The 57250-nt window shown below is 66.9% G+C and carries 53 protein-coding genes, 1 other RNA gene and 6 pseudogenes (2 of these 60 only partly in view); 29 read left to right on the plus strand and 31 right to left on the minus strand.

Going from position 1 to position 57250, the window contains the following annotated elements; translation table 11 throughout:
* From L6444_RS07325 to L6444_RS07375, 11 genes are all read right to left on the minus strand, one after another.
* A protein-coding gene (locus L6444_RS07325) for a YceI family protein (protein WP_236981520.1) crosses the window boundary here: on the minus strand, positions 1-267 show its beginning. It extends 276 nt beyond the left edge of the window; only the first 267 of its 543 coding nucleotides appear in the window; its start codon is at positions 265-267; the stop codon falls past the left edge of the window.
* The gene (locus L6444_RS07330) at positions 264-653 is read right to left on the minus strand and encodes a nuclear transport factor 2 family protein (RefSeq protein WP_236981521.1); all 390 of its coding nucleotides are present in this window, start codon (positions 651-653) and stop codon (positions 264-266) included. The genes L6444_RS07325 and L6444_RS07330 overlap by 4 nt, the downstream gene beginning before the upstream one ends.
* Positions 650-994 carry a DUF6285 domain-containing protein gene (locus L6444_RS07335; RefSeq protein WP_236983894.1) on the minus strand — a complete coding sequence of 115 codons (345 nt, stop codon included), beginning with the start codon at positions 992-994 and terminating at the stop codon, positions 650-652. Before L6444_RS07335 ends, L6444_RS07330 begins: the two co-directional genes overlap by 4 nt.
* Positions 988-1929: a phosphotransferase family protein gene (locus tag L6444_RS07340; RefSeq protein WP_370653152.1), complete on the minus strand. Its 942-nt coding sequence runs from the start codon at positions 1927-1929 to the stop codon at positions 988-990. The genes L6444_RS07335 and L6444_RS07340 overlap by 7 nt, the downstream gene beginning before the upstream one ends.
* 14 nt (positions 1930-1943) lie before the next feature.
* A complete protein-coding gene (locus L6444_RS07345) occupies positions 1944-3182 on the minus strand; it encodes an acyl-CoA dehydrogenase family protein (RefSeq protein ID WP_236981523.1) in 1239 nt (412 codons plus the stop codon).
* 12 nt (positions 3183-3194) lie between these two features.
* Entirely contained in the window at positions 3195-3818 is a 624-nt protein-coding gene (locus L6444_RS07350; RefSeq protein ID WP_236981524.1) for a TetR/AcrR family transcriptional regulator, read from the minus strand.
* On the minus strand, positions 3818-4702 hold the full coding sequence (locus tag L6444_RS07355) for a hydroxymethylglutaryl-CoA lyase (protein WP_236983896.1): 885 nt from the start codon (positions 4700-4702) through the stop codon (positions 3818-3820). The genes L6444_RS07350 and L6444_RS07355 overlap by 1 nt, the downstream gene beginning before the upstream one ends.
* 5 nt (positions 4703-4707) lie before the next feature.
* Complete coding sequence (locus L6444_RS07360; RefSeq protein WP_236981525.1) at positions 4708-5907, minus strand: CaiB/BaiF CoA transferase family protein; 1200 nt, start codon at positions 5905-5907, stop codon at positions 4708-4710.
* The gene (locus tag L6444_RS07365) at positions 5904-7094 is read right to left on the minus strand and encodes an alpha/beta hydrolase (RefSeq protein WP_236981526.1); all 1191 of its coding nucleotides are present in this window, start codon (positions 7092-7094) and stop codon (positions 5904-5906) included. The genes L6444_RS07360 and L6444_RS07365 overlap by 4 nt, the downstream gene beginning before the upstream one ends.
* A gap of 108 nt (positions 7095-7202) precedes the next feature.
* Entirely contained in the window at positions 7203-8294 is a 1092-nt protein-coding gene (locus L6444_RS07370; protein WP_236981527.1) for a homogentisate 1,2-dioxygenase, read from the minus strand.
* A 137-nt stretch (positions 8295-8431) separates the two neighbouring features.
* On the minus strand, positions 8432-9400 hold the full coding sequence (locus tag L6444_RS07375; RefSeq protein WP_236981528.1) for an NADPH:quinone oxidoreductase family protein: 969 nt from the start codon (positions 9398-9400) through the stop codon (positions 8432-8434).
* Between the two features lie 215 nt (positions 9401-9615).
* Between L6444_RS07375 and L6444_RS30460 the strand changes: the two genes are divergently transcribed.
* Entirely contained in the window at positions 9616-10098 is a 483-nt protein-coding gene (locus L6444_RS30460) for a hypothetical protein (protein ID WP_459551910.1), read from the plus strand.
* Positions 10099-10310: 212 nt separating this feature from the next.
* Here L6444_RS30460 and L6444_RS30465 read toward each other — a convergent pair whose 3' ends face one another.
* The gene (locus L6444_RS30465) at positions 10311-11909 is read right to left on the minus strand and encodes a PE family protein (protein WP_459561272.1); all 1599 of its coding nucleotides are present in this window, start codon (positions 11907-11909) and stop codon (positions 10311-10313) included.
* Positions 11910-12068: 159 nt separating this feature from the next.
* Between L6444_RS30465 and L6444_RS07385 the strand changes: the two genes are divergently transcribed.
* Positions 12069-12929, plus strand: a complete 861-nt coding sequence (locus L6444_RS07385; protein WP_236981529.1) for an oxidoreductase — start codon at positions 12069-12071, stop codon at positions 12927-12929.
* Positions 12929-13468 (plus strand): GNAT family N-acetyltransferase, encoded by a 540-nt coding sequence (locus L6444_RS07390; RefSeq protein ID WP_236981530.1) that lies wholly within the window; start codon positions 12929-12931, stop codon positions 13466-13468. The genes L6444_RS07385 and L6444_RS07390 overlap by 1 nt, the downstream gene beginning before the upstream one ends.
* Positions 13469-13524: 56 nt before the next feature.
* Here L6444_RS07390 and L6444_RS07395 read toward each other — a convergent pair whose 3' ends face one another.
* Positions 13525-14553 carry an amidohydrolase family protein gene (locus tag L6444_RS07395; protein ID WP_236981531.1) on the minus strand — a complete coding sequence of 343 codons (1029 nt, stop codon included), beginning with the start codon at positions 14551-14553 and terminating at the stop codon, positions 13525-13527.
* A 75-nt stretch (positions 14554-14628) separates the two neighbouring features.
* Here L6444_RS07395 and L6444_RS07400 point away from each other — a divergent pair, with 75 nt between their 5' ends.
* Complete coding sequence (locus L6444_RS07400) at positions 14629-15276, plus strand: TetR/AcrR family transcriptional regulator (RefSeq protein ID WP_236981532.1); 648 nt, start codon at positions 14629-14631, stop codon at positions 15274-15276.
* On the opposite strand, the pseudogene L6444_RS07405 reads toward L6444_RS07400, so the two are convergent.
* The 3 genes and pseudogenes from L6444_RS07405 to hisN all read right to left on the minus strand — a co-directional run bounded on the left by L6444_RS07405 (position 15269) and on the right by hisN (position 18793).
* Positions 15269-16472 (minus strand): annotated as a pseudogene (locus tag L6444_RS07405) (acyl-CoA dehydrogenase family protein). The gene L6444_RS07400 and the pseudogene L6444_RS07405 sit on opposite strands and share 8 nt — an antisense overlap.
* A 55-nt stretch (positions 16473-16527) precedes the next feature.
* Positions 16528-17925, minus strand: coding sequence for an acyl-CoA dehydrogenase family protein (locus L6444_RS07410; RefSeq protein WP_236981533.1), 1398 nt, complete (start codon positions 17923-17925; stop codon positions 16528-16530).
* 76 nt (positions 17926-18001) lie between these two features.
* Positions 18002-18793, minus strand: coding sequence for a histidinol-phosphatase (gene hisN / locus L6444_RS07415; protein ID WP_236981534.1), 792 nt, complete (start codon positions 18791-18793; stop codon positions 18002-18004).
* Positions 18794-18816: 23 nt separating this feature from the next.
* On the opposite strand from hisN, the gene L6444_RS07420 reads away from it, so the two are divergent.
* The gene (locus tag L6444_RS07420) at positions 18817-19167 is read left to right on the plus strand and encodes a hypothetical protein (RefSeq protein WP_236981535.1); all 351 of its coding nucleotides are present in this window, start codon (positions 18817-18819) and stop codon (positions 19165-19167) included.
* On the opposite strand, the gene L6444_RS07425 is transcribed toward L6444_RS07420, so the two are convergent.
* From L6444_RS07425 to L6444_RS07435, 3 genes and pseudogenes are all read right to left on the minus strand, one after another.
* Positions 19155-19952 (minus strand): slipin family protein, encoded by a 798-nt coding sequence (locus L6444_RS07425; protein WP_370653094.1) that lies wholly within the window; start codon positions 19950-19952, stop codon positions 19155-19157. The two genes, L6444_RS07420 and L6444_RS07425, sit on opposite strands and share 13 nt — an antisense overlap.
* Positions 19949-20572 carry a hypothetical protein gene (locus L6444_RS07430; RefSeq protein WP_236981536.1) on the minus strand — a complete coding sequence of 208 codons (624 nt, stop codon included), beginning with the start codon at positions 20570-20572 and terminating at the stop codon, positions 19949-19951. Before L6444_RS07430 ends, L6444_RS07425 begins: the two co-directional genes overlap by 4 nt.
* A 3-nt stretch (positions 20573-20575) precedes the next feature.
* Positions 20576-22902: pseudogene (locus L6444_RS07435) on the minus strand (nitric-oxide reductase large subunit).
* 233 nt (positions 22903-23135) lie between these two features.
* On the opposite strand from L6444_RS07435, the gene L6444_RS07440 reads away from it, so the two are divergent.
* The 3 genes and pseudogenes from L6444_RS07440 to L6444_RS07450 all read left to right on the plus strand — a co-directional run bounded on the left by L6444_RS07440 (position 23136) and on the right by L6444_RS07450 (position 26341).
* Entirely contained in the window at positions 23136-23933 is a 798-nt protein-coding gene (locus L6444_RS07440) for a universal stress protein (protein WP_236981537.1), read from the plus strand.
* Between the two features lie 36 nt (positions 23934-23969).
* Positions 23970-24620, plus strand: coding sequence for a hypoxia response regulator transcription factor DosR/DevR (gene dosR, locus L6444_RS07445; RefSeq protein ID WP_236981538.1), 651 nt, complete (start codon positions 23970-23972; stop codon positions 24618-24620).
* A pseudogene (locus tag L6444_RS07450) lies at positions 24613-26341 on the plus strand (GAF domain-containing sensor histidine kinase). The gene dosR and the pseudogene L6444_RS07450 overlap by 8 nt, the downstream one beginning before the upstream one ends.
* On the opposite strand, the gene L6444_RS07455 reads toward L6444_RS07450, so the two are convergent.
* The 3 genes from L6444_RS07455 to L6444_RS07465 form a co-directional block, all read right to left on the minus strand.
* Positions 26321-27319, minus strand: coding sequence for an Acg family FMN-binding oxidoreductase (locus L6444_RS07455; RefSeq protein WP_236983900.1), 999 nt, complete (start codon positions 27317-27319; stop codon positions 26321-26323). The pseudogene L6444_RS07450 and the gene L6444_RS07455 sit on opposite strands and share 21 nt — an antisense overlap.
* A gap of 314 nt (positions 27320-27633) precedes the next feature.
* Complete coding sequence (locus L6444_RS07460; RefSeq protein WP_236981539.1) at positions 27634-28062, minus strand: pyridoxamine 5'-phosphate oxidase family protein; 429 nt, start codon at positions 28060-28062, stop codon at positions 27634-27636.
* Positions 28059-29048, minus strand: a complete 990-nt coding sequence (locus L6444_RS07465; protein WP_236981540.1) for an Acg family FMN-binding oxidoreductase — start codon at positions 29046-29048, stop codon at positions 28059-28061. Before L6444_RS07465 ends, L6444_RS07460 begins: the two co-directional genes overlap by 4 nt.
* A 171-nt stretch (positions 29049-29219) precedes the next feature.
* Between L6444_RS07465 and L6444_RS07470 the strand changes: the two genes are divergently transcribed.
* Together L6444_RS07470 and L6444_RS07475 are read left to right on the plus strand one after the other, a co-directional pair.
* Positions 29220-29423, plus strand: a complete 204-nt coding sequence (locus L6444_RS07470; RefSeq protein ID WP_236981541.1) for a hypothetical protein — start codon at positions 29220-29222, stop codon at positions 29421-29423.
* Positions 29424-29433: 10 nt separating this feature from the next.
* Positions 29434-31026, plus strand: a complete 1593-nt coding sequence (locus tag L6444_RS07475) for an FAD-binding oxidoreductase (protein WP_236981542.1) — start codon at positions 29434-29436, stop codon at positions 31024-31026.
* A gap of 11 nt (positions 31027-31037) precedes the next feature.
* Here L6444_RS07475 and L6444_RS07480 read toward each other — a convergent pair whose 3' ends face one another.
* Positions 31038-32408, minus strand: coding sequence for an FAD-dependent oxidoreductase (locus L6444_RS07480; RefSeq protein ID WP_236981543.1), 1371 nt, complete (start codon positions 32406-32408; stop codon positions 31038-31040).
* Positions 32409-32529: 121 nt separating this feature from the next.
* Here L6444_RS07480 and prfB point away from each other — a divergent pair, with 121 nt between their 5' ends.
* From prfB to L6444_RS07540, 11 genes and pseudogenes are all read left to right on the plus strand, one after another.
* Complete coding sequence (prfB, locus tag L6444_RS07485; RefSeq protein ID WP_236981544.1) at positions 32530-33645, plus strand: peptide chain release factor 2; 1116 nt, start codon at positions 32530-32532, stop codon at positions 33643-33645.
* Positions 33635-34636, plus strand: a complete 1002-nt coding sequence (locus L6444_RS07490; protein WP_236981545.1) for a mechanosensitive ion channel family protein — start codon at positions 33635-33637, stop codon at positions 34634-34636. Before prfB ends, L6444_RS07490 begins: the two co-directional genes overlap by 11 nt.
* On the plus strand, positions 34633-35106 hold the full coding sequence (locus tag L6444_RS07495; protein ID WP_236981546.1) for a hypothetical protein: 474 nt from the start codon (positions 34633-34635) through the stop codon (positions 35104-35106). Before L6444_RS07490 ends, L6444_RS07495 begins: the two co-directional genes overlap by 4 nt.
* A gap of 44 nt (positions 35107-35150) precedes the next feature.
* Entirely contained in the window at positions 35151-35843 is a 693-nt protein-coding gene (gene ftsE / locus L6444_RS07500) for a cell division ATP-binding protein FtsE (RefSeq protein WP_236983902.1), read from the plus strand.
* Complete coding sequence (gene ftsX, locus L6444_RS07505; RefSeq protein ID WP_236981547.1) at positions 35844-36740, plus strand: permease-like cell division protein FtsX; 897 nt, start codon at positions 35844-35846, stop codon at positions 36738-36740.
* 2 nt (positions 36741-36742) lie between these two features.
* Positions 36743-37243: an SsrA-binding protein SmpB gene (smpB, locus tag L6444_RS07510; protein ID WP_236981548.1), complete on the plus strand. Its 501-nt coding sequence runs from the start codon at positions 36743-36745 to the stop codon at positions 37241-37243.
* A gap of 30 nt (positions 37244-37273) precedes the next feature.
* Complete coding sequence (locus tag L6444_RS07515) at positions 37274-38119, plus strand: maleylpyruvate isomerase family mycothiol-dependent enzyme (RefSeq protein ID WP_236981549.1); 846 nt, start codon at positions 37274-37276, stop codon at positions 38117-38119.
* A gap of 158 nt (positions 38120-38277) precedes the next feature.
* Positions 38278-39240, plus strand: a pseudogene (locus L6444_RS07520) (ferritin-like domain-containing protein).
* A gap of 160 nt (positions 39241-39400) precedes the next feature.
* Positions 39401-39768: a transfer-messenger RNA gene (gene ssrA, locus L6444_RS07525) on the plus strand.
* 192 nt (positions 39769-39960) lie between these two features.
* Positions 39961-41236, plus strand: a pseudogene (locus tag L6444_RS07530) (ISL3 family transposase).
* Between the two features lie 310 nt (positions 41237-41546).
* Complete coding sequence (locus L6444_RS07540) at positions 41547-42116, plus strand: hypothetical protein (RefSeq protein ID WP_236981550.1); 570 nt, start codon at positions 41547-41549, stop codon at positions 42114-42116.
* A 442-nt stretch (positions 42117-42558) separates the two neighbouring features.
* On the opposite strand, the gene L6444_RS07545 is transcribed toward L6444_RS07540, so the two are convergent.
* The 4 genes from L6444_RS07545 to L6444_RS07560 form a co-directional block, all read right to left on the minus strand.
* Entirely contained in the window at positions 42559-43878 is a 1320-nt protein-coding gene (locus L6444_RS07545) for a hypothetical protein (RefSeq protein WP_236981551.1), read from the minus strand.
* A 30-nt stretch (positions 43879-43908) separates the two neighbouring features.
* Complete coding sequence (locus tag L6444_RS07550; RefSeq protein WP_236981552.1) at positions 43909-44433, minus strand: hypothetical protein; 525 nt, start codon at positions 44431-44433, stop codon at positions 43909-43911.
* Positions 44434-45429: 996 nt separating this feature from the next.
* The gene (locus tag L6444_RS07555; protein WP_236981553.1) at positions 45430-45864 is read right to left on the minus strand and encodes a type II toxin-antitoxin system VapC family toxin; all 435 of its coding nucleotides are present in this window, start codon (positions 45862-45864) and stop codon (positions 45430-45432) included.
* Positions 45800-46054, minus strand: coding sequence for a type II toxin-antitoxin system Phd/YefM family antitoxin (locus L6444_RS07560; protein WP_236981554.1), 255 nt, complete (start codon positions 46052-46054; stop codon positions 45800-45802). The genes L6444_RS07555 and L6444_RS07560 overlap by 65 nt, the downstream gene beginning before the upstream one ends.
* A 161-nt stretch (positions 46055-46215) precedes the next feature.
* Between L6444_RS07560 and L6444_RS07565 the strand changes: the two genes are divergently transcribed.
* Positions 46216-48267: a M13 family metallopeptidase gene (locus L6444_RS07565; RefSeq protein WP_236981555.1), complete on the plus strand. Its 2052-nt coding sequence runs from the start codon at positions 46216-46218 to the stop codon at positions 48265-48267.
* Between the two features lie 150 nt (positions 48268-48417).
* Positions 48418-48936 carry a CHAP domain-containing protein gene (locus L6444_RS07570; RefSeq protein ID WP_236981556.1) on the plus strand — a complete coding sequence of 173 codons (519 nt, stop codon included), beginning with the start codon at positions 48418-48420 and terminating at the stop codon, positions 48934-48936.
* A gap of 23 nt (positions 48937-48959) precedes the next feature.
* Here the strand turns inward: L6444_RS07570 and L6444_RS07575 are convergent, their stop codons facing one another.
* Together L6444_RS07575 and L6444_RS07580 are read right to left on the minus strand one after the other, a co-directional pair.
* Positions 48960-49406 carry a PE family protein gene (locus tag L6444_RS07575; protein WP_236981557.1) on the minus strand — a complete coding sequence of 149 codons (447 nt, stop codon included), beginning with the start codon at positions 49404-49406 and terminating at the stop codon, positions 48960-48962.
* 67 nt (positions 49407-49473) lie between these two features.
* Positions 49474-50361, minus strand: coding sequence for a universal stress protein (locus L6444_RS07580; RefSeq protein ID WP_236981558.1), 888 nt, complete (start codon positions 50359-50361; stop codon positions 49474-49476).
* A gap of 244 nt (positions 50362-50605) precedes the next feature.
* Between L6444_RS07580 and L6444_RS07585 the strand changes: the two genes are divergently transcribed.
* The 6 genes and pseudogenes from L6444_RS07585 to L6444_RS07605 all read left to right on the plus strand — a co-directional run bounded on the left by L6444_RS07585 (position 50606) and on the right by L6444_RS07605 (position 56019).
* Complete coding sequence (locus L6444_RS07585; protein WP_236981559.1) at positions 50606-50905, plus strand: DUF732 domain-containing protein; 300 nt, start codon at positions 50606-50608, stop codon at positions 50903-50905.
* 17 nt (positions 50906-50922) lie between these two features.
* Entirely contained in the window at positions 50923-51165 is a 243-nt protein-coding gene (locus tag L6444_RS07590; protein WP_236981560.1) for a hypothetical protein, read from the plus strand.
* Between the two features lie 220 nt (positions 51166-51385).
* Positions 51386-52771, plus strand: a complete 1386-nt coding sequence (lipY, locus tag L6444_RS07595; RefSeq protein WP_459561284.1) for a triacylglycerol lipase LipY — start codon at positions 51386-51388, stop codon at positions 52769-52771.
* A 31-nt stretch (positions 52772-52802) separates the two neighbouring features.
* Positions 52803-53501 (plus strand): annotated as a pseudogene (locus L6444_RS30995) (N-acetylglucosamine kinase); the annotation flags it as partial.
* A 108-nt stretch (positions 53502-53609) separates the two neighbouring features.
* Positions 53610-54512, plus strand: coding sequence for an N-acetylmuramic acid 6-phosphate etherase (murQ, locus tag L6444_RS31000; protein WP_459561285.1), 903 nt, complete (start codon positions 53610-53612; stop codon positions 54510-54512).
* The gene (locus L6444_RS07605; RefSeq protein WP_236981562.1) at positions 54505-56019 is read left to right on the plus strand and encodes a serine hydrolase domain-containing protein; all 1515 of its coding nucleotides are present in this window, start codon (positions 54505-54507) and stop codon (positions 56017-56019) included. The genes murQ and L6444_RS07605 overlap by 8 nt, the downstream gene beginning before the upstream one ends.
* A gap of 11 nt (positions 56020-56030) precedes the next feature.
* Here the strand turns inward: L6444_RS07605 and L6444_RS07610 are convergent, their stop codons facing one another.
* Together L6444_RS07610 and L6444_RS07615 are read right to left on the minus strand one after the other, a co-directional pair.
* Complete coding sequence (locus tag L6444_RS07610; RefSeq protein ID WP_459561273.1) at positions 56031-56696, minus strand: M15 family metallopeptidase; 666 nt, start codon at positions 56694-56696, stop codon at positions 56031-56033.
* A 53-nt stretch (positions 56697-56749) separates the two neighbouring features.
* Positions 56750-57250, minus strand: partial view of an amidohydrolase family protein gene (locus tag L6444_RS07615; RefSeq protein ID WP_236981563.1) — the 3' portion only. The gene runs 729 nt beyond the window's last position; the window shows 501 of its 1230 coding nt (coding positions 730-1230); the start codon falls outside the window, past its right edge — the gene reads right to left on this strand; its stop codon occupies positions 56750-56752.

Here is a 57250-nt window from a genome sequence, read left to right on the forward strand (position 1 = left end):
TTCGGCGTCGAAGAAGTCGGCGGACAGTAGGTGTTTGTCGCGGAGTCCGATGCCGGTGTGCAGCGACGCGACCTGGATGTCGATGCGGCCGTTGACCGCGCCGGTGCCGGTGAGTTCGCCGGCGCCGCTGAACTCGGTGAACTTGCCCTTGACCGGCACCAGCCCCCACATGTTCTTGATCTTGAAGCCGATGGTGGACTTCTCGGGCAGCAACGCCCAGGTGCCGACGGTGTCGGGGTCGGCGAGCAGTGTTTCCAGCGTCGTCATCTTGGATCCCGGTCCAGTAGCGGGGCGAGCTCTTCGGGGTCGAAGTACTCGTCGATTCGGTTGATAAGACCATCTGTGTCCAACTTGATCACGATGCAAACCCGCATCGCGATCGCCTGACCGGTGAGCCCGGTGGCGCGCAGGATGTGCTGCTGGACGAATCCGTTGTCGAAGACCTCCCGGTCCAGGATCTGGTAGGCGCGCTGCGTGGTGGCTGAGATGAACCAATTGATCACCCGTAGCGCCCGCGGCTTGTCGTCGACCAGCTCGGGGCGGCGGCCGGTGCGCCACACGGTGACGTCGTCGCTCCACATGTTCGCGACCGCGGCCTTGTCGCCCTCTTCGATCGCGCTGAACAGCCGGTCGGCCGTTTCCAGGACCGTCATGGTTGCTCCTTGTCGTATCCGGGGTGGGCGGCGGCCAGTCGGTGGCGTACCAGTGTGCGCAGGCAGGCGGTGACGTCCGCGTCGCGGCCGTCCAGTTCGCCGGCGCGGATGGCGGCGGCCAGCGCCGCCTCATCGGGGTATCCAAGGCGGTCCAGCGCTACCCGCACGTCCGAATCGTCCGGCTCACGCAGTTCTCTCTCGACCATGCGTAGCGCGTTGGCGGCCACCCGGGCGTGAAAGTTGACCTGGCCGGTGGTCGCCTCCCGTACGTCGGTCTCCAGGAATTCGGCGACGGCGGCGACGAGTTCGGCCGCGGTGGGCCGGCCGTGCAGGTTCACGATGGGACCTCCGCGAGCAGGTCGAGCAGGTCCCATTCGTTCTCGCATACCCGGCGTCCGATGGTGGCCAGCTCCACCGAGCGGGTCTGCCCGCTCAGGTGGCGCTCGGCCTGATACCGGCAGATGATTCCCCAGCGCAGCGTCGCCAGCACCAGCCACCAGTGAAACGCCGCCCGGTCGACCGTCGTCGCGCCGGCCTCCTCGTAGCTGCGCAGGAAAGTCTCGATGCTGCCCAGCCCGCCGGCGCCGCGGCCGGCGGGAGCGCCGAAGCGCCAGGCGCGCACGCAGAACCAGGCCAGGTCCTCGTAGGCCTCACCGAGGTGTACCAGTTCCCAGTCCAGTACCGCGGCCAGGTCGGATCCGTCGACGATCAGGTTGCCCATCCGGAAGTCGCCGTGCACCAACACCGTCGGGGTGGGCGGCGGCCGGTGGGCGTCCAACCAGCGAAACGCCCACTCGAAAGTGGCGGTGGTGTCGCCCATGTCGTCGAGCTGCCGTCGGGAATGCTCGATCGGATCTTCGCGGGTCAAACCGGGGATCGCGGGGTCGGCGCGGTGGATCGCCGCGATGGCCTGGGCGCACTGGCGCAGCAGCCGCTGCGGATCTTCGAGCGCTCGCTGGATGCGCCGGACGATCGTCTCGCCCTTGATCTCCTCGCAGATCAGGTACGGATTGCCAAGGGCGGCAACCGAATCGTCGGCGACCAGGACGTGCGGGACGGGCGCCCCCGCGGCTGCCGCGGCGGCCTGGACCCGGGCCTCCAGTTCCATGCCGGCGTGGATGTCGTCGGGCGGGCCGGTGCGCAGGATCAGCGCGCGCCGGTCGGTGTCGGTGACGGCATCGAAGGCCCAGGTGGTGCGGCTGGCCCCGCCGGTCAGCACCCGCAGGTTGTCGATTCTCACCTGGCGGCCCGTGACCTCGGTGAGCAAGGTGCTCAGGCTGTCGGCCAGCGTCACTTTTTGCCGAACTTGAACAGCCGCTGGGCAACCCGGCGAATCTGGATCTCTTCGGCGCCCTCGGTGATGCGGTAGCGGCGGTGGTGGCGGTAGATGTGTTCGAGTTGCTCGTGTCGGCTGTAGCCGATGCCGCCGAGCACCTGCATGGCCCGGTCGGCTGCGTCGCACACCAGTCGATTGGCACGGTAGTTTGCCATGGATACCTTGTCGGAGACCTCCATGTGGTGATTCTGGTCCAATTGTGTTGCGGCGTAATAGACCAGCAATCGCACCATCTGCGCCTCGGTCTGCAACTCGACCAGCGGCCACTGCACCGCCTGGTTCACCGCCAGCGGTTTACCGAACACGATGCGTTCGCCGGCGTAGGACACGGCACGGTCGATGCAGTACTGGGCTGCCCCCAGGCTGCTGGCCGCTTGGCGAATCCTGTTCTCGTGCAGGAAGGTCTGGCCAACCTCCAGACCGCGGTCCACCTCGCCGAGCACCGCGTCGCCGGGCACCCGGACGTCGTTCAGCTCGACTTCGGCGTGGTCGGTCGGCATGTTGAACGTCCACCAATAAAACGGGATGGTGAAGCCCGGGGTGTCACAGGGCACCAGGAACGCCGTGATGCCCCGGGCCTGGCCCGGCTCACCGGAGGTGCGGGCGAACACCAGGTCGTGGGTGGCGCGATGCACGCCGGTGTTGAAACGCTTGGCGCCGTTGATAACCCAACTGTCGCCGTCACGCACCGCGGTGGTCTCCAGCCAGGTGGCATCCGATCCGTGGTCGGGTTCGGTCAGGCCGAACGCCATCGATCGTTGGCCGGTGATCAGCGCCTCGGTCCATTCCTTTTTCTGGGCGTCGGTGCCGAACCGGTCCATCATGATGACCTGCGGGAAGTTGCCGACGATCGAGGACTCGTCCTGCAGGTCGTTGTGCAGCCCGAGTCCCTTGTGCGCCAGGTGTTCCCGGATGACCGCCATATCGATGTTGCTGCCGTCGCGGCCGCCGAACTGCGACGGCAGGCCGTAACGCAGCCAGCCCGCCTTGTCGGCGCGCCGGCGCATTTCACCGAGCAGGTCCTCCCACTCGCGGCGCGGGATACCACCGTTGTCCCAGTCGGTGCGGGCATTCTCCCGACGGTGGTCGAAGTACTGGATGTTCTCGCGTTCCAGCGGCTTGATCTCGGTCTCGATGAACTCGTCCATCTCGGCCAGCAGGCCCGGAAGATGTTCGGGCAGAGTGAAATCCACGTTGATTACTCCTTAGTTTCCGTACAGCGTCTTCTGCCAGATTCGGGACAGCAGGGCGATCGCGTCCTCGTCGGTGATGGTCACGCCCAGGCCTTTCTGGGGATCGGGCTTGCCGACGAATACGGTGGTGAAGTTCTCGAACAGCAGCGCGATGGCCGCGGCGGTGTGCTCCGGGTTGAGTTCGGTTGCGTGGCCCTGTTCTTGGGCGCGGCGGACCGAGGCGGCCACGATGTCCATACCAAAACGCCGGAATTCGTTCTGCACGTGCGCGAATCGTGGCTGGGTGGTGGCCAGCTGCGCGACGGCGATCATGATGCCGATGTTCTGCTTGAACATGCTCCAGTATCCGGTGACCACCGAGGTGAAGAACGCGTCGTCGGCCGGTGACTCGGGTAGGGGTACCGCCCACCCGGACGGTTCGACCACCTCGTGCAGAAACGATTCGGCCAGGCCGGCCAGCAGGTCTTCCTTATCGGTGAAATAACGGTAGAACACCGCCGGCGACTTGCCCGCGGCCGAGGTGATGTCGGCCAACGTGGTACCGTGAAAACCGCGTTCGGCGAACAGCTTTCGAGCGGCCAGCTCGATGGCTTGGCGGGTCTGCCGCCCTTTGGCGCTCAGCAGTTCTGCGGGCATCAGCTGCGGATCCGGTCTCCCGCGCGTAGCAGAGCGCTCGGTAGGTCGTGACCGACGGCTTCTTTCGCGACCCGCGCCGCGGCGATGGCGGCCTGCAGGTCGACGTCGACCGTGTAGCCGCTGTCGGTCAGCAGGTACACCAGATCCTCGGTGGCGATGTTGCCGGTGGCGCCGGGCGCGAACGGGCAACCGCCCAGCCCGCCGACCGACGCGTCCAGCCGGGTCACGCCGGCGGTGACCGCCGCGTAGGCGCTGGCCAGCCCGGAGCCGCGGGTGTTGTGGAAGTGTCCGCCCAACGGCAGGTCCCCGATGATCGGAAGTAGTTGCGAGATGAGCGAACTCACCCGGCCAGGGGTCGCGGTGCCGATGGTGTCGGCGATCGAGAACCGGTCCACGCCCTGGTCGCGGGCGGCGGTAGCGATGTCCAGTACCCGCTGCGGGGGAGTGGGGCCTTCGAACGGCGAGTCCCACGCGGTGGCGACGATGACCTCGACACTGACGTCGTTGCCGTGTGCGATGGCGACGATCTCACTGATCTGATCGGTTGCCTCGGTGCTGGTGCGGCCGACGTTCCTCATGCTGAACGTGTCGTCGGCGGCCACCACGTACTCGATCGACCTGAAGCCGGCGGCGATTGCGCGTTTCGCGCCGTTCGGGCTGGCAACCAGTGCGGAGAATTCGATGCCGGGGAAGTTGTACAGCTCGGCGGCCAGTTCGGCCGCGTCGGCCATCGACGGCACCTTGGTGGGGGAGACGAAGGCGGTGGCCTCGACTTCGCGCACCCCGGTTTTCGCCACCGCGGCGAGCAGTTCCAGCTTGGCCGACAACGGGATCGGCTGCTCGATCTGCAGTCCGTCGCGCAGCGCTACTTCGCGAATGTCGATGTGGGTCACAGCACCTCCCCGTTCTGCAGGGTCTCGAGCTCCGCATCGGTCTTGCCGAGCAGCCCGGTGTAGACGTCGGCGTTGTGCTGGCCGGGCCGGGCCGGGCCGGCGGTGCGCACCCGGCCGGGGGACTCGGAGAGCACCGGAACGATCCCGGGCCCCAGCACGTCGCGTCCGATCCGCTCGTCGTGGTGCGGCACCAGCATGCCGCGGGCCTGCAGCTGCGGGTCGTTGACCACCTCGGCGACGGTGTTGATCGGTCCCGCGATCACGCCTGCGGCAGAGAGGGTTTCGATGATGTCATCGGGTTGGCGCTGCGCGGCCCAGGCTCCGATGATGGCGTCCAGCTCGTCCTGGTTGCGGCCGCGGGCGGTGTGGGTGGCGAATCGCTCGTCGGTGGCGAGCTCCGGGCGGTCCATCGCCTTGCACAGCCGAGCGAACACGGTGTCCTGATTGGCTGCGATCACCACCCAGGATCCGTCGGCGCTGCGGTAGATGTTGGACGGCGCAATGCCCTCCAGCCGGGTGCCCGACGGGCCACGCACCACGCCGCCGACGTCGTAATCCGGAATGGTGGATTCCTGCACAGCCAAACAGGATTCGGTGAGCGCGACGTCGACCACCTGGCCTTTGCCGGTGACACTGCGCCGGTACAGCGCGGCCAGCGCGCCCTGCGCGCCGAACATACCTGCCAGGGTGTCGCCGAGCGACAGCGCCAGGCGCGGCGGCGGGCCGCCGGGAAAGCCGTTGAGGTGCCGCAGTCCGCTGGCCGCCTCGGCCACCGAGGCGTAGCCGGCCTTGTGCGCGTCGGGCCCGGTCTGCCCGTACCCGGACACCCGGACCAGGATGATGCCCGGATTGCGTTCGGACAACACCTCGTAGCCCAGGTTCCACTTTTCCAGCGTGCCCGGACGGAAGTTCTCCACCACGATGTCGGATTTCTCGACGAGTTCGAGGAACAGTTGGCGGCCTTGCGGTTTGCGTAGGTCGAGGGTGACGGCGCGTTTGTTGCGGGCGTGCACGGTCCAGAAGACATGGTGCCCGTCGACCTCGGCCTGGCCCCAGGTGCGCAGCGGGTCCGGGGCACCCGGCGGTTCGATCTTGATGACGTCGGCGCCCATGTCGCCCAGCAGGCGGCCGACCATGGGACCGGCGATCAGGGTGCCCAGTTCGAGCACTCTGATGCCGTCCAGGGCTCCGGTCATTCAGGCCCCGCGAAGTCGTGGCGTTGGAGCCAGTCGGTCACGATGTCGACGGCCTCGCGCAGCTTGTCGCGCTGGTCGGGGCCGGCGTAATAGTGGGTGGCGCCGTGGATTTCGTGCATCTCCTTATCCGGGTGCCCGATCGCCTCGAAGAGCCGCCGGGTGTGGCTGGGTGTGCATGCATCGTCGCCCAGGTTACCGATGACCAGGGCGGGGATCGCAAGGTCCTTGCCGCACGCCACGCCGTCGCCGCGGGCTTCGTCGTAACTCCACTGGGAGAGCCAGCCGCGCAGCGTGGAGTAGCGGGCCAGCCCGACCGGGCTCATGTTCACCACCTGCGGGTCGCCCAGGTAGCAGGTTCCCGGTTTGCGCTCGTTGGGATCGACCGTCGGGTCCAGCCAGCGTGGGTCGGCCATGGTGCCGTGCACGACGAAACAGAACTCGTCGTCGGGGCGCCCAGCGGCCTTCAGCTCGTCCAGCTTCTGGTGCACCCAGGCCGTGATGCGCCGGTTGCGGTCGATCTGGGCCTGCCGGTAACGCGCCAGGAACTCCTCGGTGTAAGGCGGCTGGTTGGGGTTGTCTGGGTTGTAGAGGTCGAGCTCGGGATCGCGTTTGGTGGGGTCGGATTCGTCGAGGATGGACGCGTCCAGCCATTCGGTCAGGGTGCCGTGCCGGGCGATGTGTGCGGCCAGCAGCATGATGCCGTCGGCGGCCGGCAGCTCCAGCTGGGTCAGGTCAGGGCCGTCGCCGGACGGGCTGGAGGTGATGGTCGCGTGCTGTGCCTGCTGTTGGTAGAACACCGACAGCGAGCCGCCGCCGCTCCAACCGGCCAGCACCACCTTCCGATAGCCGAGGCGGTTCTTGGCGTCCTTGATGCATTCGCCGAGGTCCTCGACCACCTTCTCCATCAGCAGCGCGGAGTCGGTGCCGCGAAACCGGCTGTTGCAGTAGATGACGTGGTGGCCGGCGCGGGCCAGCGCGTTGATCATCGGCAGGTAGGCGCCGCCGCCGATCGGGTGCATGAACACCAGCACGGTGTCGCTGGGCCGGTCCTTGGGCTTGAGCAGAAAGCTCTCCAGCACGGTGATCTCGGCGAGGCCGCCGTAGACGTCGCGGACGCCCGAATTGTTGGCGAAGGCAACGAGATAGGGGATGCGGTCGTAGTCGTGCTTAACGGGGGCGTGTTTCATCGACGCCACTCCTCCTCATCACTTCGTTCTGCATCGTCGATGGCGGGGTTCACTGACGCCACTCCTCCTCATCACTTCGTTCTGCATCGTCGATGGCGTGGTTCATGTTCAGTGTTGTCCTAGGTCGTTGGCCAGTATCTCGGGGGAGGGCGTGAGTCGTCGGCGGGTGTCGATGGCGATCACCTGCCAGTCGACCCGGGTGTAATCGTCGAACTTGCGTCGGGCTCGTTCCCGGGCCTTCTCCGGCGCGCCGTGATGAACCCCTTGCGGCGCATGGGAAATGAGGCCGGGAGGCATCGGGATGCCGTAGAGCGAGCCGCCGTGGAAGAACGCGATCTCGTCGTAGTCGACGTTGCGGTGATACCACGGTGTGCGTTCGGTACCGGGCACGGTTTCGGCGGGCTTGGGCAGGAAGTTCATCACGTAGACGCCGGTCGCCTGCATGAACAGGTGCACGGTCGGGGGCAGGTGCACGCTGTCGGAGGTGACGACGTTGTAGTCGTCGATGTTGAACGTGAACGCGAAATTGTCGCCGCGCCAGCCTTCGACGTCGAGCGGATTGTGTTGGTAATAAAGCGTTGTCGGTCCACCTTCATGGATCAGGCGGACCTCGTACTGGTCGCGGCCGTCGTCGTCGATGGGGGCGGGGTCGGGGATGACGGCCTGCGACGGGTCGAACGGGAAGTGCCGGCCCAGCGTGCCGGGTGGGGGCGCCCGGAACTCGTCGGTGGCCTCGATCATCAGCAAAGTTGTTTCGCTATCTGGGATTTGGCGCCAGGTACAGGCCTTCGGGATGTACACCCAGTCGCCCGGCCGGTAGCGCAGCGGCCCGAACTCGGTCTCCAACAGCCCGGAGCCGTTGTGTACGAAGCACAACAGGTCGCCGTCGACGTGCCGGGCGTAGAACGGCATCTCCTCATGGCGGCGGCTGAGCAGCACCCGGCAGTCGGCGTTACTGAACATCAGCAGCGGACCGCCGTTGGGATCGGTGGCATCGCTCGGCTTGAGCTGGTCGGCCAGGACGTCGGTCGGGCGCAGTGGGCCGACCGCATGGTAGGCGGTGGGGTCGTTGCGGCGGTACATGTTGGCGGTGCGCCCGGTGAAACCGCCGCGGCCCAGTTCGTCGTCTTTGAGGCCGTCGAGATCGGCGTGGACGCGCCGCGGTGTCTTGCCTTTGCGCAGGTGGATGAAGGATTCCATGGAGGCTCCGTTTAGTGGTCGACCAAAACTGAAAGTGACATTACTTTTTGTTTTGGGCTGAGGCAAGAGTGCGATCGCCCATCGCGGGGGAGCCGGTCGCGCCCCAATCAGCCTCGCGTTGACGCGGCCAGGCCGGGTCAGCGCACCCGCAGTACGACTTTCCCCTTGGCGGTGCGGTTCTCCAGCGACGCCACCGCGGCCGCGGCCTCCTCCAACGGAAAGACCTCCGGCTCCGGCGGTGCCAGCTTGCCCGAGGCGAACAACTGCTCGAGGGCGGCCCACTGTGCCTCGAGCGTGCCCGGGTGCCGGCCGGCCCACGCGCCCCAGCCCACGCCGACCACGTCAATGTTGTTGAGCAGCAACCGGTTTACCTTCACCGTCGGGATATCGCCGCCGGTGAATCCGATGACCAGCAGCCGCCCGGCCGGGGCCAGCGAGCGCAGCGAATCGGTGAACCGGTCACCGCCCACAGGATCGACCACGATGTCGACGCCCTGGCCGTTGGTCAGCTCTTTGACCGCGTCCTTGAACCCGTCGGCCAGCACCACGTCGGTCGCCCCTGCCGCGGAAGCGATCTCACCCTTCTCCTCGGAACTGACCACCGCGATCACCCGGGATGCCCCCAGCGCCGGCGCCAGCCGCAGCGCTGAGGTGCCGATCCCGCCGGCGGCGCCGTGCACCAGCACCGTCTCGCCCTGGGCCAGCCGGCCGCGGACGGCCAGCGCGAAGTACACCGTCAGGTCGTTGAACAGCACGCCCGCGCCGGACTCGAAGCTGACATTGTCCGGCAGTTTGAACACCCGGTCGGGGGCCAGCACCGCGACCTCGGCCATCGCTCCGGTCAGCATGGTCAAGCCCAGAACCCGGTCGCCGGGCTTGACGTGTGCACCGTCGGGCGCCGAGCGCACCACCCCGGCGAGTTCGGCGCCGAGCACGAACGGCGGGTCCGGCCGGTACTGGTAGAGGCCGCGGGTCAGCAGCGCGTCGGGGAAGGCCACCCCGGCCGCGTGGACGTCGACCACCACACCGTCGCCGGTGGGTTCGTCGACGTCTGTCACCTCGATGGCGTCCGGACCGTCCAGTCGTGTCACCCGTGCTGCGCGCATGCCGATCACCCTACTTCCGGCTCAGGACCCGCCCGCAACCCTGGTCGCGGCTGTGATCAGCCGGGGTCGCCGTTGTCGCCCGCCTTACCGGGGCTGCCGAATGCGCCGTTGCTACCGCTGACGCCGTTGGGCAAGCCACCTGCGCCGAAACTGCCACCAATGCCCGATCCGCCCGGCCCTCCGCCGGCGCCGGCGCTACCGCCGATGACGCTGCCGTGGCCACCGTCACCACCGTCGCCGCCGTCCCCACCCGTGCCGCCGGTACCGCCGGTACCTCCGGTGCCACCGTTATTTCCGGAGGAGCCGGCGACGCCGGCATCACCACCGATGCCTCCGGATCCCCCGGACTGACCTACGGCGCCCGTGCCGCCATTGCCGCCGACCCCGACCGTGGCGGTACCGCCCGCGCCGCCGCCCCCGCCGGTGCCTCCATGGCCACCTGCGCCGCCGGTACCGCCCGCGCCGCCGTCGTGACCAAGACCCCGGCCTGCCCTCGGCCGCCGGCGCCGGCGGTACCGCTGGCACCGGCCGCGCCGCCGTCTCCGCCGTCTCCGCCGATGCCGTTTGCGGTGGTGCCGCCGGCCCCGCCGCTGCCGCCGCCACCACCCGCGCCGGCCGCGCCGCCGGTGCCGCCGTTGCCGCCGTCGCCACCCGCAGCTTTGCCGCCATCGCCCCCGCGACCGCCAGTGCCGCCCTGACCGGCCATCCCGCCGGCGCCGCCGGTGCCCCGTTGCCGTTCGCTGCCTGGCCCCCAGGCCCGCCGTTGCCGCCCGCGCCGCCGGTCCCACCCGCGCCGCCGGCCCCGCCGTCCATGCCGGGGTGGACCCGCTAGCGCCGGCCAAGCCGTTGCCGCCATTACCGCCGCGGGCTCCGCTGCCGCCGGCGCCGCCATCGCCGCCGTTGCCGGAAATCAAGCCACCCGCGCCTCCGGCACCGCCGGCACCGCCAGCCCCACCGGATTGACCGGCGCGGTCGACGGTATTGCCTCCGTCGATACCAACCAGACCGTTGCCACCCGTTCCACCTTTACCGCCATTGCCGATGGATCCGCCGTTGCCGCCGGCCCCGCCAGCGCCACCGTTGGCGCCGGCGGCGCCCGACGCGGACCCAGCGCCACCGTTGCCGCCGTTGCCGACCGGACCGACGGGCAGGTTGCCGCTGCCACCGTTATCGCCTGCCTGAGCGCCCAGGCCGCCGGCGGCGCCGCCAGCGCCACCGCCCCCGCCATTGCCCGGATTACCGCCGTTGCCGCCCGCACCGCCGTTGATGTGCGGGAGTCACCCGCCGCGCCGTTGCCGCCGTCGCCGGGCACCCCGCCGTTACCGCCGGTGCCACCGTGACCTCCGTTGCCGGCGGCTCCTGCCGCACCGAGCGCACCGCCCCCTCCGCCGGCTCCGCCCGCGCCGCCAGCGCCGCCAAGGCCGCCGTCACCGCCTGACCCACCGGAGTGGCCCGCCCCGGCATTCACGCCCACCGCGCCTGGCGCGCCGGTGATGCCGGCTCCGCCGGTGCCGCCGAGTCCACCGGAGCCGCCTACTCCGCCGGCGCCACCATCGCCGATAAGCGTCCCACCGCGACCTCCGACGCCGCCGACGCCGCCGCTGCCGCCGTTCCCGCCTGTCCCGCCAGAATCGCCCGCGAGCAATCCGTCGGCCCCACACCCCCGTGGCCCCCACGCCCCCTGTTCCACCGGCCCCGCCGTTCCCGAGCAAGTACGCCTGACCCCGGTGCCGCCGACGCCGCCGGCACCGCCGGCGATGGTCGCGGCGCCGCCGACGCCGCCGACGCCGCCGTTACCCATCAGCAAGCCGCCGGTACCGCCCGCACCACCCGCGCCGCCGGCGAAGCCGACGCCGCCGGTGCCGCCGTTTCCGATCAATCCGGCGCTGCCGCCGCTACCACCGGTCGCTCCGACACCGCTGGTAGGCGAGTAGCCGGTGCCGCCGTCGCCGAAGAGGAACCCGCCGGCGCCGCCGGTCGGGCTTGCCGCCGTACCGGCGGCACCGTTACCGATCAGCGCCCGCCCGAACAACAAGTTCGTGGGCGCATTGATAATCGGGTCGAGTGCCTGCCCGATCGGGCTATTGATCCAGGCCTGGCCGGCTGAGTGGATCGGACCGTAGACGAAAGTCTGGAAGCCACTCGAGATCGGCGCCCCGAGGCTGGCCAGCTCACCGGCGGCGCTGCCGATCAGCGGCGTCGCCAGCAACGCTTGCACGGAGGCGGCGCTCGCCGCCTCCGCACTCCCATACGATGCGGCCGCCGCGGTCAAGGTTCGCACAAACTGCTGGTGAAAAGCAGCTGCCTGGGCGGACGCGCCTTGATATGCGTGGCCGTGCGCTCCGAAAAGCGCTGCAATGGCCGCCGACACCTCGTCGGCGGCCGCCGCGGCTACCGTCGTCGTCGGCAGGAGTGCAGCGAGATTGCCTTCCTGCAGGGTCGCGGCGATCTGCGCTAAATCTGCCACTGCCGTGTCTAATAATTGCGGTCCTACCAGCACAAATGACATCAAGACTCCATCCCCCGACAGACATCGTTTGTTCGCAATTGTTAGGTCGGGCCGACCGGCCAAAGAAGTGCCGAAAGTCCCAAGAGTGGAGGTTCGGCTGGGCGGATTCGTGGCGAGCGCAAGAAATTACCTGGTGGGCATCGCCGCTAGTGTCGACCTATGGATCGCTTTCCACTCGGTCAGTTTTCAGTCGCCCGCGTCGGCTTCGGGGCGATGCAACTCCCGGGTCCGGGGGTGTTCGGGCCGCCGCGCGACCGCGACGAGGCGCTGGCGGTGCTGCGCCGGGCCGTCGAACTCGGTGTCGACCACATCGACACCGCCCAGTTCTACGGCCCGAAAGTGGCCAACGAGCTGATCCGGGAGGCGCTGCATCCCTATCCGGAAAACCTGGCCCTGGTCAGCAAGGTGGGCGGACGTCGCGATGACGCCGGCGCGTGGCTGCCGTTGTCCGACCCGGCCGAGCTGCGCCGCGACCTGGAAGCTAACCTACGCACCCTCGGCGTCGACCAACTTGCGGCGGTCAATCTGCGACTTTTCGAAAGCGAAGGACCCGACCGGCTTTTCGATGAGCAGCTCTCGGTCCTGATCGCCGCCCGCGACGAAGGTCTGATCGGCGGCATCGGGCTCAGCGAAATCACCCGCGACCACCTGCTGCACGCACTTGAGCGCACCGAAATCGTCTGTGTGCAAAACGTTTTCAACCTCGTGCACCGGGTCTCCAAGCCGGTGCTGGACGAATGCTCAGCTCGGGGAATAGCTTTCGTGCCGTTCTTCCCGCTCGGCTCGGCGTTCAGCGGACCCAACAATCCGGTGCTCAACAACGAGCTGGTGCGCAGCGCCGCGCAGCGGTTGGGACATACCCCGGCTCAGATCGCGCTGGCGTGGACGCTGAGCGTGGCTCCCAACGTGTTGCTGATCCCGGGCACGTCGTCGGTGCGCCACCTGGAAGAGAACCTGGCCGTCGCCGACATCGAACTCGACGACGAGCTGCGCGCCCAGCTCGACTCCGTCGCCGGCTGATGCTGGTCCGGTCGGCGACAGTGGCCGACGCCGCGGCGTGCGTCGAGGTCTATCGGCCATACGTGCTGGACACCGTGATCTCCTTCGAGACCGACGTGCCCACCGTCGAGACCATGGCGGCGCGAATCGAGGCCGCCTTGGCGCGCTACGAATGGCTGGTGCTGGAGATCGACGGCACGGTCGCGGGTTATGCCTATGCGAGCCAATTCCATTCGCGCGACGCCTACCGGTGGGCGGTCGAGACCAGCGTCTACCTGGCGCAGCACCGGGCTCGCGCCGGCGGCGGACGGATGCTCTACACCGAACTACTCGGCCGACTAGCCGCGCGCGGCTTCCGGCGGGCATTCGCCTGCATCGCTCACCCGCACCCGGCCAGCTACGCGTTCCACGAGGCTTTCGGCTTCGAGCCGGTGGGGCACTTCCGCCGGGTCGGATGGAAACACGGTGCCTGGCACGACGTGCAATGGTGGCAGCGCGACCTGCTCGCCGACGAGACCGACCCGCCCACCGAGATCAGAGCTTCGCCGAGCGTGCAATGACGGCGGAAATCGCGAGAAATCGTCCCTCAGTTGACATTTGGTGATAGCGGGTGGTGTCAGCGCGCGTTGATCAGCTTGGTCACGCCGCGCATCACCGAACGGCTCACCGCACGCCGGATCCGCTGACCGACCGGTGCCGGCGTTGCCGGCTGCGGTGGGCCCAGCCGGGGGAACAGTGCGAGCGCATTCGTCCGCTCGATCGCCGTGCGGGTTTGCGGATCGATGCCCGGGTAGGTTTCCAGGCCCGCGGCGAACAGCTTGCCGACCGCAACCGGGGCGAATGGCCAGTCGGATCCGAAGGTGAGGTGTCCCGGCTTGGCGAAGGCCAACAGGCTGGGCAGCGCGGCGGCGCTGGACGACAACGCGGTGTCGAAGTAGAAGCCGGCGAAGTCGTCCAAGGCGTCGGCCGGACTGCGGCCGGTATCGCCGGTGATCGCGATCGCCATCCGGTGGGCGGAGTAGGGCACGAAACCGCCGGCATGGCTCAGGATGAACTTGATATTCGGGTAACGCTGTCGTATCCCGTTGCGCACCAACAAATATGCGGCGCGGGTGGTGTCGAGCAAGAAGTCGACGGCAAACGGCACCACGCCTGGCACCTGCGGTCCGGGCAGGTCGGCGGGATGGATGAAGACCACCGCCGAACGCGCGTCCAGGGCGGCGAACAACTCGTCCTGCCCCTCCTGGCCCAGGTACTGCCCGGCGTTATTGGCAAGCAGCACCACCCCGTCGGCGCGCAACGTGTCCAACGCGCGCACCGCCTCTGCCGAAGCCGCCTCGACGTTTGGCATCGCGACGGTGGCGAAGAAGCCGAAACGTGGTTCGGCGGCCACGAGTTCGGCGCCGTAGTCGTTCAGGTCGCGGGCCAGTGCGACGGCATCAGCGGGTTTGGACAGAAACGTGGTGCCGGGGGTGGACACCGACAGGATGGCAGTGGCGACGTCGAGTTCGGCCATCGTCTGCAGTGACCCCTCGGGGCTCCAGTCCGGCATGGCTCGCCCGCCTGCGGCCTCGATCCCTGCCTTCCGCAATGCGTCGCGGTAGAAGTCGGGAACCATGTGGTGGTGCGTGTCGATCCGGGGCATGCCGCTCCTCAAGCCTGTAGTGTAGTGATCACTACGGTAACTATAGGTGCCGGCGCGGGATCAAGGGGAGGTGGCATGACCGACAAGAGTGCGGCGTCCGAGCAGAAGGCCGAGCGGGCGCGCAAACGCCGCGCCGACGGTGAGCTGTCCCGCACCCGGATCCTGGATGCGGCCACCGAAATCGCAGCCGAACGCGGCTACGAAGGCACCAGCATCGGTCTGGTGAGCAAGAAGTGCGGGTTGCCGGCGAGCTCGATCTACTGGCACTTCAAGGATAAAGACGACCTGATCGCGGCCGTCATCGAGCGCAGTTTCGGCGCGTGGCTGTCCGCCTGGCAGCTCCCCGACGAAGGCAGCCTCGAAGAACGGACCATCGGACTCGCCACGCAAGCCGCCAAGGCGTTCCTGGAGGCACCGGACTTCATCCGGCTCGGGTTGATGCTGGCCCTGGAACGCCGGCCCATCGAACCGCGCGCCCGCACGATGTTCCTTCAGGTTCGCGCCCAGGCGTTCCAGCAGATGGTGCGCAACTTCACCGAGTACGCCGGCGGACTCACCGCCGCCCAGATCCACCATTTGGCGACGTACGCGGTGGCGGGTGCCGACGGACTCTTCATCGCCAGCGAGATCGGCGGTGATGCGGTCGACATGATCGCCCTGTTCGAGATGCACGGGCGCGCCATCTATGGACTGGCCCGCAGCATGCTCGACGGGACTACTTGAGCTCGGCCGACGACAGGCCCAGCAGGCGCCGGGCGACCACCAGTTGCTGGATCTGCTGGGTTCCCTCGAAGATGTCCAGGATCTTGGAGTCGCGTCCCCACTTCTCCAGCAGCATCTGCTCCGAATAGCCTGTGGTGCCGGCCAATTCGACCGACTTCAAGGTGACGTCGGTAGCCATCCGGCCGGCCTTGGCCTTACTCATCGACGCCTCTTTGGAGTTCGGGATGCTGTTGTCGGCCTGCCATGCCGCGCGCAGCGCCAACAAATAGCTGGCCTCCCAGTCCGACTCCATTCGCAGGAACTCCGCGGCGGCCGCGCTCTGGGCGTGCGACGGCCGGTCGTAGTCGATCTCCACTCCGGCCTCAGTGAGAATCCGGCGGATCTCTTCCAGGGCGGCGCGCCCGATCCCCACGGCCATGGCCGCGACGATCGGCCGGGTGTTGTCGAAGGTCTCCATCACCCCGGAAAAGCCCTTGCCTTCTTGGATTTCCGGGTCGCCGAGAATGTTGTCCTTGGGAATGCGGACGTTGTCGAAGCGGATCACCGCGGTGTCGGAGCCCTTGATGCCCAGCTTGTGCTCGAGGCGCTCCACGGTGACACCGGGATGCTCGCGCGGCACGATGAACGACTTGATCGCCGCCCGGCCCTTGGACTTGTCCAGCGTCGCCCACACCACGATGTGGGTGGCGCGCGAACCGGCCGTGACGAAGATCTTCTCGCCGTTGATCACGTACTCGTCGCCGTCGAGGGTCGCGGTCGTCGACACCGCCGCCGAGTCCGAGCCGAAACCTGGTTCGGTGATTGCCATTGCGGCCCATACCTTGCCGAGGCGCTCCAGTTGCTCGTCGGTCGCGACCGCGGAGATGGCCGCATTGCCCAGCCCCTGATAGGGGATGGACAGCATCATCGCCACGTCGCCCCAGCTGGCTTCCATGGTCTGTACCAGCGCGGCCATGTTGGCGCCGTTGTGGTTGTCCTCCTTGGTCGCCGCCCCGCGGAGTTCGTCGGCGCCGGCGAAGCTGAACGACTCCCGAGGCCCCCTCGAAGAGGGCGATCAGGGTGTCGAGTTCGACCGGGTAGGCGTGTTCCTTCAGGTCGTACTTGCGGGCGATCGGGCGCACCATCTCGGCGATACCCTGATGCGTCTTGGTGATCACCGCTTGCAACTTGCCCGGAAGCTCCAGATTGATTGCCATGATTGATCTTTCGCTCGAAGAAGTATGTTCTCTAGCCGACCCGTCAGCTGACCACTCAGATGACTACGACGCCCTCGGCGACGCCGATGGCCCGCAGGTCGCGGTACCAGCGTTCGACCGGGTGCTCTTTGGTGTAGCCGTGGCCACCGAGCAACTGCACGCCGTCCAGGCCGATCTGCATGCCCTTGTCGGTGCCGAATCGCTTGGCGAGCGCGGCTTCCCGGGCGAACGGCAGACCCTGCTCGGCACGGGAGGCACCGCGCCAGGTGATCAGGCGCAGCCCGTCCAGCTCGATGGCGATGTTGGCGCACATGAACGCGACGGCTTGACGACGGGCGATCGGCTCGCCGAACGCCTCGCGCTCCTTGACATAGGGGATGACGTAGTCGAGCACCGCGTGCGAGGTACCCACTGCCAGGGCGGCCCACCCCAATCGGGCCAGGGCGATGGCCTCGGAGTAGTCCTCGTCGCACGCCTGGTCCTCGCCGAGACGGGCGCTGCGCGGCACCGTGACGCCGGACAGCTCAACCTGGCCCAGCGCCGCGGCGCGGATACCCATGCTCGGGTCGGACTTGACGGACAGGCCTGTGGCGGACGACTCGACGACGAACAGCGCCGGCTTGCCGTTGAGCTGCGCGCCGATCACGAAGAGTTCGGCCTCGGCCGCGGCGGGCACCAGTGATTTCACACCGTCGAGGCGATAGCCGGACGGGGTGCGCACCGCGGTGGTCCGCAACCGGGTGGGGTCGAACAGCGGATGCGGTTCGGCGATCGCCACGCATGCCTGCGGCACATTCTCGCCGGCAAACTCCTTCAGGTAGGTGGCCTGCTGGTCGGCGCTGCCCCAGTGCGTCAGCGCGGCAGCCACACCGCCGGGGGCCAGGATCGGCAGCGCCTGACCCATGTCGCCGTACGCCAACGCCTCGGCCACCAGCGCGTTGGTCACCGTGGAGCGGTGCTCGGCGATGCCGTCGAAGTCCTCGGGGATGTTGATCGCGGTGATGCCCAACTCGGCGGCCTTGGCGAGCAGGCCGTCCGGGTAGTGGGTGGCCTCGTCGGCGTCGTGCGCGGCCGGACGCAGGATCTCGGCGGCGAATTCTTCGACGGTCTCGACGATCATCTTCTGGTCGTCGTCCGGTGTGAGGTCGAAGTAGTTCTTGCCGCTGGACTTCAGCCGGGTCGGCGCGCCACGCAGGTTCTGCACTCGCTTGAACTGCCGGGTGGCGGCAGTGGTGGTGGAAAACATCTGCTTGGCGCCGTACCGCAGGGTGCGGTTCAGCGGGGCGCGCAGGTGGTGCTTGTCCAGGAATTCCTGGCCGACGACGGGGGTCAGCAACGCCAGCGCGACGTCGATTCCGGTGCGCTTGTGGGGCTTCATCCCGATCGTCGTCTGGTCCTCACCACGCTTTTTGGCGCGGGAACGGGAAGCGGAAGCGGGAAGTGTCTCGGTCATATCGGCAGCCTCTGTCGGTGGGGCGATGCGTACCACCCTATCTTACTGCGGAGTAAGATAGTTAGGGCGGTGTTAGCTAACTCACATCGTCGCGCAGGCGGTTCAGCACCCGCCCGTGCAGCGGGCCGTTGGTGGCAACGGCGCTGCCGCCATGTGGCCCCGGCGTGCCATCGAGGCTGGTGAAACGGCCACCGGCCTCGCGCACCAACACGTCGAGTGCGGCCAGGTCCCATACCGACACTTCCGGTTCGGCGGCGATGTCCACCGCGCCTTCGGCCAGTAGGCAATAAGACAGGAAGTCGCCGTAGCCGCGCACCCGCCACACCGCGTCGGTCAGTTCGATGAACCGGTCGCGCAATCCGAGTTGCGCCCACCCCGACAGGCTGGAGAACGACAGGCTGGCCGAATCCAGTTCAGCCACCGCCGAAACGGACACTCGGCGCGGCTGGGCATCGTCGACCGCGGCGTAGGCGCCGGCGCCTTGCGCGGCCCACCACCGGCGCCGCAACGCCGGCGCGCTCACCACACCGACAATCGGCACGCCGTCCTGCAACAGCGCGATCAAGCTGGCCCACACCGGTACCCCGCGCACGAAGTTCTTGGTGCCGTCGATCGGGTCGATGATCCACTGCCGTCCGGTGAATGCGGGGGTGCCGCCGAACTCCTCGCCGAGCACGTCGTCACCGGGCCGGCCGACCGCGATGGCACCGCGCAGCTCGGATTCCACGTCGCGGTCGGCGTCGGTGACCGGAGTCAGGTCAGGTTTGGTCTCGACCCGCAGGTCCAGTGCGCCGAAGCGGGCCCGGGTCAACTCGTCGGCCCGGTCGGCGAGCTCCAGTGCGAACTCGAGATCATCGTTGCGGCCCATGCCAGCAGTCCTACCATGGCCTGATGTGGGAATTCATGATGCTGCTCCTGCTGGTAGGGGTGTTGGTGCTGCTGCTGGCACCGCGCTTCCGGCGGCCCGGCCCGCGCGGGGCGCGCGCCGGCGGCACGTTGCTGGTGACCGGCGTCAGCCCCCGACCGGACGCCGTCGGTGAGCAGTTCGTGACCATCGCCGGGGTCATCAACGGGCCCACCGTCAACGAACACCCCGTGCACCGGCAGCTGGCCGTCGACGTCGCCCAATGGCCGGTGGTCGGACAGCAATTCCCCGTCGTCTACTCACCGAACAACCCGGACAACTGGAATTTCGCCCCCGCGGAGCCGCCGCCCGGACAAGACCAGGACTACCCGTGGTGATTCACCTTGTCGATCGCGTCCCGCAGCACGTCGGGGTTGCGCAGGAACGGCGTGATGATGTCGACCGGCAGCGGGAAGACCACCGTCGAGTTCTGGTCGGCTCCCAGCTCCAAAAGTGTTTGCAGATAACGCAGTTGCAATGATGCCGGGCTCTTCGAGAGCGTCTCGGCGGCTTCGCGCAGTTCCTCGGATGCCTGTAGTTCACCGCGCGCGTTGATCACCTTCGCGCGCCGCTCCCGCTCGGCTTCGGCTTCGCGCGCCATGGCGCGCTGCATCGACTCGGGGATCTCGACGTCCTTGATCTCGACCACCCGCACCTGCACACCCCACGGCTCGGTCATCTTCTCGATGATGGTGCGCAGGTCGCTGTTGAGGTCCTCGCGATGGGCCAGCAAGGTGTCCAGGTCGACGCGGCCCAGCAGCGACCGCAACGTGGTCTGGGCGATCTGCGAGGTGGCCACCGCGTAGTTCTCCACCGCCAGAATGGCTTTCAGTGGATCGGTCACCGCGAACATGACGACGGCATTCACCCGGGCGGGCACGTTGTCGCGGGTGATCACCTCCTGGGGCGGGATGGTCAGCGTCACCAGCCGCTGGTCGACCCGAATCATCCTGTCCACCAAGGGAATCAGCAGCCGCAAACCGGGCTGGTACAGCGGGCGCACATGGCCCATCCGGAACACCACCCCGCGCTCGTACTCGCGCAGCACCGCCAACGAGACCATGGCGAGCCCCGCCAAGATCACCACGACGACGGCGAGGGCCCCCATCGCCACACCCGTCATGCCTTGTCCTCCTTGCCTTCCCAGCCGCCCCAGCGGGTGGAGTACCGGTCGACCGCGGCCGCCACCTGGTCCTCGATGGCGGTGCGGTGCGGCAGATAGTCGGGCGCGTTGGCCGGGGTGTGCCACAGATGGCGAGCCAACGGCAGGCCCAGCAGCCCGACCACCAGGATGGTACCCGCCAGCACCAGCACGTCGGCGACGGAGTGGTCGGCGAACAACATCGCCGACGGCAGCACGATGCCGAATGCGGCTACAGCGCAGGCGATTCCACGGTGAAAGCGACCCGCCTCCGAATGCGGCCACGGGTCGATCTCCCGGCTGATCTCGCGGCCGTGATCGGAGGTGGTGCAGGTGGACTTGACCGGGCAGCTGTTACACACCACCGGCAGCGCCCGGTACCGCATCACCCGGTGCTTGGGGTCGAACGAACTCGGCCACAGCCAGTGATCCTGCGGGCACACCCAGGCGTCGTGATCCGGGCGGTACCTGAATTGCCCGGTGCGCCACGCCGCCGCACGCGCCGAAGCGTGTCGGGCCATCGCGTCGAAGCACCAACCGATGCCCAACAGCACCAGCGCGTAACCGGCTGTCAGCCAAACCGTGGTCGCCGGTGCGGCCATAACTCAGGCCTTCGCCGCCGGTTGCGCTTGCACCTCGGTGTACAGCGGGTGCTCGGGCAACTCGTCGACGGTGGTGCCGGAGCGGAAGTTACGCAACGCCGTCCACGCGATCCAGACGAACGGCAACACCCCACCGACGATCAGGATGACATCGCCCGGCATTCGCAGCCATTCCAGCACCGCGTTGCCCGGCTTGGTGATGTAACCCAGCGCCCGCGCCTCGTAGTAGCCGTCGCCGACGGAGTGGTAGAGCTGCATCACGCCGAGCGGCAGCAAGGTCACGAACACCATCCAGGCCAGCCCGATGTTCATGCACCAGAACGAGATTCGGGCCAGCTTCTCCGGCCACTTGTCGGCCGGGATGACATAGCGGAATGCGAACATCGCCAGTCCGACGGCGAGCATGCCGTACACGCCCATCATGGCCGCGTGCCCGTGATTGGCCGTCAGCGCCGTGCCGATCTGGTAGTAGGACACCACCGGCAGGTTGATCAGGAACCCCGAAGATGCCCGCCCCCAGGAAGTTCCAGAATCCGACCGCCACCAGGAACATCACCGCCCAGCGGTGCGGGAAGGGGGTTGGCGTCACCGCTCTGCTGGCGCGCACCGAGCTGCAGGAACGCCCACGCCTCGACCGTCAGGAACGTCAGCGGAATCACTTCAGCCGCGGAGAAGAACGCGCCGAGTGCCATGTGTTCCACCGGAGTTCCGGAGAAGTACAGATGGTGCATGGTCCCGATCACGCCACCAGCCGAGTACAGGATCACATCCAGGAAGATCACGCCCAGCGCGATACGTTCACGCACCACGCCGAGCAACACGAACATGTAGGCCACCATCACGGTGGTGAACAACTCGAGGAAATCCTCGACCCACAGGTGCACCACCCAGAACCGCCAGAAGTCGGCGACGGTGTAATGGGTGTCGCTGGTGGCGAGCAGTCCGACCGCGTAGAACATCGGGATCGCCAGGCCGGAGAAGAAGAACAGCCAGGGCATGTTCATCTTCGACTCGCCCTTGAGCCTGGCCCGCATGCCGCGCCAGATGATCGCGATCCAGATGAACAGGCCGGCCACCAGCAGGATCTGCCACAGCCGCGGCAGGTCGAGGTACTCCCACTGCTGCGACAACAGGCCACCCTCGGGGATCACCCCGTAGATGGACAGCGCTTCACAGGTCAGTGAGCCGAACACCACCAGCGCGACCGCGCCCAACAGGATGTAGGCCAGCAGCCCTTGGCGTTTGGGCTCCCGGCGCGCGATGAACGGCACCAGGAAGATCCCGCCGGCCAGGAATGCGGCCGCCGTCCAGAACAGCGCCAGCTGCAGATGCCAGGTGCGGGCCAGGTTGTAGGGCAGGACGCGGGCCAGGTCGAGCCCGAAGAACGTGGACAGGTCGGCCCGATAATGCTCGGCCGCCGCGCCCAGCAGCGTCTGCGCCAGAAACAGCACGGATACCACCGCGAAGAACCAGATGCAGGCGCGTTGCGCCCGGGTCAACGGCACCTCGCCGGGCTGGCGGAACGACAGCGTCGAGGTCTCGGCACCGTGCCAGCCGACCTTCTGGCTCCAGCGGCCGTAGACGGCGAACATGACCCCGATGCCGCCCAGCAGCGCGATCAGCGACAGCGCCGACCACACGATCACCGCTGCGGTCGGCCCATTGTCCACGCGCTGCTCGGCCGGCCAGTTGTTGGTGTAGGAGTACTTATGGCCGGGCCGTTCGGCCGCCGCGGCCCAGGCGGTCCACGCGAAGAATGCCGTCAACTGCCGGATCTGGGTTTTGTCGGTGATCAGCTGCGGCAACAACCCGTACTTGGTGGAGTTCTCGCCGAAATATGCCGCATAGTGACCCTGGATGCGCTCGAATGCGGCCGTTTGCTTATCGGTGAAGACCAGCGTCTTGGTATCGGGGTTGTAGCGGTTGGTGCGGAACTCGGCGACCACCCGTTCGTGCGGGTTGGCGACACCCTCGGCGCGGAACTGGCCGGTGACGTCGTCGGTGGCCAGCCGCAGATATTCGGCGGTGTAATCGGGTCCCAGGTAGGCGCCGTGGCCCAGCACCGACCCGTACTGCATCAGGCCACGGGCCTGGTACAACTCCTGCCCCCTGGTGATGTCCTCGCTGGTGAACAACACCTGCCCCGATGCACTGACCACCTTGTCCGGCATCGGCATTGCTGCGGTGTAGGTCCGGTAGGCCAGGATTCCCATCACCAGGAAGCCGAAGATCATCACCAGCGCGACGCCCTGAATCCACCCTTTCCCAACCAGCGGTTGAGCCGAGGGATGACCGGAACCGGGCGACGAAGAAACCTCTTGAACAGCCATTCACAGGACTCCTGTCTAGGCGATTTTCTGGGCGATGGGCTGATCGCCGGGACGTCGGTGCGGGATTTTCACAGCGCGTCCGGTGAATATCCAATTCGTATCCGGCGTCCCTCGCAAGAGGAGATTCGCCGGTTTCAAGGACCAATGGCACTGGACGGGTGACCAACGCCCCTGGGACCCGCAGGTCGACCGCAATAACGTTCGAATTGAGCACGGATGGAAGGGAGACGGCGATGAGGAACCTCAAGCCAGGACCGGCCGTCGTCGTCGGTGTCGACGGATCCAGGGCGGCAGTACACGCCGCCGTCTGGGCGGTCGACGAGGCGGCCAGCCGCGACATCCCGTTGCGATTGGTCTGCGTCGTCGATCCGATGCAACCGGCCGGGTCCAGCGTTCTCGACGTGCGGCAGGCGGCCGCGCGTTCGGCCCTCTACGACGCGTACCGGGCGGTCGAGGCCACCGGCACACCGGTCAAGGTCGAAACCGAGATCCTGTGGGGCAAGCCGCTGAACAAGCTGATGGCCGAATCACGCTCGGCGACGATGATCTGCGTCGGCTCGATGGGCATCAACCATGCCCGGTGCGGCAAGGGTTCGGTTGCCGGCGCGCTGGCCGGTGCGGCGCTGTGCCCGGTGGCGGTCATCCACCGCGCGGCCGATGCTGCAGCCCCCCAGATCAAGCGGGTGGTCGCCGAAGTGGACAATGGTGCGGTGTTGCGACACGCGTTCGAGGAGGCGCGGCTACGCGGCGTTCCGCTGCGCGCCATCTCGGTGTGCCCCTCCCACGAGGTCGACACCGGCGACGGAAGCCCGTCGGCTCGGGCGCAACTGGATCGGCGGCTGGCCCGCTGGACCCGGCTCTACCCCGACGTGCGGGTCGAGTCGAAGATCGTCCGGGGACACGCCACCCGTTACATGGCCGAGCAGTCTGAACCGGGCCAGCTGTTCGTCACCGATACGCACGCCGCGCAGGTGTGCAGCGTTTACAACGCGGGTTCATCGGTATTGACTGTGCGGTGCGGGAACTTGTAACGCACCCGGTGAGGGGGACCCAAAAGGAGTGTTGGCTTGGTAAAGGTCTTCTTGGTCGATGACCATGAAGTGGTACGACGAGGCCTGATCGACTTGCTCGGTGCCGACCCCGAACTGGATGTGGTGGGGGAGGCCGGCTCGGTTGCCGAAGCGATGGCGAGGATTCCGGCCGCCAATCCGGACGTCGCGGTCCTCGACGTCCGGCTGCCCGATGGCAACGGCATCGAACTGTGCCGTGACCTGTTGTCGCGCATGCCCGACCTGCGTTGCCTGATCCTCACCTCATACACCTCCGACGAGGCGATGCTGGATGCGATCCTGGCCGGCGCCAGCGGATACGTGGTGAAGGACATCAAGGGGATGGAATTGGCGCGTGCGGTCAAAGACGTGGGTGCCGGCCGGTCGTTGCTGGACAACCGCGCCGCGGCCGCGCTGATGTCCAAGCTGCGCGACGCCAGCGAGCGGCCGGACCCGTTGTCGGGCTTGACCGATCAGGAACGCACCCTGCTGAGCCTGCTCAGTGAGGGCCTGACCAACAAACAGATCGCGGACCGTATGTTCCTGGCCGAGAAGACGGTGAAGAACTACGTCTCGCGGCTGCTGGCGAAGCTGGGTATGGAACGCCGGACGCAAGCCGCAGTGTTCGCCACGGAATTGAAACGCACCCGGCCTCCCGGCAATGCCTGACGAAACCCCCGACTCGGCGCTGCACCCGTTGCGGCAAACGCTGTCCCAGCTTCGGCTGCGCGAGCTGCTGGCCGAGGTGCAGGACCGCGTCGAGCAGATCGTCGAGGGCCGCGACCGCCTCGACGGACTCCTGGACGCGATGCTGGTGGTCACCTCGGGTCTGGAACTCAACGCCACCCTGCGCGCAATCGTGCACTCGGCGACCGAGCTGGTCGACGCCCGCTACGGCGCCCTGGAGGTTCACGACCGCGACAACCGCGTGATGAGCTTCGTCCACGAAGGCATTGACGAAAAGACCGTGCGCCTCATCGGCCACCTGCCCGAGGGGCTGGGCCTGATCCGACTGCTCATCGACGAGCCCAAACCGCTACGGCTGGACGATCTTTCGCAGCACCCGTCCTCGGTGGGCTTTCCGGCGCACCACCCGCCGATGCGAACCTTCCTCGGCGTGCCGGTGCGGGTGCGCGGTCAATCGTTCGGGACGTTGTATCTGACCGACAAGGAAAACGGACAACCGTTCAGCGACGATGACGAGGTGCTGGTGCAGGCACTGGCCGCGGCTGCGGGGATCGCGATTGCCAATGCGCGGCTGTACCAGCAGGCCAAGGCCCGCCAGGCTTGGATCGAGGCCACCCGCGACATCACCACCGAACTGCTCTCCGGCACCGAACCGGCTACGGTTTTCCGGCTGGTCGCCGAGGAAGCGATGAAGTTGACCAAAGCCGACGCCGCGCTGGTCGCCGTACCGCTGGATGAGAGCCTGCCGGCCGCCGAGGTTGCCGAGCTGCTGGTGATCGAAACGGTCGGTAGCGCAGTGGAATTCGTTGAAGGAGAGACGATCTCGATCGCGGATACGGTACTCGGCGAGGTGCTCGTGGACGGGGCGCCGCGCCGGCTCGACCTGATCGATATGGACGGCCTCACCGGGGCCGGCCCGGCGCTGCTGCTGCCGTTGCGGGCCGCCGACGCCGACACGGTCGCGGGCGTCGTGGTGCTGCTGCGCCAAGGTGGTCCGGCACCGTTCGGCAGCGAACAACTCGAGATGATGGCCGCTTTCGCCGACCAGGCGGCGCTGGCAGCTACAACTGGCCACCTCACAGCGCCGGATGCGTGAACTGGACGTGTTGGCCGATCGTGACCGCATCGCTCGCGATCTGCACGACCACGTCATCCAGCGACTGTTCGCCGTCGGGCTGTCGTTGCAGGGAACCGTGCCCAGAACCAGGGAAACTGAAGTGCAACAACGACTTTCAGAGGCAGTCGACGATCTGCAGGCGGTGATCCAGGAGATCCGGACAGCCATTTTCGACCTGCACGGCGCGTCCCAGGGCATCACCCGGTTGCGTCAGCGGATCGACGCCGCGGTCGGGCAGTTCGCCGGATCGGGCTTGCGCACCACGGTGCAGTACATCGGACCAGTGTCGGTGGTCGACAGCGGATTGGCCGACCATGCCGAAGCGGTGGTGCGCGAAGCCGTCAGCAACGCTGCCCGGCATGCGCAGGCCACCACGTTGACCGTCCGGATCAGGGTCGAGGACGATCTGACCATCGAGGTCAGCGACAACGGCTGCGGCATGCCCGACCTGGAATCCGACGGGATAACCACCAGCGGCCTGACCAACCTGCGCCGCCGCGCCGAGGAACTCGGCGGCAAGTTCACCATCACCAAGCAGCCCACTGGGGGAACGTTGCTGCGCTGGTCAGCGCCGCTCGTCCAATAGCTGCTCGGGCCAGTCGACGACCCGCACCAACCGGCGCCGCGGCGTAGCGGGCAGCGGATCGGCGTTGATCGGCGCCCAACCCACCCGGAGCAGCATCTGGGGGTAGCCGCTGGCCCCGAACACGTCGGCGCGTACCGCCGCACGCGTTTCCGGGATTTCCAGCGGTTCGGTGATCGGGCAGCACGCCAGCCCCATCGCCGTCGCGGTCAGCAGCACCACACTGGTCGCCTCGCCGGCGCGCAGTCGCGCCAGCGTGTCGTCGCGCTCGGTGCCGAGCGCCAGCAGCGCGGCACTGTCGTCGGCGGGCGAGATACCGGACGGCTGCGCCAGGCCGGCGCCGGCGAACAAGCGACCGGGAATCGGGGCGGCGGGGTCCGCCTGGGGAGCGCTGCGGGCCGGGACACCGGCCACCGAACCGTACCGCCCGCTCCACGTGGTGAGCTCGCGCATGTACGCGTCATCGGTCATATGGTCCAAACCGGCTTGCGCCACAATGTTTTTCATTCTGTCTACGGAGTCGACCTGGCGCAGCATGACGCCGCAGCGGGCCGCCCGGGCAGCCATCTGGGCGATGTCGCCCCCCGGCACGGGCCAGGAACTGTAGGCGCGCCGGTCGGTGCGTCGACGTGGAATGGCGGCCGCCAGCGCGATGTCGTTCTGGTCGGGAACCTGGGCCACCACCTCGATGGCGGCCAGGTGACGCGGATTGTCGGGGTCGGGAAGCCTACTGACCTTGGCGCGCCAGCCCATCGATGCCAGCGCGACCACACAGTGATGCAGCGCGACGCCGCAACTGATGATCAGATCACGACCGTCGGGGTCGGTGCTCCGCAGTTGCATGTCGGGTTCGCAGAACAGTTGCAGGCTGGTGGGCTCCACCCGCCACCGCCACGGCTGGGTGTTGTGGATCGACGGCGCGCGTGTGGCCAGGGTGAGCACCGTCCGCAGGGTTTCGGCATCCGGAAATCGGGCGTTCATCGCTACCGGGCCTTTCCTGTCGATGACTGTGGTCATCCTCCAAGGATCGTCCGCGGACGGCCGCGGCGGCAGGGCATGAAGCCCCGGCCGGGTGGGACCTTTGGCCCTGCTGGAACCGCCGCCCACCGGCGGCTGGTGGTGCTTAGGAATCCGGCCGGTGCCCGATGACGACCACGGCCGATTTCTCTGGAGGCGGTGCCGTTTCGCGCCCGGCGCCGGCACGCTAGGCGTGCACCAGAATTAACCTCGGAATACCTTCCACCGCAAGCAATTTCGTCCGATGGCTGGGCGGTGCACGCCGAGGCCGGTCCGGCCTACGACACGGTCTCGTTGGCGTCGGGCTCCGGGCCGAAAACGAAACGGCGCCCGGTGATGTCGGTGGGGGTGATCCGCACGTAATTGGGCTTGCGGGTCGCGATCCACGGATACAGCCCCGCGCGATCGGCTTCCTGGATATCGGCATCGGTCTTCAACAGGTGCGCGCGACCCCGGACGATCACACTCCAGCCTTCGGCGACGTTGTGGTCGTCGGCCTCGAAGATGACGGTGCGGTTGCCCACGGCCGAGAACAATTTGGTGCCTTCGGCGGTGCGGAACAGAATGCTCTCGCCCTGCACCACATAGTTGACCGGAAAGATCTCCGGCTCCCCGGCGAAGTTGGTCACCAGGCGGCCCAGCGCGGCCGTGCCCAGCAGATCCCAACTCTCACTTGCTGACAGAACGGTGAACGGCTCGTCGGTCATCGGCTCAACCTATCTTGTGTCTGGCGGATTTCAAGCACGTCATGGAGCGGTCGCCGGGGAGTGGGAGCGCCGAGCGGTTCCATCGCCGGACTGATGCCGACCCGAACCAGGGCCTGTGGCTCGCCCCGGCCGCCGATCAGCGCGCGCACGATGTCCCGGCTCTGCTCCGATTCGATCAAATGGGTCAGGGTGCAGGTCGCCATGCCGGCGATGGTGCATTCCAGTAGCACGGTCGAAAGCACCTCGCCACAGCGCAGCACGTCGGCCGCGGTGTCTTGGGGAGTCGACAGCACAAGGATTTTCGACCAGTCCGCTGCGATTCCGGGGCGCCGGTTTTGGCGGCCGCGGACGGGAAAATCCCGGCCCACCTCGACCCGTCGGTTTTCGGTGTCGGACGCCAGCGCGGCCGGCGGCACCCCTTCGGACAACGCGAACGGCGAAGTCCACCAATCGAGTTCGGCGTGATAGGACGGGTCGTCACGGCGCAGCGCCTCGGTGAGTCGCGACGCCTCGACCAGTTGCCGTCGCTGATGGTCGGCGAGCACGTCGATGGTGGCGACGTCGTCGTCGAACATGCCGCGCAACATCGGTTCGAACCCGTCCCAGAATGCCGGCCGGTCCAGCGGCAGCCGATCGGTTCGACGATGCAGGATCGCCTCGGCGCGATTGCGCTGCGCCGCGGTGACGTCAGTGGTCGGCGTGAAGGCGACGCTGGCGAGCAGACCAGTGTTACCGGGATCGGGAAAGCGAGTGGTGCGCGAGTTCCACCCCAGGGCAGCCATCGCGATGCGGAGGTGGTCGAGCGCGGCACCACAGCTGATGAGCGCCTCTCGACCGGAATGGTCTGTGGCGGGCACGGTTCGGCTGCGGTCGACGAACAGGTGGACGGTGTCGTCCTCGGCCAGGAACTTCCACGGCTGACTGTTGTGCACCGACGGCGCCCGGCCGGCCAGCCGGATCGCGGTCCGCAGGACCTCTGTGTCCATGGCGACGACGTTACGGGGGAGCTCAACAGACCGGTAGAGCCTTTGGTCATCACGTCAAAAACCTTGTGCCTGGCCGGATCTGGGCTATCGCGCTGACGCGTCGAACAGGCGAACCGCTCGATGTGCCGTCGTCGCGCTTGCATTGTGCTGCTGACCTGGCATTCTGAACGGATGGCAGGCAAGGAAATCGACCCGATCCGGGCCAAGAGTGCGTTGGCGGTGATCAGGCAGAACCCGGGGATCGTGCTGTTCGCGGTGTCGCCGCTGGTTGCGCTGGTGGCCGTCACCTGGATCTTCGCCGGCACCGGCTGGGGCATCCTACTGGCGCTGGCGCTGGTGGTCGCCGCCGGCGCCGTCGTCCTGCTCAGGCGCTGACGCCGCCGGGATGCGTTCGTGGTGGGGCTGGGGGACCCTGGAGGAAGCCCTCACCGAGAGGGAGACGAAAGATCTGGTGGCGCGCGTGGCAGCGCTGCTGCCCGGCCATGACCTGACCGACCACCGGCCGCCGGACCCGACCGCGCTCGGGTTACCGGGTCCGCGGATCGCCCCGCCCGCGACGCTGGGCGGGCTGTGCTCGGCGCAGATCGTCGACCGGGCCGGCCATGCGCGGGGCAAGGCGTTTCGCGACGTGGCGCGCAACCTGCAGGGCCGCCTGGATCATCTGCCCGACCTGGTGGTGCGGCCGCGACGCGAGCAGGACGTGGTCGATGTGCTGGATTGGTGTGCGCGCGAAGGGATTCCGGTCATCCCGTACGGCGGCGGCAGTTCGGTGGTGGGTGGGGTGGAGCCGCGCTTCGAGGAACCGGCGGTGACGCTGGACGTCAGCGCGATGAGCGCGGTTGTCGAAGTCGACCAGGTCAGCCGCGCGGCGCGGATCCAGGCCGGGGCGCTGGGCCCGTGGATCGAGGACCAACTCCGCCGGCATGACCTGACGCTGCGGCACTTCCCGCAGTCGTTCGCGTTCTCCAGCCTCGGTGGCTGGTTGGCCACCCGCGCCGGCGGCCACTTCGCCACCCTGTACACCCACATCGACGACCTGACCGAGTCGGTGCGCGTGGTCACCCCCGCCGGGATCAGCGAGTCGCGACGGCTGCCCGGGTCGGGCGCGGGTCCGTCCCCGGACCGGCTGTTCATCGGCTCGGAAGGCACCCTCGGCGTCATCACCGAGGCGTGGATGCGGCTGCAGAACCGGCCGCGCTGGCAGGTCACCGCGTCGGTGTCGTTCGGCAGCTGGGCCGCCGCGGTCGCCGCGACCCGCATCATCGCGCAAGCGGGCCTCTACCCGGCCAACTGCCGACTGCTCGACCCGGCCGAGGCGTTCCTGAACGCCGGCACGTCGGTCAACGGCGGCTTGCTGGTGCTGGCTTTCGAGTCGGCGGATCATCCGATCGACCCGTGGCTGGACCGGGCGCTGGAAATCGCGGCCGACCACGGCGGCACCGTGGTCGCGCGCCGGAGCCGAGACACCGCGGGTGACAACCCCGAACGGGGCGCCGGCGACGCCGCCGCGAACTGGCGCTCGGCGTTCCTGCGGATGCCCTACCAGCGCGACGCCATGGCCCGCCGGGGCGTCATCCTGGAAACCTTCGAAACCGCTTGCACCTGGGGTGGATTCGACGACCTGCACGCCGCGGTCACCAGCGCTGCCCGGGCCGCGATCGAAAAGGTATGCGGCACCGGGGTGGTGACCTGCCGGTTCACCCACGTGTACCCCGACGGGCCCGCACCCTACTACGGCATCTATGCCGCGGGCCGGTGGGGCTCCCTGGACGCGCAGTGGGACGAGATGAAAGCCGCTGTCTCCGAAGCGATCAGCACCACCGGTGGCACCATCACCCATCACCACGCGGTCGGTCGCGACCACCGTCCCTGGTATGACCGGCAACGACCGGGCCCGTTCGCGGCCGCGCTGCGCGCCGTCAAACAAACCCTGGATCCGTCCGGAATCCTCAATCCCGGAGTGCTTTTCGACCCGTGATCGACCGTGCCCTACCCGTGGCCTATGTGCAGCAGCCGGGCCAGGTTGGCCAGCTTCACCCGTGGGCGCCCGTGCGGCTCGCCGGCCGCCCGCTCGAAGGTGTCGATGACCTCCCAGTGCGCCGAGGTGACCACTTTGGGCTGGCGTTCGGTCAGCCAAGCGGCGAGCTGGTCGCGGTGATCGTCGGGGAAGTCGGCCAGGTTGCCTTGCCCGGCCGCGGCGGCCAGATCGGCGAGCAGCGTGTCGACGGTGTCCTGCGAGTCGGATTTGTTGGTGCCGATGACCCCGGTCGGTCCGCGCTTGATCCAGCCGACGACGTACTCGTTGCGGCTCTCCTCGATCCGGCCGTTGCGGTGCGGGATGGTGCCGCGCTTGTCGTCGAACGGCAGCCCGGGAGTGGGTGTGCCGCGGTAGCCGACCGAGCGGACCACCAGCTGCGCCGGAAGTTCTTCGCGCTCACCGGTGTCTTTGGCTGAGACCCAACCACTTTCGTCGGTGACCAGCTCGTTGCGGCCCAGCACGATGCTCTCGACGCGGTCGGTGCCCTTGATCTCGATCGGGGATGTCAAGAAGCGGAACACGATTCGGCGGTGGCCGGGCCGTGGCTCACGCTCGCTGTAACCGCGCAGCACCTTGATGTTCTGTTTGGTGGTCTTGCCGGCCGCCTCGGCATCCTCGTCGGTGATGCCCTCGAACTGCGCCGGGTCGACGATCACGTCCACACCCTCGAGCTCGCCGAGTTCGCGCAGTTCCAGCGTGGTGAACGCGGTCTGCAGCGGTCCGCGCCGACCGATGATCACCACCTCTTCGACGCCCTTGGGACGCAGCGACTCCAGCGCGTGGTCGGCGATGTCGGTCTGTGCCAGCACGTCGGGATCGGTGACCAAAATCCGGGCGACGTCGATGGCGACGTTGCCGTTGCCGACGACCACCGCGCGGGTCCCGGACAGGTTCGGCGTCTTTTCCTCGAAATGCGGGTGCGCGTTGTACCAGCCGACGAAGTCGACCGCGGAGATACTGCCGGGCAGGTCCTCGCCGGGAATGTTGAGCGGCTTGTCGGACTGCGCGCCCACGGCGTAGACCACCGCGTCGTACTTGTCGGCCAGCTCACTGGACTGGACGTGCTCGCCCACCACCACGTTGCCGAAGAACCGGAACCGCGCGTCGGCCGCCGTTTTCTCGAACTGTTTGCTGATCGACTTGATCTTCGGGTGGTCGGGCGCGACGCCGGAACGCACCAACCCCCACGGCGTGGGCAGCATCTCCAGCATGTCGACGACCACCTCGACGTCGTCACCGGCGTCGGCGGCCTTGAGCAGGGAAGCGGCGGCGAAGAATCCGGACGGTCCGGAGCCGACGATCGCAACATGATACGGACGCATGTCGTGCCTTCTGTTCGAGCCCGGCTGCGGCGCAAGGGGGCTGAGCTCGGGCTGAGCGTCGCAGTCGTGCGGTGCACTGGTCTCCTGATGCTAGACCGTGCGGCCGGTAACGTGTTCGCCTGTGGAACCTGACCGTCAAGCCGATATTGCCGCCCTCGACTCCACCCTGACCACGGTGGAACGGGTGCTGGATGTGGAGGGTCTGAAGAGCCGGATCGAGAAACTCGAGCAGCAGGCGTCCGACCCGAATCTGTGGGACGACCAGGCGCACGCGCAGAAGGTAACCAGCGAGTTATCCCACACCCAGGGTGAGCTGCGCCGTATCGAGGAGTTGCGGCAGCGCCTCGACGACCTGCCGGTGCTCTACGAACTGGCCGACGAAGAGGACGGCCCGGCGGCCGAATCCGCGCGTGCCGAGGCCGACGCCGAACTCAAAGCTTTGCGCGCCGACATCGAAGCCACCGAAGTGCGCACTTTGCTGTCCGGTGAGTACGACGAACGTGAGGCTTTGGTCACAATTCGCTCGGGCGCCGGCGGAGTCGACGCCGCCGACTGGGCCGAGATGCTGATGCGGATGTACATCCGCTGGGCTGAGCAGCACAAATACCCCGTCGAGGTGTTCGACACGTCCTACGCGGAAGAGGCCGGGATCAAAAGCGCCACCTTCGCCGTGCACGCGCCGTTCGCCTACGGCACCTTGTCGGTCGAACAGGGCACCCACCGGCTGGTGCGGATCAGCCCGTTCGACAACCAAAGCCGACGTCAGACGTCGTTCGCGGAGGTCGAAGTGCTGCCCGTGGTGGAGACCACCGACCACATCGAAATCCCGGAAGGCGACATCCGCGTCGACGTCTACCGGTCCAGCGGTCCGGGCGGCCAATCGGTGAACACCACCGACTCGGCGGTTCGACTCACCCACATCCCGACCGGTATCGTCGTCACTTGCCAGAACGAGAAGTCGCAACTGCAGAACAAAGTTTCGGCGTTACGAGTGCTTCAGGCAAAGTTGTTGGAGCGCAAGCGTTCCGAGGAACGCGCGGAGCTGGACGCCTTGAAGGGCGACGGCGGCAGCTCCTGGGGCAACCAGATGCGGTCCTACGTACTGCACCCCTATCAGATGGTCAAGGACCTGCGCACCGAGCACGAGGTGGGCAATCCCGCGGCTGTCCTGGACGGAGACATCGACGGGTTCCTGGAAGCAGGGATCCGTTGGCGCAACAGAAAAGATGACGACTAACACCACGTTCCATGCCATGAACCTGGCCACCGCAGCTTCGCGGTGGCACAACTTTTGGCGCGGCCACATCGGCGAGTGGATCCTCACCCGGGGTCTGCGGGTGGCCATGCTGATCATCGCCGCGATCCTGGCGGCCCGATTCGTCAACTGGGTGGCCCAGCGGGTGACCCGCAGCCTCGACGAGGGTTTCGCCGAAAGCGACGCGCTGGTGCGCTCGGAGGCCACCAAACACCGTCAGGCGGTCGCCTCGGTCATCTCGTGGGTGTCGATCGTCATCATCGCCATCTTCGTGATGATGCAGATCAGCGCCATCCTCCAGTTCTCGATCGGCGGCCTGGTCGCGCCGGCGACCGTGGTGGGCGCCGCGCTGGGTTTCGGTGCCCAGCAGCTGGTCAAGGACCTATTGGCGGGTTTCTTCATCATCGTGGAACGGCAATACGGCTTCGGTGACCTGGTGTCGTTGACGGTGTCGGGGATCGCCGCCGAAGCCCGCGGCACCGTCGAGAACGTGACCTTGCGGGTCACCCGGCTGCGGTCGTCGGACGGTGAGCTGTTCACCATTCCGAACGGCACCATCGTCAAGACAGTCAACCTGTCCAAGGACTGGGCGCGCGCGGTGGTGGACATCCCCGTGTCGACCAGCACCGACCTCAACCGCGTCAACGAGGTGCTGCACCAAGAGTGTGAGCGCGCCATGGACAACCCACTGCTGGGCGAACTGCTGTTGGATGCGCCCACCGTGATGGGCGTGGAAAGCATCGAGATCAACACCGTCACGCTGCGGCTGGTGGCCCGCACGCTGCCCGGTAAGCAGTTCGAGGCTGGCCGTCAGTTGCGGGTGCTGGTGATCCGGGCCCTGGCCCGCGCCGGCATCGTCACGGCGGCAGACGCCAAGGTCGGCGTCGTCGACGACGCGGGAATCAGCGCCCCCGACGTCGAGGAGATCGACGCCGACGCGGAGCAGTCCTCGGGTCCGGTGAAGCAGCGATGAAGCTTCAACTGAACCTGCTGCAGCGGCGGCGGGACGCCGAGCGGCGTACCCCGACGCACCTGTTCGGCGGTAGGGTCCGAACCTCGACGCTGGTGCTGATCGTGGCGTTCGCCGCGCTGTGGTGGACCTATGAGACCTACAGCCCGCAGGAAAAACCCGCGAGCACCACGCCCTCCCAGGTGGTGCCGCCGGGCTTTGTGCCCGACCCGAACTACACGTGGGTGCCGCGCACCCGGCTGCAACAGCCCACCACCACGTGGACACCGCCACCTGCCACCACCACGACCACGAAGCCGCCGCCGACGACCACGACGACCACCACGCCGTCGCCGTCGCCGCCCCCGTGCCTGCTGCCGCCGCCGTTCTGCCCGGCGACGTCAACTCCGTCGCCGACCCCCTCGCCTCAGCAACCGGAGCCGGGGCAGACGCCGACGCCCACGTCGGCCCCGGCGGCCCCACCCGGTCGCTGATTTTCGCGCCCGGCTCAGACACCCCGCTACACTGGCGTGCCGTGATGATTGCCCTGGAACATGTCACCAAGCAGTACAAATCGTCGGCACGCCCGGCCTTGGATGACATCAACGTGAAGATCGACAAGGGTGAGTTCGTCTTCCTCATCGGTCCGTCGGGTTCAGGCAAGTCGACGTTCATGCGGCTGCTGCTGGCCGCCGAGACACCGACCTCCGGGGACATCCGGGTATCGAAGTTCCACGTCAACAAGCTGCGCGGGCGCAACGTGCCCAAGCTGCGGCAGGTGATGGGCTGCGTCTTCCAGGACTTCCGGTTGCTGCAGCAGAAGTCGGTTTACGACAACGTCGCGTTCGCGCTGGAAGTCATCGGCAGACGCGCCGACACGATCAACCGGGTGGTGCCGGAAGTGCTCGAAACGGTGGGCCTGTCCGGCAAAGCCAACCGGTTGCCGCACGAGCTGTCCGGCGGCGAGCAGCAACGGGTGGCGATCGCCCGCGCGTACGTCAACAAGCCGCTGGTCCTGCTGGCAGACGAGCCCACCGGCAACCTGGACCCGGACACCAGTAAGGACATCATGGATTTGTTGGAGAAGATCAACCGTATCGGCGGGACGACCGTCGTGATGGCCACCCACGACCACAACATCGTGGACGCGATGCGCCAGCGCGTGGTCGAGTTGTCGCTGGGCAGGCTGGTCCGCGACGAACAGGGCGGCGTCTACGGGATGGATCGCTAAGTGCGCTTCGGATTCCTGGTCAACGAGGTCCTGACGGGGCTTCGCCGCAACGTCACGATGACGATCGCGATGATCCTGACCACCGCGATCTCCATCGGCTTGTTCGGCGGCGGTCTGCTGATGGTCCGGCTCGCCGACAAGTCCCGCGCCATCTATCTCGACCGCGTCGAGACGCAGGTGTTCCTCACCGAGGACATCTCGGCTAACGACCCCGATTGCAGCGGGGCGGTGTGCAAGGCGCTGCGCGACAAGATCGAGCGACGCCAGGACGTCAAGGCGGTGCGGTTCGTCAACCAGGAGGCGGCCTATACCTCGGCGATGAAGAAGTTCCCCGAGTTCAAGGAATACGCCGGAAAGGACTCCTTCCCGGCCTCGTTCATCGTCAAGCTCGCCAGCCCTGACCAGCACACCGAGTTCGCTGCCGCGATGGAGGGCCAACCCGGTGTGCGCGGCACCCTCAACGAGAAACAGCTGATCGACCGGTTGTTCGCGGTGTTGGACGGCTTGAGCAACGCGGCGTTCGCGGTGGCGCTGGTGCAGGCGATCGGAGCGATCCTGCTGATCGCGAACATGGTGCAGGTCGCCGCCTATACCCGAAGAACCGAGATCGGCATCATGCGATTAGTGGGCGCCAGCCGCTGGTATACCCAGCTGCCGTTCCTGGTGGAGGCGGTGTTCGCCGCCACCATCGGGGTGGTGATCGCGATCCTGGGCCTGATCGCGGTCCGCGCTTGGTTCCTCGAAGATGCGCTGAGCGAGTTCTACAACGCCCACCTGATCGCCAGAGTGGACTACGGCGACATCTTCTTCCCGGTCTCGCTGATCCTGCTCGCCCTCGGGGTGGCGATGTCCGGGCTGACGGCCTACACCACGCTGCGCGTCTACATACGGCGGTAGCGGTGGCCAACAAGTCGCAGTCCAAGCGACGCGCAGACGGCAGACAGATCATTGCCAGCAACCGCAAGGCCCGGCACAACTATGCGATCCTCGAGGTGTTCGAGGCCGGTGTGGCCTTGCAGGGCACTGAGGTCAAGAGCCTGCGCGAAGGGCATGCGTCGCTGGTCGACGCGTTCGCAACGGTCGACGACGGCGAGATCTGGCTGCGCAACGTGCACATCCCGGAATACCGGCACGGCAGCTGGACCAATCACGAGCCGCGGCGCAACCGCAAACTGCTGCTGCACCGCCGCCAGATCGACACGCTGATCGGCAAGATCCGCGAAGGCAACTACGCCCTGGTGCCGTTGTCGATGTACTTCTCCGAGGGCAAGGTCAAGGTCGAATTGGCGCTGGGACGAGGCAAGCAGGCGCACGACAAACGTCAGGACATGGCCAAGCGCGACGCCCAGCGCGAGGTGGTCCGGGAGCTGGGCCGGCGGGCCAAGGGGATGGGTTCCTGACCTGCCGCAGCGGGGCCTACTATCCCGAACATGGCCGACCGCCCCCTGACCCTGCTCGACAAGCGCGACGTGCTCGACGGACTTTTCGCCGTGTGGGACGACCTGGATGCGCTGCTGGACGGTTTGGATGAGACGGACTGGCAGGCGCCGAGCGCGCTGGCCGGCTGGGACGTCAAGGCCGTGGTGTCGCACATCATCGGCACGGAGTCGTTTCTGTCCGGGGTGTCCGCGCCCGAACCGGATATCGACGTCAAGGCGCTCGACCACGTGCGCAACGACATCGGCGTGATGAACGAGTGCTGGGTGCGTCACCTGAGCGCAGAACCGGGTGCCGAGGTGCTGCGGCGGTTCCGGGACGTGACCGCTGCACGACGCGGGGTGCTCGAGGCGATGTCTGACGACGAGTGGAACGCGCAGTCGTTCACCCCGGCCGGGCCGGACAGCTACGGACGGTTCATGCGGATCCGGGTGTTCGACTGCTGGATGCATGAGCAGGACATCCGGGTGGGATTGCAGCGGCCACCTACCGACGACGAACTCGTCGGACCGGCCGCCCGACTGTCGCTCGACGAGATGGCGGCGTCAATGGGGTTCGTCGTCGGCAAGCTGGGTAAAGCCCCGGCGGGTTCGCGGGTGTTGTTCGACCTGACCGGTCGGTTGGCGCGCGCCGTGCGGGTCAGCGTAGACGGCCGCGCCCAGGTGGTCGACGACTTCGGTGGTGCCGAGCCGACCGCGACGATCCGGGTGGACGCACTGCAGTTCACCCGGCTGGCCGGGGGACGGCCGATGTGCCCCGCACGCAGCCAAAACATCGAATTGGGCGGGGACGCCGAAGTGGCCCGACGCATCGTTGAAAACCTGAATTACGTTATCTGACAAGCCAAATCGGTGCGGTGGCCGGTGGACGGCCGCATATGCGATACATGTCACAAGATCGCCGCCTGTGTTGATCTTGCGCATTCCTGGGTAGCCGGTCTAGAGGGGCGCCGTTCGGCGCAGACACCCACCAAGTCAATCTAGGAGGCACCACGGTAATGACTGCCACGGATACGACCAAGCTGCTCGCGCAACTGCGAACGCTGCTCGACCTGACCCACACCGAGATCCAGATCGCCGAAACCCGCATTGTGCAGGCCCGCACCGAAGCCGTCCGCCGCGAGCTGGAGCAGAACGCCACCAACGCCCGCGAGCGCGCAGTGGCGATCGGCAACGCCATTCGCGACCTCGGCGGCTTCCCGGACGTGATCGGACCCTTCCTGGGCCGCGCGGCTGCCGCGGTGAAGGCGCTCACCGAGCAGGCGCAACCGTTCGACGAGGCGCTGCTGGGTGACCTCGCGCTCGAGGATCAGCTGCTCGATCGGGCCCGCTACGCCAAGGCCCTGGCCGTGGCCGCCAAGCAGAAGGACATCGAGAGCCTGGCAGACCGCCTGATCACCGCCCACTCGGCGACGGTGGACTGGCTCACCACGGTGCTCGCCGAAGACGCGCTGGGCGGTCCCGCGGCGCTGCGCCGCACCCCGCTGCAAGCAGCCGCGGGCACCGCGGTGAAGCTGGTCAACCTGCCGGTCAACTGGTCGGTTCGCGGGCTGGACCGGGCCTTAGACGCACTGCGCTCCGCCGGCCCGGCGTTCAACGAGCTGGTCGAGCGCAGCGGCAACGCGACCGAGATCGCCGCCAAGGCGCTCACTGCATCCCGGACGCCGCCCTCGAGGCGGCCGAGAAGGTGACTCGCCGCGAAGGGGCCGACCGGGCCGCCGACGTGCTGCACTCCGGGCGGGCCGCGGCGGGCGTGTTGGATGCCGCGGAGCTGCCGGTCGCCGACTACGACGACCTCAATGTCAGCGAGGCCGTGGCCGCGGTGAAGGAGCTCGACGAGCCGGGGGGATCTGCGCGCGATCATCGCCTACGAAGAGGCGCACAAGAACCGTCAGCGCGTCGTCTCGGCGGGCCAGACCAGGGTTGCCGCGATTGCGCAGGAGGTCGTCGGCATCAGTTAGCCGCTGTTGCCACCGAGTGCCCCCAGCCGGCGGGTTGGGGGGCACTCGGTTGGGCGCTGTCGGTGCCCGGGAACAAAATGAGGTTGCTGCCGGTTGATGGCGGCGTACCATAGATTGTCCTGCCGAGAATCGGTAGGGATGCTCGAAGTAGTAAAGACAAGGGGCTGAACGGTTTCGACTTCGCGCATCGAATCAAGGGAAGCGTGCCGGTGCAGGCAAGAGACCACCGTAAGCGTCGATGCAACCAATTAAGCGCCGAGTCACATCAGCGCGACTACGCCCTCGCTGCCTAAGCGACGGCTAGTCTGTCGGACCGGGAACGCCCTCGCCCCGGACCCCGGCATCAGCTAGAGGGATCCACCGATGAGTTCGGTCGCGGGACTCATCGGGACACCAACAGCGACTGGGATCGTCATCCTGGCTGGTTCGCGTGACCAGGAGATCCGAGTAGAGGCATAGCGAACTGCGCACGGAGAAGCCTTGAGGGTATGCCGTAGGACCCGGGTTCGATTCCCGGCAGCTCCACCATTAAATAGGCTCTTCGTGAACGAGAGTGCGTCGGTGATCGGCGGATTGCCGGGAATGTTGTCGTGTCGGTGAGCTGAGGTGGGCCCTCGGCGGGTGACGATTCGGGTTCCTACACCTGCCACAACCACCACACCGAGGGAGCCCGTGCCTGAGGCTACTGCCTGCTCGCCGTCTGTTGTTGCCGGCACGATCATGCGCACCATCGAGTTGGGGGTGACGATCACTGACGCCGCAGTCGACGAGAAGCAGACCACGATCTTTTGCACGCCGGTGGCCCGTGATCCCCGCTGCCCGGACTGTGGCCACGACGGCCGCTATCGCGACACGGTCGTGCGGCCGTTGACCGATCTGCCGGTGGCCGGCTGCCCTCCTGGTGCTCAGGGTCGCAATCCCGCGCTACCGTTGTCTCACACCACAGTGCGGGCGGGCGGTGTTCAACCAGAACCTCGACAAACTTGCCGCCCCACGCTCGTCGACGACCCGTCGGTGTGCCCGATATGTATTGCGGCGGTTAATGATCGACCGCACGACCATTTCGGCGATCGCAGGCGAACTCGGGGTGTCCTGGCATACCGTCAGCACGATCGCCGTGCGCACCGTTGCGGCTGTGATCGCCGCGGCCGGACCCGATCGGCTTGACGGTGTGCGGGTCATCGGGGTCGATGAGCACCGCTGGGCTCCACGGCGACGCGGCACCGCAGGGTTCGTCACGTTGATCATCGACCTCACCCCGGTCCGCGACGGCACCGGGCCAGCACGGCTGCTTGACCTTGTCGAAGGGCGCTCCGCTGCAGCACTGAAGGCTTGGCTGGCCGATCAGCTGCGCGGCGTTTCGCGAGCAGGTCGAGGTCATCGCCATGGACGGCTTCGGCGGCTACAAGACCGCCGCCACCGAGGAACTGCCCGACGCCACCGCGGTCATGGATCCGTTCCACGTCGTCGCGCTGGCGGGCCTGAAGTTGGATCTGTGCCGCCAACGCATCCAGCGGCCGACCTGCGGGCACCGGGGTCGCACCGGCGATCCGCTCTACGGAGTACGCCGCTCCCTGCGCACCCGGTGCCGTTGCTAAGCGCCCGGCAACGGGCACGATTGGAAGCGGTGTTCGCCGATGACGATCATCTCGGGGTCATGGTGACCTGGAGCGTCTATCAGCGCATCATCGCCGCCTACAGCCACCCCGACCGACGCCGCGGCAAGACCATGATGACCGCGATCATCAACTCGTTACGCCGCGGCGTCCCCGCGATCCTCGCCGAACTGGCCCAACTCGGCCGTACCCTGCACCGCCGCCGCGCCGACATCCTGGCGTTCTTCGACCACCGCGCCTCTAACGGGCCCACCGAGGCCATCAACGGCCGCCTGGAAGCCCTGCGCCGCAACGCCCTTGGCTTCCGAAATCTCCCCCACTACCGATGGCGCTCACTGCTACACAGTGGCGCCTTGCACTCACTGGTCGATGCACTCTGAATTACGAAGAGCCACTAAATATGCAACATACGGGCAGGTCAGGGCATGTTTTCGTCCTGGCCTGTTTCGTTTGTGGGCACATTTTGGGCACACTTTTTCGTCGGTTCGCCTACGAGGTCGTCCATCTTCGTCGCCACGTCGTCTAGATCGTCAGGGAACAGGTGCCCCTATTGATCGAGCGTCATCGTCGCCGTTTTGTGGCCCAACTGGGCCTGCACCGTCTTGACGTTGGCACCGCTGGCAATCATCAACGACGCCGCCAGGCGAATAACCGATGCCGTCGGCACCGAGCTACGCCACGCCCGAGGAAATGACGCACTACATCGGTGAAGCGGTAGCCGCTGATACTGCCGAACTGACCTTGACCGTCGAGACAGCGTCACGGTCGGTAGATCGGGCGTGTGATCGCCAGTTCGGCAGTGTTGATCAGCCGCAAGCCCGGTACTACACCGCCCACTACGACCGGCACCGCCGTGTGTGGATCATTCCGACCGACGACTTCGCCACGACGGACGGCCTGGTGGTCGAAACCGTTGCGGGGAAGCTGTTTACGCCCGTGGCGGGTTATCTGCCTGCGCCGGTCAACGCCGTGGTCGACGGCACGGTCTGGACTAGCCTAGTCATCGGTTCGGGGGCACCCGTGACCCCGAATGGGAGCGAAAACGGCTTGCGAATCACCGCGAAATGGGGTTGGCCGGCAGTCCCGGCACCCGTCAAGCTCGCCACCCTAATTCAAGCGTCCCGGCTCTACGCCCGCAAAAACGCGCCGTTCGGCATCGCGGGCAACCTCGACGTGGGCGAAATGCGGTTACTTGAACGGCTCGACGTGGACCTCATGACCAGCGTCCGACCCTATGCGCGCATCTGGGGAGCGGTGTAGTCATGGCCCGCCAGGTTGGACGACGCCGCGTCGGTAACGCGGTGTTGCGCGGTCATCGTCGTGGTGCGCCGCGCCGGTCGCCGCCGCGTGACAGGCGGGGCCGGTTCGCCTCGACCGGGGCCGCGCCTGCTGGCGGGTCAGCCGAGGCGCACCCGAAGCGCAACCGCCGCCGCGCTGCTGCCGGGACGGTCGTGGCCGTCGGGGCCGTGGCCGCGAGCCAGGCGCGTCGGGGCAGCCGGGTCCGTACCGCGCCCGCACGTCGCCGGGTTCGGCGCGCTCATGAGCGCCGGGTGCTGCGCGATCACGGCGGGATGGCGCTGCATCGAGGCACGCCGTTCGACTACGGGCGTGCGCGCAAGGTAGCCCGTGCCGAGTACAAGTCGCTGGCGAAGCACTACCGGAAACAGGCGCGAATCGACCGGAAACGGGCTCGAAAGCGGCGTTAGGGCTGATCTGCGTCCTCTTCCCCGGGGTCAATATCATCCGGAATTTTCGATGCCAGGTAAGCAAGGAATAACTCAGCCCCGACACCGAGGTCTCGCAACCTGCGATATGCCTCCTGCGGGGTCATTTCGTATTCGACTTTCAGGCGATTAGTCAACCTCCGTTCGCGTGACCGCACGAGGGTGATCAAACTACCGAATGCTGCGTCGTCCTTTGACTGCCGAAAGGTCATGACGATTTGTGCACCCAAAGACAGAATGAAAATCGGTCCGTAGACAGCTGCAATTGTGGCAATCGCAAGTGCAATATCGCCGGCGGCGGTGATCTGCGAAACAGTGTTACCGTAGAGCGAAGTCGTGGAGTAGAACAGGAACCGGATAATCGATGGCGACCCTGTCACGGCATACTGCTCTGGCGCAGCAACGAAAACACAACGGTTTATTAGCGTGAATAGCGCTATGGACTGAAAGAGAAGCCACAGGTACGAAAGAACGTTGAGAAATATAAGAGCGTGACTTCTCCGGTACTGCTGCAGAAGTGAGGCGTAGAAGGACATCACTTTGACAGTAAGAAGCCCCATCGAAACGCTGTTCGAAAACTTCTGCAGTTGCTCGTAATTGAAACGCTCGACCTCATCACTTCGGAGTTCCGGGTCGATCTGCAAACTTTCAAACCGGGTTCTGCCGGTCATGGTGCGCACAATTTTCTGCTGGTAACCCACAAATTTGGATGCGCGGATTCCCGCTGCAATCGTCTGTGCGTAGTGGTAGATCAACGCGATTGACAGCAGAACCGCGCAACCTGCGGCGATCGGTCCCGTCGTAGTCACAATCGCGACAACCACCACGGTGAATTCGACAGCGCGGATGAAGAACCTACGGCGGAAATGTGACGACAACGATGTAACGACGGTTGTCAAAGCTAAGATGACGTTCCAGCTTTTCAGCCAAATCAGAAACCGAGGCAGTTTCCAGAGTAGGACGATAAGGGGGAAAGCTGCGGCGTACGCCACCACAAATAGAGCCTTCTTGTGCGCCAGAAGAATTATTGCAACAACAAGCAGGATTACTAGGAACCGAAATTGAACCAGATAGCTCCACGGGCTGCCCAACTTATTGGCCAGATAGACATCGAAATCAAAGACAAAAAGCTTCAGAAAGCCTAGAACCCAGATGGCCAACCCGGCGAAGTCGCCTAGGCGGGCCATGCGCCGCCATTTTCCGTCGGACAATCCTGTTTTCCAAGGAGGCGCGAAGGGGTTACCCTCCGTCGCCTGCGCTACAGACGCGTCTACTTTGTCCCAAACTGATGATGGCATTACTCGGCCGCCTCCGACGGTTGGCTCGCTTTATCGCTTACGCCTGAAACATGACCATATTTTCCAGGGCCGATAGCTTCTCCATACGAGCGCAGAAACCGACTCGAACATGTCAGCGGGTAAATTTTGCTCTCGTAGATACTGTTGGGTCAGATTGTTGACGCGACGACGATACGTTCGCCATCGAAGTGCCACTATTATAATCACGACCATTATGGCGATCGAGTAGCGCCAGAATGCGCCGGAGTTAGGTGCCGTGAGTGCTGTCAACGCAATGACTCCAGCGAATATTGCGAAGTCGGACAACTCATCAAACGCGATGTAGCGCACGAAACTTTCGGTCGGGAGCAGCAACGCGCGGTTGTCGGCGTACGTTACGAGAACTTCTTTCGCACGCGAACCTTCTGGTAGCTTCTCCGCGATGTCGAGATCCTGAAGAATCTGCGCGCGTTGATCGCGCCGATCTTTCGTGTATCCAATGAAGGCGGCAATAAGAGTCGCCGCTGCGGCGATGATTGCCACCGATACGGGCACGATCCAAGCGCTCGACTGCACTGTATGACGCTATCGACCCGGGCCGACAGCCTGGTTGACCGCCACGCCGCGTTGTCGGGCCTTCAGTCCGCCTATTTAGCTCGGTCCGTGGTCGGACGGCTGGGCTTGCGTCGCACCCGCCAGCAACGTCCGCAGCTTGCTTCGCGATGGTTGTGGGGACGAAATCAACACCGCCGTGGCTAGGCTGTCCACCGTGTGCTGCGAGGTTGATTTGAAGGCAGCGTCGACACCGCGCCATGGGCGCATCCGTGGGCACACTTTGGGCACAGTTACACATAAATCGGGTGCATTCCGGTGAACCCCGGTGAACCTCAAATGCCTGGTCAGCGCGTTTCCAACCCTCTGGCCAGCAGGTCAAAACGGGTTCGATTCCCGGCAGCTCCACCACTCTGACCTGCACATGCTAACAACAGACCAATCAGGCTCCAGCAACAAGATCCTCAGACCGTGGTCGTCGTTCACCCGCCGGTAGCGCAATGAGCAATTTCGCTGTTGCGAAACGGGCTCGGTGGTGGTTCGTCGCTGCCGCGACACTGCTTGCCGGTTCATTGGTGGCGCTATATGTGGGTGCACGGCGAGTTGACGCCTGGGTGCATCAGCTGGAGAGCAATCACTGCGCCACGCCCTGGCCGCCTACACCAAACCTCACCGCGCCGGGGTGGGCGACCGTCGGGCTTGTTGTCCCCAACATGTTCTGCCTAGTTGCTGCGTTAGTGCTAGTCCTTATCGGAGCACACCGGTGGTGGCTGAAAGTTCTTGCGACACTTGGCGTGTTGGGTGTTCTATTGGTGACGCTGTTTATCCTGCTCATCGGGTACAGCGACGCGACCTCCGGTGTGGACCGGTACACGGTGAGTGGCAGCGATGGAGGACCGTTGTGTCCGGCTTCGTCACCGGGCAGAAGTTAGTGGCTTTGGCGGACTCGCTGAAGCGCGAGATGGAATCGACGATCACCAGGTTGGCCGGAACACCGCACGCCGCGGAAGATCGCGCACCTTATCTTGTGGCGTCCAGGATGAACTCCCGGCGAAGACCGAGCAGCACGCTGTCGGCAGTGAGCAGGCGCAATCCGGTCCGCTCGGCTTGGGCGACGAGGAGCCGATCGAACGGGTCGTGCCGGGCCAACTCCGGATAGTCGCGGATTGCTTCGGCGTGCTCGGCTGTGATGTTTAGCAACACCAGACCTTGACCTGTCAGGGCTGCGGACAACTCCGCCGGGACAGAGATCTTGCCGAGCATCGCCTTGATGGTCAATTCCCACACAGTGGCCGCGGATACATGCACACCTTGCGCCGAAGCGATCGCCCTCCGTGCCTCCGGTCCAAGCCGCGGGTTGTCATCGAGCAGCCACAGCAGCGCCTGGCTGTCAAGAAGCAGCATCGCGGCGGTGATCAGGGCCGTAGAACATCTCCTGAATATCAGGGTCCACATCGAAGCAGGAGTCGTCGTAGGCGAGCTGGCCGCGCAAGCCGCCGAACGCCACATCGACCGCTTGATGCGGTACCAGATCCGCCACCGGCTTGCCGGCCTTCGAGATGACGACGCGCTCGCCGGCGGCCACCCGCTCGAGTAGGCGAGAGAGATGTGTCTTCGCCTCGTGGATATTCACGTTCACCGTCACCGATCGATCGTAGGCAAATAGACTAAGTCTGGTCTAGTCGGCGCAGGATGCCGATCGAGGTGACTTCGGCGCCATCGGAGACTCTCCCGCGTATCCCGCCGCTCGCGCACGTCGGTCACGCACAGCTAAGCTTCGTTGGCCTGACGAGGGAGGGGTCTGCGGTGCGCGTGTTCGTACGTACGGCGGCAGTGCCATTGGCTGCCGCTCTGGTGTTCGTCGGCTGCAGCCACAAGACCGAACAGCCGCCCAAACCCAAGGTCGGCAGCTGGGGCGTGGACATGACCCAGATGGACACCTCGGTGCGGCCCGGCAACGACTTCTTCGCCTATGCCGTCGGCTCCTGGGTGAAGAACGCGAAGATCCCCGCCGACAAAGTGTGCGCGGGCGTCAATCTCGACATCCAGAACCAGCTCAACGCCGACCTGCGGGCCATCGTCGAGGGCGCCGCCGACAAACACGCACCCGCCGGCGACATCGCCCAACAGATCGGCGATCTGTTCGCGTCCTACATGGACGAGGCGACGCTGAACAAGAACGGCGTCGAGCCGGTGCGGCCGCTGCTGGCGTCGATCGACGCCGTCAACGACCGGGTCGCGCTCAACGGGGTGCTGGTGTCGTTCAACGGCAAGACCCGGGTGGACGACCCGTTCCCGGTGTCGGTGGACATCGACCCGAACAACCCGACCCGCTACCTGCCCAATATCTGGCAGGGCGGCCTGTCGCTCGGCGACCGCGGCTACTACGTGAATACCGACCCGGAGTCGGTCGAGCTGCGCAACAAATTCGTCGCTCACGTCGCGCGGCTGCTCGGCCTGGCCGGCTACACCGATTCCCAACAGCAGGCCGAACGGCTGCTGGCGCTGGAAACCAAGCTGGCCCAAGTGCAGCTGCCCCGCGAGGATGCGCGCAACGTCGACAAGACGAACAACATCATGCCGCGCGCCGACGTCGAGCAGCTCGGCCAGGGCGCGCCCCTGCACGACATGTTCGAGGCCCTGAAACTGCCGGCGAACATCGATTTCCGGGTCGGCATGCCCGACGTATTGCGGCAGACCGCACAGCTTTTCGCCACCGAGCCGCTGGACTCGTGGCAGGCCTACATGCGCTACCAGGTTCTCGACGCCTACGGCGGCGACCTGTCGACACCGTTCGCCGACGAGCTGTTCGACTTCTACGGACGAACGATGGGCGGCGCGGAGGAACGCGCCCCACGCGTCGAGCGTGGAGTCACCCGGGTGAGCAACGGACTCGGTGACCCGGTCGGCGAACTCTACGTCGGCGCGCACTTCAGTCAGCAGACTCGCGACAAGGCGCGGGCGCTGGTGGAGAATCTGCGCAAGGCATACAGCCAGCGCATCGACGCCGCGTCGTGGATGGCGCCGGAAACCAAGAAGGAAGCCCAGGCCAAGCTCGCCGCCCTGGTCGCCAAGATCGGCTATCCCGACCACTGGAAGTTTTACGCGTCGGTCAAGATCAGCGCGGCCGACCTGATCGGCAACGACAACGCCCTCGCGGTGTGGTCGTGGAACGACGACGTCAGTAAGCTGCCCAAGCCCATCGACCGCACCGAATGGGACATGACGCCGCAGACCAACAACGCCTACTACTCGCCGCGGCTCAACGACATCGTGTTCCCCGCGGCGATCCTGCAGCCGCCCAACTTCGATCCCGCCGCTGATCCCGCGGCGAACTACGGGGCCATCGGCGCCACCATCGGGCACGAGATGAGCCACGCGTTCGACGACCAGGGTCGCAAGAGCGACGGCACCGGCATGCAGCGCGACTGGTGGACCCCCGCCGACGCCGAACGCTACGTGCGGGAGTCGAACAAGCTCGTCGCGCAGTTCAACGGGTACGAGCCGCTGCCGGGCAACCACATCAACGGGGCGGTCACGCTCGGGGAGAACACCGCCGACCTGGCCGGGCTGCGCATCGCCTACGACGCCTACAAGCTGTCACTCGGCGGCAAGGAGGCCCCGAAGATCGACGGCCTCACCGGTGACCAGCGGTTCTTCCTGGCCTTCGCGGCGAGCTGGCGGGAGATCTGCCGTCCGGAGAGCGAACGAAACCAACTGCTGTCGGACGTGCACAGCCCCGCGAAGTTCCGGGTCAACGGAATCGTCCGCAACATGGACGAGTGGTACGCGGCGTTCAACGTCCAGCCCGGCGACGCTCTGTACCTCAAGCCCGAGGACCGCGTCCGGGTCTGGTGACCCACTTAGCGCGCCCTGGAACGACTTAGCGCACCCTGGAACGACTTAGCGCACCCTGGAACGACTTAGCGCAACCTGAAACGAATTCACGGCGCCAGGCGATAACCCGAACGTACGGTTTCATGCCGCCGCGGTCAGGGAGCGCCGAAGTTGACGAAAACCAAGAGATTCAAGGCGGCCTGCAGAACGACCGTCGCGGTGAGCAGCGCGATCTCACTGGCCGCCGTCATCGCGATCGCCCCCTCCGAAGCGGACACCGCCACCGACCGGACCAAAGGCGCCACCACCGACCACAACCCCTTCAGCGGCGCCTACGAGGGCTATTGCACCTGGGGCGCCCAGGAGCAGATTCGGCTGCACACCGGCTATTACATCGCCGCGCTTACCGGTAATGCCGAAGACTGGGCCGCGCAGGCTCAGCGGGCGGGCTGGACTGTGGTGGACGAGCCGGCGCCCCGGTCGATCGCCGTCTACAGCCGCGCGATCGTGGGCGGCGTCGGACACGTTGCCTGGGTCGAGGCGTTCGACGGCGCGGGCGTCACGATCACCGAAATGAATTCCGGGGTAGGCGCCACGGCGGCCAACGGCTACCGGGGCTCCGGGTTCCACGTATTCGACACCCGCACGGTCCGCGACATCCCGGGGGTGCGCTACATCCTGATCCCGTGAGCGCCGATCCCGTGAGCGGCCGGTCAGCCGAAGGCGGCGCTCAAGAACTGCACGGCCCAGTAGGTGGCCAGGGCAGTGGACAGGGTGCCCAACAGCGCGATGACGATGAACGGCGACAGGACCAGGGCACCCAACTGCACCAGCGTGACCCAGCCGTTGTCCTCGGCGGGCAGCGCGGCCGCCGACAGCGCTGCCACGTTGGCGGCCTCGGCGTTCGCGTAGGTGTTGGCGCCCGCGGTCAGCGTTTGGACGAACTGGTCGTGGAAAGCGGTTGCCTGTCCGACCAGCTTTTGGAAGTCCTCGCCATGTGAGGCGAATACGGTGGCGATCGCCGCCGAGACTTCGTCGGCGGCGGCGGTGGCGATGTTGGTTGTCGGCGCGGCCGCCGAGATCTGGGCGAATTTCACGTCGGACCCGATGGCGGCGAGATCGCGTGCCGTGGTGATCAGGTTCTCTGGGATGACCTGCATCTTCGCGATGCTATCCACCTGGGTGCCACCGTGGCAGCGTATTTGCTGAATCTGTAGGACCGGATCGCTAGGCCGGACGGGCGACGATCACCGGAACCCTGGCCCTGTCGACGACTGCCGCCCCGACCGAGCCCAACAGCATGCCCGCGAACCCGCCCCGACCGTGGCTGCCGACCACGACTAGTTGCGCCCGTTTGGCTGCCTCGATCAGCGGACTCGCCGGGTCGCCGATCTCGATCCTGCGGCGGACGTCCACCTCGGGATACCGTTCCTGCCAGCCCGCCAGCCGCTCGGCGAGCGTCTCCTCCTCTTCGGATAGCTTGGCGTCCCAGTTGACGTTGGAGAACACCTCTTTGAAGTCGGACACGCGCAGATCCGTCCACGCGTGCAGGGCTACCAAACCGACACCTCGTCGCGATGCTTCGTCGAATGCAATCGCGGTTGCCGTTTCGGACGCCGAGGAGCCGTCGATGCCCACCAGCACCGGCGCCCGGGCGGGATCGGCGACCATCGGTTCCCCGTCGTGTACCACCGCGACCGGACAATGCGCGTGATAGACCAGCCCAGAACTCACCGAGCCGAGGAAGTTGCGGACCAGCACGCCGCCGTGTCCTCGGTAGCCCACCACGACCATCTCCGCGCCCTTGGAGAGCTCGACCAGCGTCGGCACGGTGGCCGCACAGACCACCTTGGTGTCGATCCGCAGCTCACCAGAGCGCTGTTCGGCGACTGCGATCGCCGTGTCGATGAAATCGTGCGCCCGCTTGTCCTGCCAGCGCCGCAGACCGGCGGGCGCGGGAAGCTGCGCCCAGGTCAGCGGGGCGTTGACGACATGGACCAAGGTCAGGGGGCTGTTGCGCAGCGCGGCGTCGTTTGCCGCCCAGCGGACGGCGGCCAGCGCGTCTGGCGAACCGTCGACGCCTACCACAACCGCACGACGTGACGGCTGCACCATGTCAGCTCATTTCTGATCGGCGCATCGCCGGCGCCGCGGGTGCATAGTCGGCTCCGGATCCAGGGACTTTGGACACTAGTTGCTGCAGCATCCCGTCGGTAATCTTGCCGTCTGTTGCACAGTTGGGTCTAGCGCCGGGGGTTCAGCCGTGATGGCCACCTTAGGATTCCGGGCCGGTCGAGCGCTTTCGCTGCTGGCTGCCACATTTTTGGTTGCGGTGTCAATCTCGGTCCACGCGGTGCTCATGGCACCTGAAGCTGCGGCGAATTGCAGCCTGAGTGCCGACGAGGCCGCTTTCGTGGCTTTGTTGTCGGAGCGGGGCATCTCTCCGGCTCCCGGGGCGACCGGCTGCGACCTGGCGATGGGTGGACACGTCGTCGCCTACGACATCCGTCACGGCGTGTCACCGGCCGCGGAGGCGCGCAAGGTCTACCTGAACACCAACCTCAGCACGGAGCAGTCCATGTGGTTCGTCGCAACCGCGGTCGTGGTCTTCGCTCCCGAGATGGTTCCCAGCCAGACGTCGACCGTTCCCATCACGTGATCGAGGAGAAGTTTCCGATGAAAAAGTTCGTGGTCAGCGGCGTTGTCGCGGTCGGGATTGCGGTGGGATTGGCGGCAGCCGCGTCAGCCGATCCCGCGCCGAACCCTGAGCCGAACCCGTTCGGCGGCGCCGGCTGCGCCGATCCTGCCGCCTGTGTGCGTCCATACGCCGGCGCACCGGCAGTCGGCGACGACGAGATGAATGCGCAGATGCAGGACGCCCTGGCTGCGCTGCAAGCTCTGCCCCGTCCCGGCAACTGAACCTAGCGCCGAGATATCCACTCCGGATGTAGCGACCGGGGACGAGTCGCGGCGTTCCCGGCTGCGGAAAGCGAACGGGATTCTGCCAATCTGCTGACGGCGCCGCGACGCTGACGATAGATTTTCGTTCGGGTATGCACGACGCGTTTCGTTGAGGCGCTGCAGCTGTCGCTTCTCGAGCGCAACAAAGGGTGGGAGCGGCGCGGTGTCATATGTTTTCGTGGTAACCGAGACGATGTCCGCGGCGGCAGCGGACGCGACCTCGATAGCTTCGGTGGTTGCGACCGCCAACCGGGATGTAGCGGGTGCCACGACCACGGTGCTGGCCGCTGCCGAGGACGAGGTTTCCGCGGCGATCGCGGCGCTGTTCTCCGCCCACGGCCAGGGATATCAGGCCCTCAGCGCGCAAGCCGCCGCCTTCCATCAGCAGTTCGTGCAGGCGCTGACCAACGCCAGTGGGGCATACGCCGCCGCGGAGGCGGCCGGCGCCGCACCCCTGGCGGCGATCGAGGACGTCTTCGCGGTTCTCCAGCAGGACGTTGCCGCTGCCCCTGCGGCGCTGTTCAACGGATTCGCCCGGGTGGGCAACGAGATCTTCACAACCATCTTCGGTGCGCCCGCCGCACCGCCCGTCCCGGCCGGGCAACCCGGGGGTTTCACCGGCACACCGTCGCTGATCACCCGGTTCGAAGAGGCTCTGCTGTACCCGGTGAAGCCGTTGTTGAATTTGTCCGGGCTCGAAACCTATATCGCGACGCCGGGCAACCCGGTATTGCAGCTGCTGGCCAGCGACATCCCGCCGCTTTCGTGGTTCATCGGCAACTCCCCGCCGCCATTGTTGAATCTGCTGCTCGGCGAGACGGTCTCGTATTCCACGTCCAACGGGATGAGCATCGTGCAGATCTCGCCGGCGCACCCGACCGGGGATTACGTGGTCGCCATCCACGGCGGCGCATTCATATTCCCGCCCTCTTTCCTGCACTGGATTCACTACTCGGTGATGGCGTATTCAACCGGGGCGACCATCGAGGTGCCGATCTATCCGTTGCTGCAGCAGGGCGGCACCGCCGGCCTGGTGGTTCCCATGATGGCCAACTTCATCGCGTCGCAAACCCAGTTGCACGGCACCCCGCACGTCAGCGTGATCGGCGACTCCGCGGGCGGCAACCTCGCCCTGGCGGCCGTCGAATACATGGCGCACAACATGACCAATACCGCCCTGCCGTCGTCCATGGTTTTGCTGTCGCCGTGGCTGGACCTGGGTATGACGAATCCGAATATCGGCTTCGTTCAGGATCCGCTGCTGCCGGTGGGACTTGCCCAGCAGTTCGGTAAACAGTGGGCGGGCGGCCTATCCATCACCAACCCCCAGGTGAGCCCGCTGTACGGCAACCTGACCGGCCTGCCGCCGACCACGGTCTACACCGGCAACCTGGACATCTTGTCGCCCGACGCAATCTTGCTGAAGCAGCTTGCAGCCGACCAGCACGTGACCAATATGAGCTTCGTGCTGGCCAACGGCCAAATCCACGACTGGCTGATTCTCACCCTGGACGGCCCGCAGTACTGGTCGCAGATCAACCAGGAACTCGGTATCGCGGCCTGATCCCGGGCCCCGCGCGGCAGACAATGGTCAGGTGATTCTTTCCATCGACCTGGGCAAGACTGCCTGCCGGGCCGCCTGCGCCGGCCGCCGGGTCGACGGTCCGGGCGCGCCGGGACTCGCATTTCCCGGCGGGGTACCGGCGGCCGAAGCTGCCATCCTCAACGTCGCGCGGCAGTTCGGGCCGATCGACGAGCTCATCGTCGGCGCGGCCGGGGCGCTGACGGCGCCCGACGCAACCCGGGCACTCGGCGAGTCGCTGCTGACTTCGTTACGCCCGCAGCGGGTTTCGGTGACCAGCGATGCCGTCATCGCCCACGCCGGAGCTCTGGACGGAAAGCCGGGCACCGTGCTCATCGTCGGTACCGGAGTGGTGGCGCTGGCGGTCGACGCCGACGGCGAACTGCGCACCACCGACGGCTGGGGTCCCTGGCTGGGGGACGAGGGCGGCGGCGCATGGATCGGCTCGGCGGGGCTGCGTGCCGCACTGCGCGCCCTCGACGGTCGTGGCCCCCGCACCGTGCTGACCGATGCCGCCGTCGCCCGGTTCGGGCCGCCCCCCACCTGGCCGGCGCAACTCACCGGTGCTGCGACGCTCGCGTCGTTCGCGCCCGACGTGCTCGCCGCGGATCAGGACCCGGTCGCAGCGGGGATCGTCGAGAAAGCCGCCGCGAAGCTCGCCGCGACCGCCCGCGCGGCCGGCGACGGGCCGGTGGCGATGGTCGGCGGCCTGGCCGGAGTACCGGCGCTGCGCAGCGGGCTCGACCTGATCCCGGCTACCGGCAACGCGCTGGACGGAACGCTGCGGCTGAGCTCGATCCACGAACCGCACGTGATCCGGTTGCACGCGCAACACGCCGGGAACCGGCTCGACACGCTGGCGACCGAGGCCGCCCGCCCCGACCTGGACGACCTCGACGCCCGGCCGGTCGCCGACGTCGTCGCACTGCTGGTCGCCGCGGAAGGGCAGGCGCACGCCGCGATTGCGGCCGCACTTCCGCAGATCACGGCGGCAGCCGAGCGAATCGCCGAACGGCTCGAAGCTGGCGGCCGGCTGATCTACGCCGGCGCCGGCACGCCCGGGCGCCTCGGCGTGCTCGACGCGGCCGAATGCGGGCCGACCTTCGACACCGACCTGGTGCGTGGCGTGATCGCCGGCGGCCCGGCGGCGCTGACCCAGGCGATCGACGGCGCCGAAGACTTCTTCGATCCGGCTGATCTCGCCGGCCTGGCCGCGGCCGACGCCGTGGTCGGAATCACCGCGTCGGGCCGCACACCGTATGTGCTCGGCGCGCTCGACCACGCCCGCAAGACGGGCGCGCTGACCGTCGCGATCGTCAACAACGCGCACAGCGAGGCCGTCGCCGACATCACCATCGAGTTGTTGACCGGACCGGAGGTGCTGGCCGGGTCCACCCGGCTCACTGCGGGGACGGCCCAGAAGGTGGTGCTCAACACGCTCTCGACGGCCGTGATGATCGTGCTCGGCAAGGCATACGGCCCATGGATGGTCGACGTGCGCGCCACCAACGCGAAGCTGCGCCGCCGCATGGTGCGCATCGTCCGGGATGCCGCCGGGGTCGACGAGGAAGCGGCTGCTGCCGCGCTGGCCGCCGCCGACGGGCACGCCAAGACCGCGATCGTCGCGCTGCTGACCGGCACCGACCCGGCCGAGGCCGCCGCGCGGCTGGACCGGGCGCGGGGGCGGGTGCGCGACGCGGTGGCGGGTGAGCCCGATGCGTAAGGCCATCGCGACCGTCCTGATTGCCCTCGTCGCGGCGTGCTCGCACGACAAGCCGGCACATCCGGCAGCAGCCACCCCCGCGCCGCCGCGGGCACCGACCTTGAGCAGCGCACCGGCGGCCAAGCCGCCCGAGCCGGCCCAGGCGCCCACCCCGCCCGCGTTCCAGCCGGTCTCCAAGCTGATCGACGACGCGATCAAGGCGGAGAAGCTGCCGGGAGCGGTGTTGCTGGTCGGGCACGGCGGGGAGATCGCCTTCCATCACGCTTACGGCGTACGCAGACTGGCCAGCGAGCCCGGGCTGGACGGTTCGCCGGCACCCGCGGACCCGATGACCGAGGACACCATCTTCGACCTGGCGTCGTTGACGAAGATTCTCGCCACCGCGACGGCGGTCATGCAGTTCTACGAACAGGGCGCCGTCGCGTTCGACGACCCGGTGCAGCAGTATCTGCCCGACTTCAACCCGGCGAACGATCCGCGGCGGGCGAAGGTGACGATTCGCATGCTGCTCACGCACACCTCGGGCGAGACGGGCGACGTCGAACTCAAAGATCCGTGGGGACTGGAGCACCCCGACAAAGCCGAAGGCTTGCACCGCGCGCTGACCACCCCGCTGGAGTCCGAGCCCGGTACCGGTTTCCGCTACTCCGACATCAACTTCATCCTGCTCGGGGCGCTGGTGGAGAAGCTGGGCGGCGAGCCCGAAGACGTCTACGTCCATCAGCACGTGTTCGCGCCGCTCGGGATGGACGAGACCCGCTATCTGCCGGTGGCCAAAGCCTGCGGCCCGCACACGGTTCGCGGCGCGGCCATCGGCTGGGCCCCCGCGCCGGCTACCGGCTCGACGGTCGACTGTCCCGCGGATTCCTGGAGCACTGAGCTGCTGCCGCGCATCGCACCGACCGCGCGGGACGAAGAGAGCCGAGCCGATCCGGGCAAGAATCCCGACCTCGACCACCTGTTGTGGGGCACCGTGCACGACATGACGGCGCGGCGGATGGGTGGGGTGGCCGGGCATGCCGGGGTGTTCTCGACGGCACACGACGTCGGCGTCTTCGCGCAAGCCTTACTCGACCGGCTGGCCGGCCGGCCGAGCACGTTTCCGTTGACGCAAGCGTCCCTGGAGTTGATGACCAGCCCGCAGCAGCCCGGACACTCTCCCACGCAACTCGACGCGGCCAACGCCGCCACCCGGGAGGCGGTCGCTAAGCGGCCGAATGCCAGGGATCCGCTACTGGCGCCGCGCTATCCGGCGATTCCAGGGCAGAACCTGCGGGGCTTCGGCTGGGACATCGACACGCCCCTGTCCGGGACTCGCGGCCTGATATTCCCGATCGGCAGCTTCGGACACACCGGCTTCACCGGCACCTCGATCTGGATCGACCCGGCTTCGAACACGTACATCGTGCTGTTCGCCAACTCGATCCACACCCGAGGCAGTCCACCGATGTCGGATCTGCGCGGTGAGGTGGCGACCGCGACGGCCCGGGCGCTGGGACTGCGCTAACGGGCGTCGAATCAGGTCCGTTCGAAGTGCTGGTAGTCGGGCGTCCGCCAGTACCCGCCCCACTGCCAGCCGCGATCGGTGAACGCGCGCTCGGCCGGGTCGCCGCCGTGGATGAGACCCGGGTCGGTGCGGCTGCGGTCCAGGTAGACCGCCGCGTTGCGCGGTTCGAAGTACCCGCTGCTGTACAGGCACGGGTTGATCAGGGGGTTGATGTCGACGGCCCGCCCGTAGGCGTGGGGCGACCAGTCGCCGCTGTCGGGGATGCGCCGGCAGTTGAACGCCGAGGTGTTGTTGTCCTCCATCGACAGCTCGTCGTCGGCGTCGGAATAGTTGTCGACGGTGCGGATCTTCTCGACCGGATATCCCAGCCGCAGCAGCTGCCCGAAAATCGCGACCACGTCGGCCACCAGGTCCTCATGCACGATCAGTCCGCCGCGGTGGGTCTGGCCGTCGAAACCCAGGTAGTCGACGTCGACCCGGCGCAGTTGTTCGGGTTGCACCGGACATTCCGGGCGCCAGGTGGTGCCGAGGTCCGCGGCGGTGATCGGCTGCCCGGTCGCCGCTGCGGGAGCGGGCGTTGCGTTGGCTGACGGGCTCGGCGGCACGCTCGTTGAGGTGACGGTGGTCGCCGGCGAGGACGGATGCGGCGGCGCTGCGGCGCACTGCACCAGCAGCACAGCCGCAACCGTCAGCCACGCCGGCAGGGCAACGCGCCGCTGCCCGATGCAGGTCAAGTCAGGACGAGCTCGGGCACGTCCGGCTTGTGGACGATCTCGTTGGGCACCTTGAACAGGTCGATCATGTTGCCGCCCATCACTTTCCGGACGCCTTCTTCGTCCAGGCCGTGCTTTTCCAGGTCGTCGACCAGGCTGATCGGGTCGGACAGCCCCTCCGGGTGCGGCCAGTCCGAGCCGAACATGACGCGGTCGATGCCGCACAGGTCGGCGATCTGCTTGAAGTCGTCCTCCCAGAAGGGGGCGACGTACACGCAGCGCTTGAACGCCTGGATCGGGTCCTCGAGGAAGTCGTGCGGAATCTTGGCGTAGACGCCCTCGAATTGGTGCAACAGATAGGGCACCCAGGAAGCGCCGTTCTCGACCGACAACACGCGCAGGTCGGGGTTGCGGGTCAGGGCTCCGTGGCAGACCAGGGCGGCCATGGTGTCCTCGATGGGCCGCTTACCCATCGCGACCATCCGGAACGCGGTCGGCTTGAACGGTTTGAACTCGTC

This window comes from Mycobacterium kiyosense, from assembly GCA_021654635.1.
GTDB classification, from domain to species: Bacteria; Actinomycetota; Actinomycetes; order Mycobacteriales; family Mycobacteriaceae; genus Mycobacterium; species Mycobacterium kiyosense.

Bases quoted from the DNA above. Each gene is read 5' to 3' on its own strand.
- L6444_RS07330 (WP_236981521.1), bottom strand. From the start codon at position 653: ATGACGGTCCTGGAAACGGCCGACCGGCTGTTCAGCGCGATCGAAGAG.
- L6444_RS07350 (WP_236981524.1), bottom strand. From the start codon at position 3,818: ATGCCCGCAGAACTGCTGAGCGCCAAAGGGCGGCAGACCCGCCAAGCC.
- L6444_RS07360 (WP_236981525.1), bottom strand. From the start codon at position 5,907: ATGACCGGAGCCCTGGACGGCATCAGAGTGCTCGAACTGGGCACCCTG.
- L6444_RS07365 (WP_236981526.1), bottom strand. From the start codon at position 7,094: ATGAAACACGCCCCCGTTAAGCACGACTACGACCGCATCCCCTATCTC.
- L6444_RS07370 (WP_236981527.1), bottom strand. From the start codon at position 8,294: ATGGAATCCTTCATCCACCTGCGCAAAGGCAAGACACCGCGGCGCGTC.
- L6444_RS07375 (WP_236981528.1), bottom strand. From the start codon at position 9,400: ATGCGCGCAGCACGGGTGACACGACTGGACGGTCCGGACGCCATCGAG.
- L6444_RS30465 (WP_459561272.1), bottom strand. From the start codon at position 11,909: ATGTCATTTGTGCTGGTAGGACCGCAATTATTAGACACGGCAGTGGCA.
- L6444_RS07385 (WP_236981529.1), top strand. From the start codon at position 12,069: ATGGATCGCTTTCCACTCGGTCAGTTTTCAGTCGCCCGCGTCGGCTTC.
- L6444_RS07390 (WP_236981530.1), top strand. From the start codon at position 12,929: ATGCTGGTCCGGTCGGCGACAGTGGCCGACGCCGCGGCGTGCGTCGAG.
- L6444_RS07395 (WP_236981531.1), bottom strand. From the start codon at position 14,553: ATGCCCCGGATCGACACGCACCACCACATGGTTCCCGACTTCTACCGC.
- L6444_RS07400 (WP_236981532.1), top strand. From the start codon at position 14,629: ATGACCGACAAGAGTGCGGCGTCCGAGCAGAAGGCCGAGCGGGCGCGC.
- L6444_RS07410 (WP_236981533.1), bottom strand. From the start codon at position 17,925: ATGACCGAGACACTTCCCGCTTCCGCTTCCCGTTCCCGCGCCAAAAAG.
- hisN (WP_236981534.1), bottom strand. From the start codon at position 18,793: ATGGGCCGCAACGATGATCTCGAGTTCGCACTGGAGCTCGCCGACCGG.
- L6444_RS07420 (WP_236981535.1), top strand. From the start codon at position 18,817: ATGTGGGAATTCATGATGCTGCTCCTGCTGGTAGGGGTGTTGGTGCTG.
- L6444_RS07425 (WP_370653094.1), bottom strand. From the start codon at position 19,952: ATGACGGGTGTGGCGATGGGGGCCCTCGCCGTCGTCGTGGTGATCTTG.
- L6444_RS07430 (WP_236981536.1), bottom strand. From the start codon at position 20,572: ATGGCCGCACCGGCGACCACGGTTTGGCTGACAGCCGGTTACGCGCTG.
- L6444_RS07440 (WP_236981537.1), top strand. From the start codon at position 23,136: ATGAGGAACCTCAAGCCAGGACCGGCCGTCGTCGTCGGTGTCGACGGA.
- L6444_RS07455 (WP_236983900.1), bottom strand. From the start codon at position 27,319: ATGAACGCCCGATTTCCGGATGCCGAAACCCTGCGGACGGTGCTCACC.
- L6444_RS07460 (WP_236981539.1), bottom strand. From the start codon at position 28,062: ATGACCGACGAGCCGTTCACCGTTCTGTCAGCAAGTGAGAGTTGGGAT.
- L6444_RS07465 (WP_236981540.1), bottom strand. From the start codon at position 29,048: ATGGACACAGAGGTCCTGCGGACCGCGATCCGGCTGGCCGGCCGGGCG.
- L6444_RS07470 (WP_236981541.1), top strand. From the start codon at position 29,220: ATGGCAGGCAAGGAAATCGACCCGATCCGGGCCAAGAGTGCGTTGGCG.
- L6444_RS07475 (WP_236981542.1), top strand. From the start codon at position 29,434: ATGCGTTCGTGGTGGGGCTGGGGGACCCTGGAGGAAGCCCTCACCGAG.
- L6444_RS07480 (WP_236981543.1), bottom strand. From the start codon at position 32,408: ATGCGTCCGTATCATGTTGCGATCGTCGGCTCCGGACCGTCCGGATTC.
- L6444_RS07490 (WP_236981545.1), top strand. From the start codon at position 33,635: ATGACGACTAACACCACGTTCCATGCCATGAACCTGGCCACCGCAGCT.
- L6444_RS07495 (WP_236981546.1), top strand. From the start codon at position 34,633: ATGAAGCTTCAACTGAACCTGCTGCAGCGGCGGCGGGACGCCGAGCGG.
- ftsE (WP_236983902.1), top strand. From the start codon at position 35,151: ATGATTGCCCTGGAACATGTCACCAAGCAGTACAAATCGTCGGCACGC.
- L6444_RS07515 (WP_236981549.1), top strand. From the start codon at position 37,274: ATGGCCGACCGCCCCCTGACCCTGCTCGACAAGCGCGACGTGCTCGAC.
- L6444_RS07540 (WP_236981550.1), top strand. From the start codon at position 41,547: ATGACGCACTACATCGGTGAAGCGGTAGCCGCTGATACTGCCGAACTG.
- L6444_RS07545 (WP_236981551.1), bottom strand. From the start codon at position 43,878: ATGCCATCATCAGTTTGGGACAAAGTAGACGCGTCTGTAGCGCAGGCG.
- L6444_RS07555 (WP_236981553.1), bottom strand. From the start codon at position 45,864: ATGTGGACCCTGATATTCAGGAGATGTTCTACGGCCCTGATCACCGCC.
- L6444_RS07575 (WP_236981557.1), bottom strand. From the start codon at position 49,406: ATGCAGGTCATCCCAGAGAACCTGATCACCACGGCACGCGATCTCGCC.
- L6444_RS07580 (WP_236981558.1), bottom strand. From the start codon at position 50,361: ATGGTGCAGCCGTCACGTCGTGCGGTTGTGGTAGGCGTCGACGGTTCG.
- L6444_RS07585 (WP_236981559.1), top strand. From the start codon at position 50,606: ATGGCACCTGAAGCTGCGGCGAATTGCAGCCTGAGTGCCGACGAGGCC.
- L6444_RS07590 (WP_236981560.1), top strand. From the start codon at position 50,923: ATGAAAAAGTTCGTGGTCAGCGGCGTTGTCGCGGTCGGGATTGCGGTG.
- L6444_RS07605 (WP_236981562.1), top strand. From the start codon at position 54,505: ATGCGTAAGGCCATCGCGACCGTCCTGATTGCCCTCGTCGCGGCGTGC.